Below are 57,120 nucleotides of genomic sequence, written 5' to 3' on the forward strand. Positions count from 1 at the left end.
TGTTTTTTGGCGGCTGGCGCCGCGGTTCTCGGCGCTTGACTCCGCCTCTTCCCTCGCTCCGGGTACTCCTTCGTCGCACCCTCCACTCAGTCCAGAGGCGGAGGCGCGCCGAGAACACCCAGGGGTGCTGGACCCAGGTGTTTGAACTGGGTGGGGCGTTGGTGGTTGGGCGGGTGTTTTGGTGCTTGCCGGGGACATCCAGGTGCACCTGGCCCAGGTGTTTGAACTGGGTATTGAAGGTTGGGGGCGTGGTTCAGCGCGCAGTGCCAGCCAGTTCGACTTTGCGTGGAGTGGTGTGTCGGCGGGTGGCGATGCCGACGGCGACCAGTGTCGGCGCGATCAGTGCCAGCGCGATCGAGGCCCAGCTGCCGAGGCTCGACGCGAATGCGTCCAGGATCGTTTTGCCGGCGAAGAACAGGAACAGTAGGCCCGAGGTGATGGCGATGCCGCGTTCGGGGAGGTGTTTGCCTGCGAGTTTGCCGACGAGGATCGCGAGTCCGCCGGCGGCGACCATGCCCGCGACGGAACCGATCCAGACGGCCAGCCAGCTGTTGTTGGAGGCCAGGGCGGCGGCGGCGAACATGGTGCGGTCGCCGAGTTCGGCGAGGGTGAACGCGGAGATCACGACGAGGAAGGCGTTGCGGGCGTTCGGGGCGGCGGGGACTTCCTCGGGGTCGTCGGAGGTGGTCAGCGCGTCGCGCAGGGTCCACAGGCCGACGGCGAGCAGGGTGAGGGCGGTGACGACGGCGATGGCGTTCGCGGGTAGCGCGGTGCCGAGGAAGTGGCCGACGCCCGCGGCGATGAGGTTCACGGCGACGCTGGCGACGCTGATCCCGGCCAGCACCACCCACCAGCGGTAGCGCAGCGAGAAGGTCAGCGCCATGAGTTGCGATTTGTCGCCCAGCTCGGCGAGGAAGATCACGCCGAAGCTCAGCAGGATCGTGGCGATCATGAAGTCAGCTCCCAGGAGGTATTCCGGCCTGCGGCTGAGACGGGTGCGCCTTCAGCCACACCGGTCGAATTGATCGGTTCGTGGCCGAAGGTCTCGCCCACCGGTGGTGACCGGTTCGCACAACCGGATCGCGCCGAATCAGGCGGCGATCAGTATGTCGATTGTGCGGATTACGGGCTACTCCCCTTCGCTGTCCACCACTCTAGTCCGATTGCTCCGGGTATGCCAAGTCCTCGTAAGCCAAATCTCAATGGGCACAATAAGTTTGGACGTACTGCGGTGATAGTTCGGTTCCCCTGAATTCGGCAGCCGGGGACCCTGTTGCCCGCAGTTCGCCACCCCGTGCGCGCGAAAAGTTCAGGCCGCCAACAGCATCGCGAGCACGGCGGTATCGGGATCGCTGATCAGATCCATCCCCACCCGACTCACCAGCGAGGTGATCGTCCCGTCGAGCTCGGCTTCGGCCCACGCCGCGCGATGCTCCAACCCGAGGTGCGGCACCCCGGGCAGCAACACGCACCCCGACGCCGCCCCCGCGCACTCGGGCAGCGTCGGCCGCGTCTCCGACGGCGGATGCAGCATCAACAGCGCGGGCGGCACCCGCGCGGCGAACCGACCCGGCTCGATCGCCTCGTCCCCGAGCACCGGCCCCTCGGCCATCACCAACCCCACCGTCCCCGGCTCGGGATCGTCGGGCAGCTCCTCGCGCACCCCGAACACGGTGGTGGTGACCAGCAGCCCCGGCATCGACGCCACCCGCACGGCCAACACCAGCACCTGCGCCCATTCCTTGGTGGTGTCGGGCCACCGCCCCGACACCACGAACCCTCGCAATCGCCCCTGCGCCTGAAACGGCGTGATCCCGATCGGACCCTGTGTATTCATGATGGCCTCCCGACTACCGGGGGCGACTGTGCCCGTACTGTGCCCGTATAGAACAGGAATAACCCCAAACCCAACTGGCACACAAGTACCACCGAGTGCTAGCCCGCCTCCCCGCGTATCTTGGCCAGATTCAGGTGGGTCGTGTGTCGAGTGCGCGGCCGACGGCCGGGCGGGGGCGGGCTGAGCCCGTGCCCGACGAGTTACCCATGTTCGTGCGAGATCAGTGGTACGACAGAGGCCCCCCGACAGCGAACCGCTGCCGAGGGGCCTCTGGAGGGTTTGTCCTTACCCGAAGATCAGGCCTTTGCCCTGCTGAACCGCGCGCGCGAAGCGATCCTGCACGTCGGCCCAGTTGACCACGTTCCAGAACGCCGTCACGTAGTCGGCCTTGACGTTCTTGTACTGCAGGTAGAAGGCGTGCTCCCACATGTCGACCTGCAGCAGCGGGATGATGCCGGTCGGCACGTTGGCCTGCTGGTCGTACAGCTGGAAGGTCAGCAGCTTCTGGCCCAGGGTGTCGTAACCCAGGACGGCCCAGCCGGAGCCCTGCAGGCCGTTGGCGGCGGCGGTGAACTGCGCGCGGAACTTGTCGAACGAACCGAACTGGTCGGCGATGGCCGCGGCCAGGTCGCCTTCCGGCGCGTCGCCACCGTTGGGGGAGAGGTTCTTCCACCACACGGAGTGGTTGTAATGACCACCGAGGTGGAAGGCGAGGTTCTTCTCGAGCAGCAGGATGGCGGCCAGATCGCCGGACTCCCGAGCTTCCTCGAGCTGCTCGAGCGCCTTGTTGGCGCCGGCGACGTAGGCAGCGTGATGCTTGGTGTAGTGGATCTCGTTGATCTCACCGGAGATGTAAGGCTCCAGTGCGCCGAAGTCGTAGTCCAGTTCCGGCAGCGTGTAGACGGCCACGATGTCCCTTTCCGTATGTCGGGCTGTGTGCGCCCAGTTGGACGACAACACCAACCACCATTCGTACACCCGCTCGCTGCAACCTCGCACACGCGGCTCCGCATTCCCTTGCGATCAGCGAGAGGGAAACTGCGATCGGGGGACGCCGTCGTGCGGGCCGCGCGGGAGTCGAATGCTAGAGCGGGGGAGCGATATCGGCTTTCGTCGTCCTGGCGTCGCCGGTGGCGTGCGCGTCCCACCAGCGCCGACCGCCGTCGATGAACTCGTTCATCGGGATCTCGGTCCCCGCCGGATCGGTGACGGTGATCCGGTCGAACCACACGCGCACGTCGAGTTCGCGCGGGTCGATGCCCTCCTCCTGGGAGAACTCCATGACGTGCGCGGCGATGCGCTGGTCGAGCACCGTGTCGAAGCTGAGCAGCTCGCTCCACAGCGTCCACCCGCTGTCGTCGAGGTCGATGAACTCCCAGCCGTGCAGGCCGCCGCCGCCGAAGCTCTCGATGGCCTCGTCGAGCTGGTCGAGCGTCAGGGGCAGCACCCGTGGTGCCACATCGTCCCAGCGCTGAATGCGTAAGGAGGCTGCCACCCGGGTGACTCCCGTGAAGGTCAGCAGTACTTTCGTGTCGATCGGAGCGGGTCCGTCCGCGGGGAGTGTCAGCACCTCGAGCGCGAGTTGCAGACGCCCGGCCGCGGCATCCACGTCTACACCCAGACACGTGGATTCGGACAAAGCGGTATTCAAGCCGTGGATGTCGAAACTGTCGAGTAGCCCCCTGCTCACGTTCATGCGATCAGGCTACCGAGCGGCCCGGGAGGATCCCAGGATTTAAGATTTTCTCTATTGATCTCGTTTTTATGGAACCGAAACGGGTCGGCTCGCGTCCAAGTAGATGTCGGGACCGAACGATTCCACGAATCCCGACGTCAGCGGCGAACGACCGCTCCGGGATGACATGGAGGGGAGTCCCGGATCGGTCGTTCCCGAGTGCGCTAGGGGGGTGCCAGCATGGTTGACAGGTTCACCCCGGTCACCGTGTGCTGTCCGGTTGCTGGGTCCGGTGCCGCGGACGGCTTCGCCCGCCCTCGCGCGCGACATGGCAGGATCGAGGCGTGACGAGCTCCGATGTCCCCACCGTGCCGGTGGGTGCGGTACCCACCGCGTTCGACGACGCGGACCCGGCGCCGGGCGCGCAGCTGCTCGACGTGCGCGAACCCGACGAATGGGCGCTCGGGCACGCACCGGGCGCGATCCACATTCCGATGGTCGATGTGCCCGCCCGCCTCGACGAGCTCGACATCGACGCCGAGCTCTACGTCGTGTGCCGCCAGGGCGGTCGTTCCATCGAGGTCGTCCGCTACCTCGCCCATGTCGGGTACGAAGCGGTCAATGTCGCGGGCGGAATGGTGGCCTGGCAGCAGACCGGGCGCCCGGTGGTCGCCGACGGTGACCACGAAGCCAAGATCTACTAGGACGGAAGCGGGGTGCGCGGGTGAGTTCAGTGGTGCAACCATGTGCGCGCTGTGGTGCGCGATGGGCCGTGCAGGGCACGCCGATGCACTGGTGCCCGCGCTGCCGTGGCGTCCTGCTCTCGCCCGGCCGGGTCGACGCGCCCGCCGATCGACGCAACTACCGCTGGGTCGCGCGCAGGCCCGACCACCGCACCCGCAAGGCGAGCCCCACCGCCACCGCCCCGCTCGGTCCCACCCCGAAGTACACCCAGACCCCGCGCTGGGGCCTGCTGGATCCGCCGCCCGCACAGCCGAGCCAGCCCGTGCGTCCGCTGCGCGGCATCGCCGACCGCCGTGACCGCCTGCTCGTCCTGACGACGGTCGCCTTCGTGCTCGCGGGCCTGGCCGAGTACGGCCGCTACCTGATCCTGCTGCAGAACCGCGCGAAACTGATTCCCGGCTGGCTGCTGTGGATCTCGGACGCGACCGTGTGGACCTTCGGCATCCTCGCGCCCCTGTGCGCGCTGGTGGCGGCAGTCTCGCTGACGGCCTGGTTGATCGAGGCCCGCAAGATCGTGTTCACCGCCCTCGGCACGCGCGATCCGCGCAAACGCTGGACGCTGATCGCCGGGTGCCTGATCCCCGGCGTGAACCTGGTCTGGCCGGGGGTCTTCCTCACCGAACTGCTCGGCCGCCGCCCCGACCCGCGCGAACAGCGCGCCGTGCGAATCTGGTGGGCCGCTTGGGCTTTCAGTGGTCTGCTGGTGCTCGCGGCCATCCTGTGGCGCGACGCGTCGAGCTTGCAGGCAGAGGCCGACGGCGTCTCCTTCACCGGGTTCACCAACCTGTGCGCGGCCGGTTTCGCGGTCCTCACGCTGTGGATGGTGCGCACGCTGGAAGGCCGTGACCTGCGCGGAGCCCCGCGGACGGCGCATCGCTGGGTGATGGCGGCCGATCCGGCGCAGATCGTCATCGCGCCCCTGACGCCCGGTCCTGTCGCGGAACCGGCCGGAGCCGGGCACGATGAGCTCGAGCGAACGCAGGAGGAGGTCGTGGCCAAGTGAGCCAGAGCAATCGCCCACCTTTCGTGGTGGCGCATCGTGGTGCGTCGGCGGCACAGCCCGAGCACACCCTCGCCGCGTACGAGTTGGCCCTGCGCGAGGGCGCCGACGGCGTCGAGTGCGATGTCCGGCTCACCCGCGACGGTCACCTGGTCTGCGTGCACGACCGCACCGTCGACCGCACCGCCGACGCGACCGGCATGGTCAGCGAACTGACGCTGGACGAGTTGCGCGACATGAACTTCGGCACCGAGGACGAACCACAGGGCGTGCTGGCGCTGAGCGATCTGATCGGCCTGGTCCTGGACTGGCGCACCCGTCCCACCAAGCTGTTCATCGAGACCAAGCACCCCGTCCGCTACGGCGCCCTGGTCGAGAACAAGGTCCTGGCCGAACTCCAACGCTTCGGCATCGCCACCCCCGCCTCCGCCGACCACTCCCGCGCGGTCGTGATGTCCTTCGCCGCCACCGCCGTCTGGCGAATCCGCAGGGCCGCACCACTGCTGCCCACGGTCCTGCTCGGCGAGTCGTCGAGATTCCTCGGCGGCGGCGCGGCCACCACCGTAGGCGCCACCGCCGTGGGCCCGTCGGTGAAAACCCTGCGCGAACACCCCGAACTCGTCGACAAAGCCGCCGCGGCGGGCCGCGCCACCTACTGCTGGACCGTGGACGACGTCGAGGATGTCACCCTCTGCGCCGACCTGGGCGTCAGCTGGGTAGCCACCAACCACCCCGGCCGCACCAAAGCCCTCCTCGCCGGCGTCTAGGAACTTCGAGATCACCACGCTCTGGTGGCGCGGATCAGCCCGGTTTCCCACCACCACAGCGTGGTGATCAACCGTCCAGCGTGGGGGAGTGCGGGGTTCGGGGGCGGCCGACCTAGACTTCACGCGTGGGTAAAAGCAAGCGGAACAGTCCGAAGCCCGACAGTAATCGGGCTCAGCGTCTCGCGCAGCGGCGTGCGGCGCAGGAGCAGGCATCTGCGGCCGTGACGCGGCCGTTCGAGGGGCTTGCGGCCGAATGTGATCTGGTGGCGCTGCGGGAGTTCGTGCCGTCGGCGACCGCGACCTTGAAGCTCGCGCCCGGTGTGGCCGCGCAGCGCGAGGTCACCCTGGCGACCGTGCTGCCCGGCGCGGTGTCCGCGCTGGTGCGCGCCGGTGACGAGCCGATCGGCTTCGTCGGCACGCAGACGCAGTTCCGCGGGGACGACCCGTCGGCCGATATCGCCGCGGCGATCCTGTGGACCCAGTCCGCCGAGCCCGGCGACTCGCGGGGTGCTTCCGAGAGTGTCGAGGGCGGGCCGCGCCTGGCCGATGTCATCGATCCCGGTGCCGACCTCGAGCTCACCGTGCACCAGGACTTCGACTGGTGGGTGCCCGAGGGTGTCACCCCGGATCCGCAGGTGGCGGCCACGATCGAGCAGGCCAAGCAGGCGATCATGCCCTCGGCGCGCCTGAACCTCGGCCCGGATTCGGTCGGCGCGGCCTGGTGGGTCGACGCGGGCGAGAAGGCGCACGTGCGCTGGATCCGTCCCGAGGACGAGGACGCGCTGATGCTGGCGCTGGCGCGCGTGCACGCCAACGGTGGCCTGCACATGGGCGAGGGTTCGCGTTTCGCGGGTTCGTTCCGCACGCACGGCCTGCTGGTGCCGGTGTTCGATCTCGATCCCGAGCGTCATCCCACCGAGTGGGAGGCTCCGGCGCGTGAATTCGGCGCCCGCCTGGCCGAGGCGTTGGCCTCGGAGGAGCCGATGACCACCGAGGAACGGCGTTCGCGCGACGGCCTGCGTTCGCGTCAGGTCACCCTGCGCTGAACTTAATGAAACATTCTTCTTTCACAGTTTCGCTCGGCTAGGTTCACGCAGTGAACCGGACAACCGGTGAATGAGGAAAGAGGCATCGTGGAATTTCTCGGATCTATCGCCGGCCTGGCCCAGATGGTGATCGGCACCATTCTCGCGAACACCGGCTCGGGCGGCTCCGGCTCCGGCTGGTGATCAACGCATGACGGATTCGGCTCGCCACCAGCGAGCCGAATCCGTCATCGGTCGAACTAGACGCTGCCGCCCGCGACCGAAGGCGCACCCGAGGTGTCCTTCGGAGTGCTCAGCTCACGCCACATGAACGCCTCCAGATCGAACAGGTTCGACCCGGCGCGATCGGCGATATTGAGCAGCGTGGTCATGCTCGCGACTTCCTCGACCTGTTCCTTGAGGAACCACTGCATGAACTGCTCGCCGAGGTAATCGCCCTCTTCGCGGGCAGTGCTCGCCAGCTGCACGATCTGGTCGGTGACCGTCTTCTCCTGGGCCAGCGCCAGTTCGATCGGCTCCCGAGCGGAGTCGAACTTCGACTTGGCGGCATCGATGCCGGAGATATCGACGGCGATGTCGCGGTCGACGAAATACTGCACGATCATCATCGCGTGATTGCGCTCTTCCACAGCCTGGGCGTAGAAACGCTTCGCCAACTGCGGCAGATCGTTATTGTCGAACCACACCGCGATGGCGATGTACTGGTGCTCGGCATTGAACTCATGCCGGATCTGGTCTTGGAGCAGAGTGTGGAACTTGCTGCGAGGGGCTTCCGGATGAATCGACATGGCGGCCACATTAACGCTGGTCATAGGGGGTTGTCATCCAAGTGTAGCCTTATTGAGGACAGTATTCCCTAACCAAGTATTTCCTAACTCGCGCCTGCCATTCGGGGCGCGGTGGCATCGGCGCGCACCTTTCCACGCAGTTCGCGCCGGATGAATTCCTCCACATCGAACAGATTGTCCTGCCGGTCGAGAACCGTGAGCAGCGTCGTCATTCCGGCGACATCGTCGACCTGCTCGGCCAGGAACCACTGCATGAACTGCTCGCCGAGGAAATCGTCGGTCGCGCGCGCGGCCGCGGCCAGACCGCTGATCTGCGCGGTGCTGCCCTTCTCCCGGTCGAGCAGGAACGCGATCGCCGCGCGCGGTGAGTCGAATTCCGAGCGCACCGGGTCGAGGCCGCCGATGGTGATCGGCGCGTCGCGGTCGAGCAGGTACTGCACCATCCGCATCGCGTGGCCGTGGTTGGCACTCGAGCACGCGTAGGTGTGCGCGGCCAGCTCCGGCAGATCGCTCGCGTCGAAGTAGACGGCCGCGGCCAGATACTGATGCGCCGTGGTCAGACCGGCTCTGACCTGGGCCCGTAGCAATTCGGTGAACGTCGCATCCATACCTTCGACGTTACCGCGTGATCAGCTCCTCGGGAATCTGCTCGTCGGCGGCCAGCGCCTCGAAGAACGCGATCGCGCGCTGCTTGTCCCAGAGCAGCACGTTGCCCACCTCGGTGTCGTCGAACCCGCCGATCGGCACGCTGGTGGTGACGGTGTCGCCGCGCATCGCCCAGCCGAGCGAGGCCAGGTTCCAGATGTGGTCGCCGTTGTCGACCTTCAGCGAGCCCGCGACCCCGGTCGCCATCGGCCACAGCGCGAACGGATTCGCCAGCGTGCCCGCGCCCGTCGCCTTCTTCAGCAGCGCGGCCATGAACGCGCGCTGCCGGTTCATCCGGTCGACATCGGCGGTCGGGGTCGCGCGGGTGCGCACGTACCCGAGCGCCTGCGGACCCGACAGCGTCTGGCAGCCCGCGGCCAAATCGAGCCCGGCCAGCGGGTCGACGATCGGTTCGTCCAGGCACATCTCGATCCCGCCGATGGCGTCCACGACGCTCGCGAACCCGCCGAAGCCGATCTGCGCGTAGTGGTCGATCCGCACGCCGGTCGCCTCTTCCACGGTCTGGACCAGCAGCTCCGGGCCGCCGAGCGCGAACGACGCGTTCAGCTTGTCCTTGCCGTGCCCGGGAATGCTCACGTAGGAATCGCGCGGCAGGCTGACCATCGTGGTCGGCCCCGAACCTGGGATGTGCACCAGCATGATCGTGTCGGTGCGCTCGTTGCCGACGTCGCCGCCGGTCGCGAGTTCCTGCTGCTGCTCGGTGGAGAGGTCACTGCGACCGTCGGACCCGACCAGCAGCCAGTTGGTGCCGGGCGTGTTGCCCACCCGACCGCTGTAGGAGGGCAGCGCGTCGATCCGGGTGAGCGAGTTGTCCAGGTGCACGACCGCGGCGATGAGCCCGACCGTCAGCAGCACGACCAGCACCATCAACCAGCGGAACGGATGCCGCTTCCCCCGGCGACGCGGCGCGCGCGGCTGCCTGCCCGCGTCGACGGGCGGCGGCGTGCGACGCGGCGGAACAGCGTCGTGATGGGGGACAGGACGCTGGGTGGGCGCGTGGCGCGGCGGTTCGCGACGCGGAACGGGCCGCTGCGGCGGCGGTGGGCGCCGGGGTTCGACCCGCTCGACCGGCATCTGCGAATACGCCAGCGGCTGGTCACCGGAGTTGCCACGGTGCAGGACCTGGGTCGGCTCGATGTGCGAGGCCCCCCGGCGCGGGGCCGGGTTGTAGCGGACCGTCGGCCCGTCCTCGGGGCTCGGGCGGGCGTCGCCGGGGCGCGGCGCGGGGGCGGGTGGGCGGCGATCGTCGCGCGGCGGGGCGCCGGGCGGGCGGTGGCGCGGATCGACCGGCGGCACGGGTCGGCGCTGCGGGGGAACCTGACGTCCCTGCGGCGGCACGGCGGGACCGCCGGGGCGGCCGGACGGCGGCACCCGGCGTTTACGGGGGTCCTCGCGGGGATCGTCGCCGTTCATCACCGTCAAACTCTACTGATCGTCGGGTGCGCCAGTGCGCTTGTTCTTACTGGATACCTTCCGCGCGTCCCGCCGTTAGCGCGAAACGCGGCGGTGTGGTGAAACTCGCCGCGACACGCCGCGCACATCAGTGATCGACTACGGCAACCAGCCGACCCGCCCGCGCAGCACGTTGTACCCGATATAGGCGACCGCGTCGATGAGCGCGTGCGCCAGCACCAGCGGCCAGAGTCGACCGGTGCGCTGCCAGTACCGCCCGAAGATCACGCCCATCACGATGTTGCCGAGCCCGCCGCCGAGCCCCTGATACAGGTGATAGCTCCCGCGCAGCAGCGCCGAGGCCGCCAGCGACGAGTTCTCCGACCACCCCAGCCTGCGCAATCGGGTGATCAGGTACCCCACCACCAGCACTTCCTCGGCCACCGAATTCGCGCACGCCGACAGCACCAGCACCGGCAACCGCCACCAGTGCTCCGACAGCGAACTCGGCACGATGGTGACGCTGACCCCCATCGCGTGCGCGACCAGGTACAGCGCCAACCCCGGCAGCCCGATCACCGCCGCCAGCACACAGCCCGCGAGCACGTCCGCGCGCCGAATCCGCGCCAGTCCGATCAGTTTCGGCCCGATCCCGCTGCGCCACAGCAGATACAGCCCGAGTGCCGCCCACGCCAGCAGCCGGGTGATCCCGACGAGCTGGAACATCAGATCGAGGAACGAGTTGTTCGACCGCGACGCGTTCAACGCCACCGTCCGCCCGCCGAGCGACCCCGGCGACAACGCCGAATCCAGCAGCGACAGCCCGGCGCTGATCCCGCTCAACCCGAAGGTCACCAGCAGCACGATCGCGATCTCGACCCGTAGCCCGAGCCTGTCCCGTTCGCTGAGTGGGGTTGGGGGAGGGTCGACTCGCATGCCGCGCAGTGTAAGCAGCGAACGCGTTCGGATCGGGTCGCGCCGGGCGGTGCGGGGCGAAGTGAGACGAACGCCGCGTTCGGGCCTCAGATGCGGCGCAGGCCGTTCAGGAACGGGCACCCGGCCAGCACGCGGACCGCGCGACTGAGCGACTCGATGTCCTCGGCCGGCGTCGGGAAGGGCAGGCGGACATCGTGATCGCCGTCGTTGCTCTCCACCCGCAGGGTGAGCCCGTAGCGGTCGATCGCGAGCGGGTGCACGACGCCGCCGCGCAGGCGGGTGGGCAGGTGGCGGGCGAGTTGGGCGACGACGTCGGCGTGGTCCTCGGCCATGTGCTGGAGCCAGGCGCCTTCCATCTCGCAGAACGGGTCGGCGGTGGCGGCGCGCAGGTCGGCGTGGTCGACCGATTCGGCGCCGGAGGTGTCGGCCAGTACGGCCGAGTTCACCACGATCCGCATCAGCGTCACCCCGTGGCCGACGTCGAGCAGGCCCGGATGCGGGTATTCCTTGGCGATTTCGACCGCGAGCGCGCGCTGGGCCTGGATCGGTACCTGCCGCACCCACCCGCGCAGCCACACCAGGGCCCGGACCGGCTCGCGCAGCGGCAGCGGCGCGTGATCGGTGAGTTCGAGGACCGCGGAGGTCTCGTTGGCGGTGGCCGCCAGCTGCGCCGCGAGCGAGGATTCGGGCACCGCGATCACCGCGTCGCCACACCGGCGCAGGTGGTGCAGCGAGGTGGGGACGGGGTCGATTCCCGGGAGCGCGATCACCGCCGTCTCCGCGTGCGCGCAGGCACTGCGGACGCGCTCGGCGGTGGTCGGCGCGAGGATCGTGGTGGGGCTCGGCATGACAACCTCCGCGAACGTCTGTTTAGGTAAACCTAAGCTAAGTTACAAACGTCCGGCACGCAAGAGGACAGGCCGAGGAATCGAGCCGATACGGTAAACGGATGACGCACGACGACCACGGCGACGCCCACCCCGAACCCGTCCTGCTCAACCTGGCCGCCCCCGCCCGCCGCAGCCTCGTTGCCGACCTGGTTCGCCCCACCGGCAGTTCCCCCGCCCCCGTCGACGTCGACATCCCCGACCCCGACCTCGCCGCCTTCCTGGCCGCCATCGCCCACGCCGACCACGGCTTCGTCGCCCACACCACCTCCGGCCCCCGCGCCCTGGCCGTAGTGGCAGGCACCGTAGCCGCCCTCTGCGGCGAAGACATCCCCACCGCCCTCACCACCCCGAACCTTCCTTTCCTGAACGCCCTGAAACCCCCCGCCATCGAAGCCACCCGCACCGTCCTGCTGGCCATCGAAACCCCCGATGAACAAGCAGTCCGAGAGGCCCTCCGGGTCCTGGACCACTGAACCCCAACGCGTCGTAGCTCCCCCGACCACGCCCGGCACGCCCACCCCCCAGCCCAACACCCCGAGTAAACATCCTGAGTCACCCCAACCCTGTATGTCTCTACCCGGAGGGGCCCGAAGGGCCCCGACTCGAGCGCGCAGCGCTCCAACAAACACAGCTCCTGAACCCTCCCGGGACGGGTAAACCTGAACTCCGCCATCGCACACCCCCGGCCCCCCACCTCGACGACGCCAGCCCCCCATTCGATCCAGCTAAAGTTGCGTTGTGCCGCGTATCGCGTATTTCGGGCCGTCCGGGACTTTCACCGAGATGGCTCTGGCCAAGTTCGAGAACTCGGGGGCCTTCGACGGCCGGGTCGAGCGAGTAGCCGCGCCCAGTCAAGGTGCCGCGCTCGACCTCATCCGCACCGGTCAGGTCGACGGCGCGGTCGTCCCCATCGAGAGCTCGGTGGAAGGGTCCATCCCCGCCACCCTCGACTCCCTCGCCATCGGCCCGCGCCTGCAGATCATGGCCGAGACCGAACTCGAGGTCAGCTTCGCGATCCTCGCCCGCCCCGGCACCGCCATGGCCGATGTCCGCACCCTGGCCGCCTATCCGGTCGCCGCCGCCCAGGTCAGGGAGTGGGTGGCCCGCACCATGCCGGAGGCGAGCCCCTTCACCTCGGCCTCCAACGCCGCCGCCGCCGAGGACGTGGCCGCGGGCACCGCCGACGCGGCCGTGTCGACCGCGCTGGCGGGCGAACGGCTCGGCCTGGTCACCCTGGCGGCGGGCGTGGCCGACCACGACCAGGCCATCACCCGCTTCGTCCTGGTCACCAAACCCGGTGTGGCCCCGGCCGCGACCGGCGCCGACCGCACTTCCGTGGTCTTCGAACTGCCCAACGAGCCCGGCTCCCTGATGCGCGCGTTCGCCGAATTCGCCACCCGCGGAGTCGATCTCACCCGCATCGAATCCCGGCCCACCCGCACCGGCATGGGCACCTACCGCTTCTACCTCGACTGTGTCGGCCACATCGACGACCCGGCCGTGGCCGAAACGCTCAAAGCCCTGCATCGCACGACCCAGGTCCGATTCCTGGGATCATGGCCTGCGTCCGCGGCGGTCGGAACCCCGCCGCCCTCGGACGAGCCCGCCGCCGAATGGTTGACCCAACTGCGAAAGGGGGTCGCGGACCTATGACAACCCGCGCGAAGTTGATTCTGGTACGCCACGGCGAGACCGAGGGCAATGTCGCCAAGATCCTCGACACCGAAGTCCCCGGCCTGCCGCTCACCGAACGTGGTGTGGCACAGGCGAAAGCGTTCGGCGCGAGCCTCGAACGCGCACCCCAGGTGCTGGTGTCCTCCGACGCCCTGCGCGCCCGCCAGACCGCGAGCTACATCGAGGCGGCCACCGGCACCGAGGCGATGGTCCTCGACGGCCTCTACGAGGTCCAGGTCGGTGACCTGCACGGCCGCTCCGACCGGGAAGCCCACGAACTGTTCCAGCAGATCTACCGAGGCTGGCACCTCGGCGAACTCGACCTGCGCGCCCCCGGCGGCGAATCCGGCCACGAGGTCCTGGCCCGCATGCTGCCGGTCTTCGACGGCCTGCGCGAGGAGTTCCTGACCGGCGAGACCGACGGCGACGTCCTGATCGTCAACCACGGCGCCGCCATGCGCCTGCTCGGCAAGTGGCTGGCCGGGGTGGCGCCGCCGTTCACGACGAACAACCACCTCGACAACACCGAAACCATCGAACTACTCCCCACCGAGGACGGCGGCTGGGAATGCCTGCGCTGGGGCAAATTCACCCCACCGTTCACGGTCCAAGCCGACCCGTCGGCCGACGATCCGATGGGATAGCGGCCGGCGCCGGAGGTCAGCCCAGGTTGTTCGCTGTCGCGGTGGGGAATTCGGTGCGGACGGGGAGGGACTCGATCAGGTCGGCCACCGCGGTGCGTAGGCGCGCGTTGGTTCCGCTGGCGATGGACGACCACTTCACCCCGTCGTCGGCGACGCTGGCCGTGATGATGAATCGGCCTGCGCGCGTGTTGAATACGGCGATGTGGTTGTCCTGTACGTCGCGGGTGCCGTCGCCGTAGGCCACGCCGACGATCTCGGCGTAGGAGTGGATCTCCACCAGCGCCGAAGCCAGCGTCTGCGCGTCGGTGGACGGGTGGCCCACCTTGCTCAATCGCACAGTGGTGGCGGCGGCGTCACCGGTGTCGCCGAAGATCGGCGCCAATTGTTCGGTGGGAGCGTTCATTCCGTACAGCTCGAGCGCCTCGACCTGGCCGAGTGCCTGCAGCACCGCACCGGGCAGATCGAGTCCGGCGTCGTCGATGACGTAGGAGTCCGGCCCGCGCAGGGCGACGACCGCGCGGTCGTCGCCCTGCGCCAGACAGAATCGGTTCACCTGACCGCCGACCACCCAGCGCAGCGCGATGATCCACTGCGGCCGGTAGAGCACCCGCAGCCGTTCGGCCAGCTCGGGTGTCACCGTGCGGCCGAACAGCAGTTCGCGTTCGGCCAGGGCGTCCTTGGCCGCGGTCATGGCGGCGTCGTGCGCGGTGACATCGTCATAGCGGCCCGTGGCGTCGAGCACCACGGGCATCTCGTCGAATTGCAGTGCCTCGAGCAGGAACTGCATGTCGTCGAGCGAGAGCACGACGGCGCCGAGCAGCGAACCTCCGCTGCTCGTGCCGAGAACCGTCACTTGGCCGATCCGGTGAGGTCGGCGCCGATGACGCCTTCGGCCACGTAGCGACCGTCGGTGAACTCGTCGGCGCGCACGTAGTCGAGACCGTCGTGCTCGTCGTCGTCCTCGCCCTTCTGACGGTTGCCCATCAGCGGGTTGGCGCCGGCGCCGGTGTTGCGCACGGGTGCGCCGTCGGCGCGGTTGACGACCGTGGAGTCCGAGACCGCGGGCGCACTCGCCGCTGCGGGCGCACCCGCCGCGGCTCCCCAGCCCTCGGGCAGCCGAAGCCCGCCCGCGGCCAGACCGCCACCGGTACTCAGACCCGCCGACGCGGTCATGCCGCCGCCCGCGCTGACCCCGCCCATGCTCGCCATCGCGGGCGCGGCGGCGGTACCGGCGGGCATGGTGGCCGCGGTGGCCGCCTGGATCGCCGAGGCGCCGATATTGCCCGCCGTGCCGACACCGCTGGACACGATGCCACCGGCGGTGTTGGCCGCCTGGGTGACCGCGCTGACCACACCGGGGTTGGACGCGACGGCCTGCACCGCGGCCACGGCGGTCGAGATCGGGTCGCCGCTGCCGAAATCGCCCTGCGAGGCGGTGCCCGCGCCGCTGGCGATGGCGGGCGGCATGGAGAACTCGCCGGGCGTGGTGACCACGGCGGTGGTGGCGGCCTCGTAGGTCTCCATCACCAGCGCGGCGCGAATGTCCATGGCGTGCTTGACGACCTCGGCCACCTCGAACGCACCGGAGACCACACCGGGCGGGTTGGCCGAGGCCACCACCGCGGCGTTGGTCGCCAGGATCTCGGGCAGGCTCGGCATCGCGATCGAGGCCACGGTGTAGGAGGTGGCGTTGGTGGCGCACTTGACGCCCATGGCCGCGGCGAGCGCGCCCTGCTGGCTGGCCCAGCCGGCGAACGGCGTGAGGCGCGAGAGCACCGCCATGCCGTTGACGCCCTGCAGACCGGTACCGACCTCGGCCATCACGCGGGCGATGGTGAAGGCGGCGTCGCTCCACGCGGCGGCCAGCGTGCCCCACGAGCCGCTCGCGGCACTGATCGGGATCGCGTGTGCGCCCGCGTTGAGGGTGGTGGAGTTGAATTCGGCCAAACGAGGTAGCCAGAACACCCCGGTGATCCCTGCGGTCATGCTGTCTTCTCCCCTGAGTGAATGATCGTCGACGGGTGTGGGGTGCGTTTACACCTGGATGGCGCTGATCGTGGCCGCGCGGGCCACGTCTTCGCCGATGTGGGTGCTCAGCTGCGAGCGCAGGGTCGCGGCCGCGTGGTGCAGCTCGAGGATGGCCTGCGCGATGGAACTGTCGTGCGTGCCCGCCGCCTTGTTGAAGTGCGAGGCCGCGAGCAGCGACACCTCCTCGGCGCCGGAGGGCAGCACATGCGTGGCGGGCCCGGCGAGGCCGGCGGCGAGCGCGAGGCGCTCGGCGAGCAGGTCCAGCTCCGCGGATGCGGCGAGGACGATTTCAGGTGATACGAGAACGTGTCCGACCATGACCCGACTCCTTCTGGTGGCGACTATCGGGAACCACGAGAATTCCCCCTACGAGTACTTGGACGCGAGAGCGGGTCGTTCGGTTCCATCGATTCCCCACCCAATTTTCGCTAGCCCCATCCCAGCTCATGCAACCGGTCGTCGTCAATCCCGAAATGGTGTGCTATTTCGTGGATCACGGTGATCGCGACCTCCTCGACCACGTCCGCGTCGGTCTCGCAGATGTCGAGAATGGCCTCACGATAGATGGTGATCGTGTCGGGCAACGATCCGGCGTAGTAGCTGTCGCGCTCGGTGAGCGCGATCCCGTGGTACAGCCCCAGCAGCGACGGTTCCTCGTCGTTTCGGGGCTCTACCAGCACCACCACGTTGTCGATGGCCGCGGCCAGGCGCGGCGGGATCTGGTCGAGCGCGTCGCCCACCAACTCCTCGAACCGCGACGCCGGCATCCGTTCGGACAACATCACCTCGGCTGGGGTTGGGGCGGCAGCGGCGCGGCGCCCGGCAGCGGCGCCGGTGTGGAGCGTCCGGTGTTCGGCGGCGGCACCGGCGCCTGCCCGTCGATCAGGATCTCGCCCCGCGCCGACCCGACGATGGGCGCGAAACCCTCACGGTCGGCGCCTTTTCCGAGCCAGCAGTCGAGTTGATCGCTGCCCGCGAGCCAGCTGGCGGGCTCCAGATAGTCGAAGAACAGCGTGAGCGTCTTGTTGCGAATCGCGTCCGGGCTGCCGAGATAGTCGGCGGAGAGGCGGTTGCATTCGGCCTCGACGTACTTGTCCTGATCGGCTTCCGACGGCGGCCCGCCGGTGAAGTGATCGCCCAGATCGACGGTGCCGACGATCTCCACCGCGTGCGGCTGGGCGCAGTCCACCGGATCGGTCGGCAGGTTCTGGTTGATGCCGAGGCACGTCCCGACCGGGTGCACCTTGGACTGGCCGGTGCCCGGTTCGGTGATGCTGCCGGAGGTGGCCGGGCTGGCGGTGGTCGCGGCGACCTGGACCCCGCAGCGCAGCGTCCGGTCGCCGTGCTGCCACCCGGCCGGGCTCGGCGACATCACGTTCACCATGTACTTGCCGCGCGGATCGAACCGCCCGCCCAGGTACTTCTGCACCGCGCTCACGCAGTGTTCGTCCCTGAGCTCGGTCATCCGCAGCGAGTCCGGGTGGCGGGTGCCCTCGGCGAACTCGCGCCCCGGATACGCGCGCAGGTCGATGACACCGGCCACCTCGAACAGGTGCTCGTCGCCGCAGTTCACCTTCACCAGGTCGCTGCGGTCGGGCTTGGACCAGGTCAGGCAGTCGCCCTCGGACGCGCTGCTGAACTGCTTGTCCCGCACGACGGGCTCGCTGCCGGGGTGGTGCGCTTCGACCTTGTCGGTGTCGAAGCCGGTCACCGTCATGGTGACCGTGGCCGCGACGATCGCGCCGAGGGCGGCTATCAGCAGCCCCCAGCGCAGTTTCGTCGCCGACAGATGCAGGGCGCCGCCGCGACCGGGCGCGGCGGGTCCCTCGACTGGAGTGCTCTGCTTGTTCGACATCGACGCCGAGTGTATTTGCCGGGGCGCTGCTACGGGTCAGCCGCGCAGTGCGGACAGGAAGATCCCGGGCAGTCGACGCACCTTTCCGTCGCCGTAGAAGTCGGTGAGCCTGCGACCGGTGGTGGTGGCGGTCTTGTTCGAGACGAACCACGGCGGCTTGGGGCTCAGCGTGTACTCGCCGCCGAGCAGGGCGCGCGGCGCGGGCCGGAAGGGTCCGCGGACCACGGTCCGTTCGACATCGTCGAGCAGGAACGCGTTGTGCACGATGCCGATGCCGGACTGGACGTCGTCGAGGGTGTGGCCGGGGTAGGCGCCCCAGCTCGCGCGGGCGGTGAGGAACGCCAGACCGGTCCAGGCGTTGAGCGCGACGGTGCCGTAGCGCAGGTTCTCGATCGCGGTGTCGAGTTCGTCGCCGAGCGCGGTGATGGTGGCCGGGTCGGCGATGATGTTGGCGCCGAGGGTGCCCATCAGCTCGTTGTTCGCGAAATCGACGGCGTTGTCGAGGAATTCGGCCCCGGTGCCGGGCAGTTCCACCACGCCCAGGACGGGGGAGAAGTACTCGGTGACCAGCAGCGGCGTGTCCCCGGCGGGCAGGTTCTCGACCAGCAGGCGACCGTTGGCGCGGGCGGCGTCGGGGTAGGTCTCGAGCGCGCCGGCGATGCGGTTGTCGCTGCCCGGGTAGTAGGCGGTGCGGGCGGGCGCGTTGTCGATCGCGGCGCGCAGTTCGGTCAGGAACTGCTCCTTGAGCGGCCAGTCCGCGGCGAGCACCACGGTCTGCGCGGCGACGCAGTTGTAGCCGCCGTTGTGCAGGCGCTGGGTGGCCACGTGTTCGGCCTGGAACTTCAGGTCCGCCGCCGACCACTGGCCGGGCACCACGATGACGGGCGCGACGCCGCCGAGTTCGCTGGTGATCGGCTTGTCGAGCACCGGTTCGCCGGTCTTGTCCGAGCCGGGGCCCCACACGATCGCGTCGTGGGTGGGCGCGCCGCCGGTCATGTGCACGTGCGCGACCTGCGGGTGGTTGACCAGGTAGCCGCCCTCGGCGGCCCCGCCGGTGAGGATGCGCACCACGCCCAGTTCGATGAACGGCGCGAAGATCGCCTGGAACACCGGCAGCAGCGGGTCGGTGATCGGGTTGAGCTTGAGCGCGACGACCCGGTTGTTGGCGAAGAGTTCGTAGAGGGTGTCCAGCGGCGCGATCGACATGATGTTGCCCGCGCCGAGCACCGCCCCGACCCCGCCGGTCTCGGCCGGATTGCGCTGTGCCAGACCGGCTTTGCGCCGCGCGGTGGCCGCGTCGACGCCGGGTCGCAGCCACACGTCGGCGGTGAATCCGCTCAGCAGCAGCTTGTCGAAGATGCCGTGCGGCAGCGCCGGCACCGAGACCCGGCCGCCGGGCGCGGTGCCGAGTTCGACGCCGTCGATCGGGCTCGCGCCCTGCTCCAGAGCGGCGAGCGTCTCGCTCAGCGCCCGCGCGCCGCCGATCATCGTCATCGGCCCCGACATCCACTCCTCGCCGAGCAGCGGGCTGTCGGCGTCGAGCTTCTTGATGGTGCGCGCCGCGGCGACCCACGCCTCGGCGTCGCGCGCGGCGAGGGCGGCGAGTTCGTCGAGGAGTTCGCGTCGACGGCGCAGGCCGGTCGCGGCCCAGGTCTTCTCCCCCTCGGTGAGGTCGGTGATCGCGGTATCGATGACGGCGGTGTCGAAAGTGGGACTCACACCGCAACTATGCCCCCACGCTGCCCGGTTGGTATAGCCCGAAAGAGTAAGGATTGTGTGAGCAACTAGGCTGTTTGCTCATGATCGACCTCCGATTCCTGCGCGAGAACCCGGAAGCTGTCCGTGCTTCGCAGCGGGCCCGCGGTGAGGACCCCGCGCTCGTCGACGCCCTGCTCGAAGCCGATGCCGCGCGTCGCGCCGCCGTGCTCACCGCCGACAACCTGCGCGCCGAGCACAAGGCGATGGGCAAGGTCATCGGCAAGGCGAGCAAGGAGGAGCGCCCCGCGCTGCTGGCCGCCGCTTCCGATATGTCCGCCAAGGTCAAAGAGGCCGAGGTGGCCCAGAACGCCGCCGACGCCGACCTCGACGCGGCCGCGCGCGCGATCTCCAACGTGGTCCAGGAGGGTGCGCCCGCCGGTGGCGAGGACGATTACGTCGTGCTCGAAACCGTCGGCACCCCACCGGAATTCGACTTCGAGCCCAAGGATCACCTCGAGCTCGGCGAGTCGCTGAAGCTGATCGACATGGAGCGCGGCGCGAAGGTGTCGGGCTCGCGGTTCTATTTCCTCACCGGTTACGGCGCCCTGTTGCAGATGGGTCTGTTGCAGCTGGCCGCGCAGAAGGCCGTGGCGCACGGTTTCACCATGATGATCCCGCCGGTGCTGGTGCGCCCGGAGATCATGGCGGGCACCGGTTTCCTCGGCCAGCACGCCGCCGAGGTCTACCACCTCGAAGAGGACGACCTCTACCTCGTCGGCACCTCGGAGGTGCCGCTGGCGGGCTACCACTCCGAGGAGATCCTCGATCTGAGCGCGGGCGCCAAGCGCTATGCGGGGTGGTCGTCGTGCTTCCGGCGCGAGGCGGGCAGCTACGGCAAGGACACCCGCGGCATCATCCGCGTGCATCAGTTCGACAAGGTCGAGATGTTCGTCTACACCGTCCCCGAGCAGGCCGATGCCGAGCATCTGCGGTTGCTCGCGTGGGAGCGCGAGATGCTGGCCGCGATCGATGTGCCCTACCGCGTGATCGACGTGGCGGCGGGCGACCTCGGCAGCTCGGCCGCGCGCAAGTTCGACTGTGAGGCGTGGGTGCCCACCCAGCAGACCTACCGCGAACTCACCTCCACCTCCAACTGCACCACCTTCCAGGCGCGTAGGCTCTCGGTCCGCTACCGGGACGAGAACGGCAAGCCGCAGACGGCCGCGACGCTGAACGGCACGTTGGCCACCACGCGCTGGATCGTGGCGATCCTGGAGAACCATCAGCAGGCCGACGGTTCGGTGCGGGTGCCCGAGGCGCTGGTCCCGTTCGTCGGCACCGATGTGCTGAAGCCGTAGGATGCTAGTAGTTTGCTGACATCGTATTTGTGGATGTGGCGAACACCCTGACCGATCAACATCTAGGCTGGTGCTCGTGCGAGGAATCGGGGCGCGCGGCGATACCCGAACCCGGGTGCGGGCGGCATCGGCGTTGGCGACGGCAAAGGTTATGGCCAGGACAACGGGGGCGTTCTACGTTCTCGGCGGTGTCCTCGGTCTGATGATCACTGCCGTCGCGCCGGGCGACGACGGCAATCGGCTCGTGGTCGGCACCGCCGCGGCCATCTCGTTGCTGCTGGGTCTCACGCTGCTCGCGTGGGGTCCGCGGATGCCGCACGGCCTGCATCACGCCTACCTCGCCACCGCGACCGTGCTCGTCGCGATCGCCGTCTACGACTTCCCGAACCTGGTCGGCGGCATCACGCTGGCCTCGTTCTTCGTGTTCGTCGCCTGCGACGCGGCCCTGTTCTTCGCGTGGAGCCGCGCCGCCGCGCACATCGGTTTCGCGATCGTGCTGTGCCTGCTCGTGCTGCCCGCCCGCGGCCTGCCGTGGTGGTCGGGCCTGATTCCGGCCGGGGTCACCTTCGGCGCGGGCGTGGTGGTCGGCATCCTCACCCGGATGGCCGCCGAAGCCGATATCGACGTGCTCACCGGCCTGCTGAACCGGCGCGGTTTCGAGAAGCAGCTCAATCCGGCGATCGACGCGGCCAGTCGCGGCGGTCAGGGCATGTCCCTGGTCCTGGTCGATCTCGACCGCTTCCAGAAGATCAACGACCATCTCGGCCACCGCGCGGGCGATGCCGTGCTCCAACGCGTCGCCGACACCTGGCTCGATCTGCTCGCTCCCGGCCAGGTCCTGGCCCGTTTCGGCGGCGACGTGTTCGCGCTGCTGCTGCCCGGCACCACCGAGCAGGCCGCGATCCTGCTCACCGAGCAGTTGCGCGCCGCGGTGACGATGGGCTGTTCGGCCGGTGTCACCTCGTGGCAGCCGGGCGAGTCCGGATCACTGCTGGTCAGCCGGGCCGATGTGGGTCTATACCGGGCCAAGCAGGCGGGCCGCAACCGCACCGTGCTCGAATCCTCCCGGCAACTGCCGCTGGCGGTGGAACTGCGCGAGGCGATCGACCGCGGCGCCCTCGACGTGCACTACCAGCCCATCGTCAGCCTCACCGAGGACGGCGGCCAGGCGGTCGGCGTGGAGGCCCTGCTGCGCTGGTCGTCGAGCGCGCAACCGGAGGTCACCACCGAGGGCCTGATCCGGGTCGCCGAGGAATACGACCTCATCTCCGACCTCGACGAGCTGGTCCTGCGCCGCGCCTGCGCCGACGCCGCCCGCCTCCAGGAGAGCTTCGCCTCGCTGAACCTCACCCTCAACGTGAACGTCTCCGGTCTCGAGCTGGCCGAAACCGAATACGCCGAACGCGTCGCGACCATCCTGTCCGACACCGGCTGGCCCGCCGACCAGCTCGTCCTCGAGGTCACCGAGAGCGAACTGGCCGCCGAGTCGCAGACCGCGATCGCCAACCTGCACACCCTGCGCGATCGTGGTGTCCGCATCGCCATCGACGATTTCGGCACCGGCTACTCCTCGCTGAGCCGCCTGGCCACCATCCCCAGCGACATCCTCAAGGTCGACCAGTCCTTCGTCGCCGCCATCCGCTCCGATTCCCCCGCCCCACCCCTGCTCGGCGTCATCGCCGCCCTGAGCAAGTCCCTCGACCTCCAGGTCATCGCCGAAGGCGTCGAAACCGAATACCAGGCCGCCGTCCTCACCGAACTCGGCTTCGCCCTGGCCCAGGGCTACCACTACAGCGACTCCCACCCCGTCGCCGAACTCATCAACGACCTCAACGACGGCCGCTCCCTCACCGGCACCCCCGCCTCCGACGACGACGAGTCCCTCGCCGCCAACGGGTGGATCCCCCTCGGCTAGAGCCGGGTCGCGGCACGGCCGCACGCGAGATGATCGCGGACGAATATTCGCTTGACGATGCCCGTCGACCGGCGAAATATTGGGTGCATGCGCATGCTCATCTACGGCTGTTGATCTTCCCCGCTCCGACGGACGGTGGCCTGGGTGACTCGTGACCCGGTCCGCGATCTCGCCGCGCGCGCGGTGCTGTTCAAGGGCACCCGTGATCTGCTGCCCATCTACGCCCTCTACGGCGTCCTGTTCGCCGACCACGGCCTGAGCACGGCCCAGATCTCGCTGCTGCTGGCCCTGTGGTCGGTGACCGCGTTCCTGCTCGAGGTGCCTTCGGGCGCGTGGGCCGACACCGTCTCGCGTCGCGGCCTGCTCATCCTGAGTTGCGTGCTGCAAGCCGCCTGCTTCGCGATCTGGATGGTGGCGCCCTCGTTTCTCGGCTTCGCGCTCGGCTTCATCGTCTGGGGCATTTCCGGCTGCCTGGAATCAGGCACCTTCGAGGCCCTGATCTACGACGACCTGGTCGCCCGCGGCAAACCGCAGGCCTACGCCTCGATCATGGGTTGGGCCCGCGGCGCCCAGGAATTCACGGTCCTGATCGCCATCCTCGCCGCCGCCCCCCTGTTCGCCCTCGGCGGTTACGCCCTGGTCGGCTGGGTCAGCGTCGCCATCGGCGTCCTGCACACCCTCACCGCCCTCGCCCTCCCCAGCGCCCCGAAGTCGATCTCCGCCACCGCCGTCGACGACCTGGACGAGGACGACCCCACCCCCGAACCCCTCGGCCCGCACGCGGGCAAACCCGACTCCCGCTACCGCACCATGCTGAAAACCGGTCTCGCCGAAGCCTTCCGAGTCCGCCGGGTCCGCCGCGGCGTCCTCCTCGGCGCCCTCCTCTACGGCGTCACCGCCTTCGACGAATACTTCGGCCTCCTCGCCGTCTCCGGCGGCGCCTCCACCAGCACCTCGGCCCTGCTCGTCGGCGTCACGGTCGCGGGTTCGCTGATCGGATCACTGCTCGCGGGCCGCACCGAAGCCCTCTCCTCCCGCACTATCGCGGTAGCCCTGTTCGTGGCCGGCATCCTGTTCATCGCCGGCGCGCTGGCCGTCGGCGCGACCACCGGTCCAGCCTGGATCTGGCTCGGCTTCCTCGGCATCGCCGTCGCCTACGGCATCGACTTCAACGCCGAAGTGATCGCCGGCGCCCGCCTCCAAGACGCCATCGAGGGCCCCGCCCGAGCCACCGTCACCTCGGTCTCCGGCCTGCTCTCCGAGATAGTCGCCCTGGCCGTCTTCGCCTTCGTAGCCCTCGCGACCCACTACGTGTCGATGTCGATCACCATCGCCCTGCTCGGCACAATCCTGCTCATAACAGCCCTACTGACCCCCACCTGGATGCCGCCACGCCACCCGGATCAGTAGGTCGAAGTGCGGCCAGTGCACTGGTGACATTGCCCGTCGCACCGTGGACGGCATCACGCTGCGCGTGGTCGCGGGTGGCATGCTCATCGTGCGGGTTGTCGAGTGTGGTGGGGAGCGGATGAGCGGGCGTCGTGGTCTCGGGTTGGTGTTCGGGTTCGGTATCGGGGCCGGTGTCGCGGTGCAGGGGCGGATCAACGGGGCGCTCGGGGCGCGGTTGGCCGATGGGATCGCGGCGGCGAGCATCAGTTTCGGTACGGGGCTCGTTGCCTTGTTGATCGCTGTCGCGGTCAGTCCCGCGATGCGGGCGGGCCTCAGCAAGGTGCGTCGTGCCGTGTCGGTGGGCGAGCTGCCGCGGTGGCAGTTGCTCGGCGGATTGTGTGGCGCGTTCTTCGTCGCGGCTCAAGGTCTCACGATCGCCGCGATCGGTGTCACCGCGTTCACCGTCGCGGTCGTCGCGGGCCAACTCGCCAGCAGCCTGCTGGTCGACCGCCTCGGCCTCGCCCCGAACGGCCGAACCCCGATCACCCCGTGGCGCGTCGCCGCTGCCGCCCTCGGCCTCGCCGGGGTCGTCCTGTCCGTCGGCGGCAGTTCGGCACCGGCCGCGGTGACCACCGGCGTGCCCGATGCGCTGCTCATCGTCCTGCCCGCCCTCGCCGGCGTCGGCTTGGCCTGGCAACAAGCGGTCAACGGCCGGGTGGGCGCCACCGGCGGCCCCTTCCCCGCCACCCTGATCAACTTCGCCGTCGGCATGACCGCCCTGCTCCTGATCGACCTCTATATCCTGTCCACTACCGGCCTCCCCACGGAATTCCCCACCGACCCCTGGCTCTACACCGGCGGCCTGATCGGCGTGGCTTTCATCGCCCTGGCCGCCGCCACCGTCGGCCTGATCGGCGTCCTGCTACTCGGCCTGACATCGGTAGCGGGCCAACTGGTCACCGCCGCACTGCTCGACGCCGCAGACGGAAAGCTCTCACTCCCCGCGATATTCAGCTGCGCGATCGTTCTCTGCGCGGTGGTCGTGGCCACCGGCCAACGCCGCCACGGCTAGGAAACAGGCCCGCGCACAGCGACTACGACACATAGACGTAGTAGAACCCAGCGCCGCGTCGACTCTCTCGCGACGGAGCCAGCACCCCTTCCCTTTCCAAGCCCTTGAGTACGCCGCCGACGTTCGTCGGATGAGCGCCCACGATCGCTCCGAGCTCGGTGGTGCTGATCCGGCCACGGTGGCGGGCGTAGTCCGAGGCGATGGTTTTTCGGTCGGGCCACCACCGATTCTCCGCGAACTCGGTGTCGACGCGTTCGAGCGATTCGCGTGCGGCGGGGTTCAGCGCGAATGCGGGATCTGTCCCCGCCTGGGTTCCCTCGACCGCTTTCAGCAGCCATGCGCCATCGACCCGCTTCTCGATCAGAACGTTCAGCGCGTCCTGCGTCTCCAGCGGCGAGAGTTGGAGCAGTCGGGCAGCCGTCGACCCGTCGACCCAGCCGCGCTGTACTACCTGTTCTGTCAGCATCAACAGCCGGAGGTCGTTTCGCACCGACGGATCACCGAAGAGCTCGAGCCAAGCCATCCACGCTTGATCGATCATGTTCCCAACCAGTCCCGTGACCACACTGGGACCGGCGATCTCGCGAATTTCGGGTCGTGGCTGTCCACGGCGGAGCATGTCGCCCACCATCCGGTCCACGCCGATCCCCTCACGTTCGGCGATCCGCAGCGCGGCGAGCATTTCGGTCAGAGCTGTGTTTCTGGACTTCGAGGGATGGGTGATGATGTTGTTCTCGTTGACCCCGGAGATGAATCCGCCGGGGCTCGTCACCCGGAGCGTGCGCCCGATGTGCTCGATGACTGTGGGCTCCGGCGAGTTCCAGTCCCGATGGGCTACGCCGTTGACGATCGCCTCACGAATCGCGCGCTCGGGAAGTTCGCGTACTTGGCCACTTGCCAGTCCCCGACTGAGGTGCTGGATCGGATTGTTGGCGCGGGCGTTGATGAATACCTCGGCGAGTTGCTCGATCACGGAACGATCCGTGCGTCGGACCCGGTCGGTACTGTCACCACCGCTGTAGTCGCGACGAATGTAGTCCAGTGAAGGCGCCGTCCGTCCGACGAAGAGCAGTTTTCCGGCTTCGGTCAAATACCCGTCGGCGGTCGAGGCGTTGAGCCGACGCAGCAACTCCGCGGTGGTGGCTTCGGCGAGGTCCTGGGCAGAAGGTTCGTTGGAACTCATCAGGAAATCGCGGGCGATCTCGATCGCCGACTCACGAACCGCGGTGATGGGTGTGTCACTCGTTCCGGCGGACCAGTCGTACGGACGTCGCCGGGCATACCAGCTGGTGGGATCGATGTCGACGCAATTGTCGCAGACCCGCCACTTCAACTTGCCGTTGTAGCGAATCGGCTCTATCGCTTGGGGAATGTAGAGCACGAGCAATCGAGCGCCGTTGACCGATTCCTCACGGACCGAGACGGTGAGCCGTTGTTCGGTGAGCTGGTAGATGCGGTGACGCAACCACTCGACATCGAGCTGGGTGCCGACCAGCGCCCGGCTCTTGTCGACCACGCCGACGATCAGGGCCCCGCCCCCGTCGCTGTTGGCCATGCACGCCGACTCCTCCGCGAGCGCCTGGGCGGCCCTGTCGTTGGTCGCGGTGCCCGGTAGGACAACTCCACCCGGCCCGCGTCGCCCGGCTTCCTCCTTGAAATCGACGCGCTCGGTCTCGTCCACGGGTACCCCGTCGCGCAGGCACTCGAGAACCCTCTTGACCTCGTCGAACAGTGGAACTTTCGACGATCGTGTAGACATCGCGCCCCCTCGCTACCGGACCATATTTAATGATTGGATTAATTATGATCCATAGGCGAGAGGGTGGCAACGCCATAATTAACCGTTGCGGGTGTACCCGTTTCCGGGGTGGCGTCAGAGCTTGCGTGCCCGCAGCTCGTGGCCCTTGGACGTCTTGCAACGCCCCGACTCCAGATCCCACTGCCAGCCGTGCAGGTTGCAGGTGAGGTTGTTGCCTTCCACCACACCGAATTTGGAGAGGTCGGCCTTGAGGTGGGGGCAGCGGCGTTGGACTTCCCAGCCTTCGAGTTCGGTGACGGCGGAGTCGTCGTGGGCTTCGGAGAACCAGCCGTCGGCGTAGGCGATGCGCTCGTCGGTGAGGCATTTGAAGAAGGTGTAGAGGAACTCGTTGTAGCCGCCGATGCGCCACGCCTGGAAGCGGGTGGACAGGAAGATCGTGTTCACCCAGTCGGGTTCGTTGTCGCGCAGGACGGTGCGGACCAGTTCGGGGGCGATGCGGAAGCCGTAGCGGTAGCGGCCTTCGGATTCGAGGGGTTCGCGCACGGTGCGGTGCGGGAAGTCCAGGACGATGGTCTCCTCGCCGATGACGAGGCCGACGGGGTAGCCGATGCCGTCGCTGATCAGCGCGCTCTGCTTCATGATCGGTTCGAACAGTTCACGCAGCGGCTCGAGCAGCGAACCCTCGCCGATCTCCCACGACGCCTTCTCGGCGGCGAGGACCGGCGCGAAACGCTGCGCCATCTCCTCGATGTAGGCGGCCTTGTCGCCGTAGATCCGGTCCGGGTCGAACGGGTGCGCGAGGTCGAGTTCCTTGCCGCGCACGTCGGCGACGGAGCCGGGGATCATCAAGATCCCGCCCGCGTTGCCGTGGATTTCCATCTGCTCGAGGAACACGATCTGATCGGGGAAGATGTTGCCCTCGTCGCCGCGATCGTCGTTGAGGTAGCGCAGGTCTTCGTCGAGGAACACCGGCGGACCGGCCGAGGGCACGACCCAGGTCGCGCCGACCTGTTCGATGTAGGAGCGGGCGCGATCCATGCCGCGCTGGCGCTTCTGCTTGCCGAAGTTGGCCTTGGTGCGGGCGGGGATGTCGTACACGGCCGGGTACCAGATGGCGCCGGAGTACTGGAGCAGGTGGATGTCGATGTCGCCGAACGCGTCGTGGATGACGTCCATGTCGACGGGGCGGGCGTCGTTCATGTTGAAACAGGTGGTCTCACCGTCGGAGACGAGGATGCCCGAGTCGCCGATCGGTCCGTCGGCGGGCGCGCGCAGGGCCACGATCATCACGTCGAGCGAGCCCTTCGGCCCGGTGACGGTGTGCTTGACCGAGTCCTCGGTCTCGAAGAACTTGGTGAAGCCCAGCGCCTCGAGCTCGCGGCGCAGGTCGAGCACCGGGTAGTCGGGCAGCAGGACCGTGGCGTCCTTGTTGACGTACTTCGCCAGGTGCGCGGCGTCGAAGTGGTCGCGGTGCAGATGCGAGACGTAGAGGTAGTCGACGTCGCCGAGCGTCTCCCAGTCGAGCTGGGAGTTGTCCGGGAACGGGAACCACGACGCGAAGTACGCGGGGTTCACCCACGGGTCGCACAGGATCGTCCCGGCTTCGGTTCGGATATGAAAGCCGGCGTGTCCGACGCTGGTGATCTGCACGAGCTGTTTCCTCCTACCGGGATCTGCCAAAGAGCCCCCTGATTGCTTCGGCGTACCAGCCATCCAGGGTAGTGGCTAAATCGTTACGTCACCGATGCAATAGCCCTCAGCGGTCGTGACGACCGTGAAAGTGCGCGTGCGGGTGCCGCCGGGCGAGGTGGTCACCGGAACGTGAACTGCCAGGTAGTCGCCACGAATCTGCTCGGATCGTAGCTCTTCACCGGTGAAGGAGGTGACATTGCCTACTTTGCCCGAGTCGCTTGTCAAGGGGGGCGCCGTGGGGTTGCCGGTGCCCTCGGGATCCCACTGCACGGGGCTTGCCGCGCAGGTCAGGGGGTGTGTGGCCTCGACATCGTCGGAATTGAGAGGTTTGCCCGTTGCGCGCGCAAGATAACGACGCACGGTGTGTCGGGCGTCGGCTTCGTCGTAACCGGGCTCGACACCCGCGGCGAACACCCGCCCGCACGCGTAACCCGAGTCGATGGACTCGCGGTCGACGGTCACGGTGGTGCCGCGGTCGCGCCAGGTGACGCCGTCCTCGGTCGCGGTGCCGGGCCCGGTGAGCACGGCCAGCACGGTCGACGGGTCGGCGTACATGGTGGCGACGGTGTTGGGCGGGATGGTCCAGCACTTGTCCTTCAGTGCGGCGACGGTGTCGGTCCGCAGGTCGGCGGCCCAGCGACGCACGGCCGCCACCGCGTCCTGATCGCCCGCGACGGCGCCGACCTGCGGCGCGTCGGCGGGCACCGACTCGGTGGTCGACGTCGGCGCGGGCGTGGCGACGGCCTGGGTGGCGGTGGTGGTGGGCGCGGCGGTCACCTCGACCGGATCGCCCGGGATGCCGGATACCGAATCGCACCCGGTGATCAGGGCGACGGACAGCCCCGCGACCAGCGCGAAGGTGCGGGTCGGGGCGAGCAGAGCGCGTTCCACTACGTCGTTCCTCATTCCTAGGTCGTGGCACCGCGTGGATGCCTGACTGTCGGGGCGAGCGGACCCGCCGGATGTAGACCGATGTGCGCGAAGCGGATTCGACCGCGGTGCGAACGCCGCGATTCTACGGTGAGTCGCACCCGGGCACGCCGACCCTGACGGGAACCGCCGGTGACGACTACGCTGACTGAACGTGGAACCCGTCTACCGGTCGATTGTCGGCCTGACCCGAGCCGTCTTCTTCCTCGAAGGTCTGAAGTTCACCGTCAAGGGCGCGGAGAACATTCCCGCGTCCGGTGGCGCCGTGCTGGCGATCAACCACACCGGCTACATGGACTTCACCTACGCCGGCCTGCCCGCGCGCACCCCCGGTCGCTACATCAGGTTCATGGCCAAGCAGGAGGTGTTCGACAACGCCGTCTCCGGCCCGATCATGCGCACCCTCAAGCACATTCCGGTCGACCGCACCGCGGGCGCCGACTCCTACAAGTCGGCGGTGAAGTACCTGCGCGACGGCGAACTCGTCGGCGTCTACCCCGAGGCCACGATCAGCCGCAGCTTCGAGATCAAGGAATTCAAATCCGGCGCGGCCCGGATGGCGCTGGAAGCCGGCGTGCCGATCATTCCGATCACCATCTGGGGCGCCCAGCGCGTGTGGACCAAGGGTTTCCCGAAACGCCTCGGCCGCACCAACACTCCGATCTCGATCGCCGTCGGCGCCCCCATCCAGCCTTATGAGCCGATCGCCGACCTCACCGCGCAGGTGCGCACCACCATGCAGGAAATGCTCGCCGACCTGCAAAAGGACTACACCCACGAACCCGGCGCCTACTGGGTGCCGAAACGCCTCGGCGGCAGCGCGCCGTCGCTGGAGGAGGCCACCGCCCTCGACGATGCCGAGGCGGCCGAGCGGATCGCCCGCAAGGCCCGCGACAGCGAGAAATGACCCGGATTTCGTAGTTCGGGAGTTTCGCGCTAGAGTTCCTTCTCGCAGCACGAAGTCACCGGCTCGCCGGATCGGCCTCGGATTGCACGCGGATGTGGCGCAGTGGTAGCGCATCACCTTGCCAAGGTGAGGGTCGCGAGTTCGAATCTCGTCATCCGCTCAACGAAAAGCCCGGCCATCGTGCCGGGCTTTTCTCGTTCGCTCCCGTGCGGTTCGCCCGCGACGGCAGCCGTTGTGCGACAACGGTTTCCGAGGACCACGGCTCGGTAACGGTTCCATAGCGTTTGATGAGCTAAAGAAACGACTTCGCATCCGACGCCGATTTCCCCCTCACACGGGTCGGGAGGACAGAGTGGGAGCGATCGTGAAATCAGTAGTCGTGGCAGCCGCGTTTGTGGCGCTGACCGGGGTACTCAGCGCCTGCACCGGGGGCGATCAGGGTTCGGGGCCCGTAACCATCGTTCAGCCGTCCGGGGCGCCGAGTCAGGCCACGGGCGTGCCGACCACGGGCGTGCCGTCCGCATCGGAAGCTGGTTCCCCGGACGCCGGGTCCCCTGGCGCCGGTTCGCCGGACGCCGGGTCCCCTGGTGCTGGTTCCCCGGACGCTGGCTCCCCGGGTGCCGGTTCGCCGGGGGAGGGCTCGCCCGGCAGTCCGGCGCCGAGCGGCCCGGTTCCCACGGCCGCCCCGATCACCAGCCCGGCACCCGCCAGCGGAGGCTTCACCCCCGTCGACGCGAGCAAATTCCTGATCGACGGCAGCTACTACTTCCAGTCGCCCACCGGCAACGTCAAGTGCGGCGTCCTCGTCATGGCGCCCTACGGTGTCGGCTGCCAGCTGGGTCAGGCCAAATTCCTCCCGGCGGCGCTGCCGAACTGCACCGACGCGCCCAACCGCAAGGTCGCCGCGCACCTCTACCAGGGCACATCGGAACTCCTGTGCACCAGCCAGGGCATCTTCATCGGCTTCCCGCCAGGGGGACCCTCCGGCGGCACCGTGCTGAATTACGGCGAGTCCCTGACCGTCCACGGTTACACCTGCGCCTCGTCCACGCAGGGCGTGCGCTGTGTCGCCGGCGAGCACGGCTTCGCCATCTCGGCGGACGACCAGCACGTCTTCTGAGCGCGACATGGGCGGGGCGGCGGAAACCCGCTGCCCCGCCCTTCGGTTACTGCGCTGTCGACTTGAAGCGGCGCAGGCGCAGGCTGTTGCTCACCACGAAGACCGAGCTGAAGGCCATCGCGGCGCCCGCCAGCATGGGGTTGAGCAGGCCCGCCATGGCCAGCGGGATGGCGGCCACGTTGTAGGCGAAGGCCCAGAACAGGTTGCCCTTGATGGTGGCCAGGGTGCGTCGGGCCAGGCGGATCGCGTCGACGGCGGCGCGGAGGTCGCCGCGGACGAGGGTGAGGTCGCTCGCCTCGATGGCCACGTCGGTGCCGGTGCCCATGGCCAGGCCCAGATCGGCCTGGGCCAGGGCCGCCGCGTCGTTGACGCCGTCGCCGACCATCGCCACGACCTTGCCCTCGGCCTGCAACCGCTTGACCGTGTCGACCTTGTCCTGCGGCAGCACCTCGGCGATGACCTCGTCGATCCCGACCTCGTCGCCGATGGCGCGGGCCGCGCGGGCGTTGTCGCCGGTGAGCAGGATCGGGGTGAGCCCGAGCTCCCGGAACTGCGAGATAGCCTGCGCCGAAGTCGGTTTCACTGCGTCCGCGACGACCAGCACGCCGCGCGCCTTACCGTCCCACCCGATGGCGACCGCGGTCCTACCCGCCGATTCCGCCTCCGCCAGAACACCTTCCAGCTTCTCGTCGAGCGGCTGCGACCAGTCTGCCAGCAGTCGCGCCCGACCCACGACCACCGCGTGCCCGTCGACCACGCCCTGCACGCCGAGCCCTTCGACGTTGGCGAAGCCTTCCACCGGCGCGAGGGTGCCGAACTCGTCGCGCGCAGCCTTGGCGATCGCCTGCGCGATCGGATGCTCCGACGAATCCTCCAGCGCGCCTGCCATTTCCAACACGCGATCCCGCTGCTCACCCTCGGCCGGAACCACCTCGAGCAGGGTCATCTTTCCGGTGGTGACGGTGCCGGTCTTGTCCAGCACGATCGTGTCGACCTTGCGGGTCGATTCCAGCACCTCGGGGCCCTTGATCAGGATGCCGAGCTGCGCGCCGCGTCCGGTGCCGACCATGAGCGCGGTCGGCGTCGCCAGGCCCAGCGCGCACGGGCAGGCGATGATCAGCACCGCGACGGCGGCGGTGAACGCCGCCGCGACGGAACCGCCTGTCCCGAGCCAGAATCCGAGCGTGGCCACGGCCAGCGCGATCACGATCGGAACGAAGATGCCGGAGATCCGGTCGGCCAGCCGCTGCGCCTGCGCCTTGCCGGTCTGCGCGTCCTCGACGAGCTGGGCCATCTGCGCGAGTTGGGTGTCGGCGCCGATCCTGGTGGCGCGCACCACGAGTCGACCACCGACATTCACCGTGGCACCGGTGACAGCGTCGTCGACGCCCACCTCCACCGGCACCGACTCGCCGGTCAACATGGACGCGTCGACCGCCGAGGTGCCCTCGGTGATCACCCCGTCGGTGGCGATCTTCTCGCCCGGCCGCACGATGAACTCGTCCCCGACGGCCAACTGCTCCACCGGAATTCGCGTCTCGACGCCATCGCGCAGCACCGCGACATCCTTCGCGCCGAGCTCGAGCAGGGCCCGCAACGCCGCTCCCGCCCGCCGCTTCGAGCGGGCCTCGAAATACCGCCCGGCCAGGATGAACGTGGTCACGCCCGCCGCGGCCTCGAGGTAGATGCTGCCGGTGCCGTCCATCCGCGCGATCGTGAACTCGAACGGGTGCTTCATCCCCGGCGTGCCCGCCGTCCCCCAGAACAGCGCGTACAGCGACCAGCCGAAGGCGGCGAGCGTGCCCATCGACACCAGCGTGTCCATGGTGGCGGTGCCGTGCTTCAGGTTCGTCCACGCTGCCCGGTGGAAGGGCAGCGCGCCCCAGACCACGACCGGTGCGGCCAGCGTGAGCGAGAGCCACTGCCAGTTGGTGAACTGCAGCGCCGGGATCATCGCCATCGCGATCACCGGTACCGTGAGCAGCGCGGACACGATCAGTCGGGTGCGCAGCGAGGCGGTCGGATCCTCGGCGACCGGGGCGTCCTCGGGCTGCTTCGGCGCGGGCAGGGTCGCGGTGTAGCCCGCCTGCTCGACGGTGGCGATCAGGGCCTCGGGGGAGACATCGCCGGTGAAGTCGACGCGCGCCTTCTCGGTGGCGTAGTTGACCGTGGCGGTGACACCGTCGAGCTTGTTGAGTTTCTTCTCGATCCGGTTCGCGCAGGAAGCGCAGGTCATGCCACCGATCACCAGTTCTACCTGGCCGGTGCCCGGTGGGTGCGTCGCGGTGGTCATGGGGTGCTCCGTTTCTCGTCGAGCGGTGGCATTTTCGTGCGATCAGGCGCCCGAACCCGTCGAATTGGGGGCAAATCGCGGCGGATTGCACGATTACGCCACCGTGTTGTGGGTTCAGTGGCCGTGGCCCGGCGTGCCGTGGGTGCTCACGCCCGCGTTCGCCGGGTCGACTTTCAGCGTGAACTCGGCTGTGCGCACGACGCCCCCGTGCTGGAAGTCGAGGAACAGGCGGTAGTCGCCCGCGCTCGGCGCGTTCACCACGAAGTCGATGCCCGGACCGGCCGGGGTGCTCCCGTCACCGGGGGTGCCCTCGGGGTGCACGTGCAGGTAGGCGAGGTCGGCGGCCCGGAGGGCGACGAGGTGCCCGTAGGCGCCGAGATAGGGCTCGAGGTCGGTGACCGGGGCGCCGGCGCGGCTGACCGAGAGGGTCACCTTCGATGCCGTGCCCGGAGCGACCGTGCCGTTCAGTGCGACCGTGTACTCGCCGACCTGAGTGGTCGCGGCCGGGGCCGGGAGGGCTTGCACGTCGTAGTTGCCCGCCACGCGCAGATCGGCACCGAGCGTCAGGTTCGGCCCGCCCTCGGGGGTGAAGTCGGCGTAGACCCGATAGTCACCGGCGCGGCTCAGATTCAGGGGAACAGTCCAGGTCCCGGCCGCATCGAGCACCGGGTGGACATGCTGGAAACCGACCAGATCCCGCCGAACCACGATCAGATGCAGGTCCTTGTCATGGCTGTTCACGTACTTCGTCACCGGTGCGCCGCCCGCGTCGAGAATCCGAAAACTCGTCGGCACCTGCGCCGCGGCGGTCGTGTTCGGCTGGTCCAAGACCAGCGTGTACCCCTGGTCGGACGCGAGCAGCCCACCCGGCAGTTCCTCCGACGGCGCCGCGTGCTCGTCATGCCCGGCCGGCTCGCCGGGCTCCGGCCCGACCAGCGCGCCAACCGTCAGCGCGCCCCCGAAGACCACCGCGAGGCCGAGGGTGAATCCGGCGAACTTGCCAGCTGCATTCATCGGAACGCTCCATTCCATCAACGACTGAACCCGACCTACCATACCCCCCTAGGGTACATAGTCAACTGTCATCGGCCGGTTCTCGGAGATTCCGTCGGGCACTCCCTGTCGGTGACCGTCCGTACGATCGGCGCGATCGACCTACGACACCGCGCAGCGGCTCTAAACTGACCGGCGACGGGGGTCTTCGCCATTTGTTGTCGCGCGTACACAGGGAGAGCAGTATGAGTGACCTCGTTCCGGTCGATCTCGACGCCGTGCAATCCGAGGAGATCGCGGATCTGGTTGTGGTCGAGGACGAATTCGGGACCGCGTTGGTCGGCGGTGATGACGCGATCGCCGCGTTCGTTCGGGATTGGGATGTGGCGTTGTCGCCGGTGCCGATCGATGTGGGGACTTCCCTGCGGCAGGCCCGAACTCGGCTGTTCAACGCGCGCACCGTCAGCGCGGCCTACGGAATTGCCAAGTCGGCGGAGAACTTCGGTGGCAAGTTCTCGAAGTCGACAGTGACCTATCACCGCATGGTTCGTGATTCGGTCAGCGGAAAGATTCTGTCCCATGCGCGAATTGCGGCTCCGGCAGCTGCCTCGACGGTCATGCCCCAGTTGCTGGCGTTGGCCGCGCTCGAAATGGCGATGAGCGCGCAGTTCGATGCGCAACGCGAGCAGCTCGACATCATCGAGGACAAGGTCGACGAAGTACTCCGACTCGCCTCGGCCGAACGCATCGGCGACGTCTACGGTCACCACCGCCTGCTGTCGCGGCGGGTGCAGGCCGTCGCGTCCGGTGACGCGCTCACCGCCACCGACTGGTCCTCGATCGCGTCCCTCGGCGCCGATCTCGAGGTCGGTGTCGAGCGGTTGCGGATGCACGCGGTCAAGCAGTTGGAAACCCTCGACGCGAGCGCGGGCCCCGGTAAGCGGGCCGATCAGCTCGAGGCCATGCTGCGTAAGAACCGGCTCGGTGAGACCCTGCAACTCCTGGTCGTCGCGCAGAAGTCGCTGTTTTTGTGGCAGCAGTTGCGGCTGGAGCAGGTGCGGATCGCCGAAGTCGAACACCTGGACCAGACCATCACCAGCGCTCGTGCCACCCTGCGCGAGCAGTACCGCGCCGACGTCGATCTCGTCGCTCGCCTGCGCGAGGCGCTCGACACCCACGCGGTGCTGCGGACCACGGAGGCCCACCACAAGCTGGCCGCCCGCTCGATGACCAAGCGCAGGCACGAGCTGAGCGAGCTGCTCGACCGCTTCGCCCAGGCCCGCAACCTGCAGCTCGCCCAGTGGGCGGGCCCCGAGCACGCGACCCTGTCGGAAGCTCTCGACGCGGCCAAGTCGACGGCGGCCGCCGTTCTGAACTCGAGTCGCCGACGTCTGGCGTCGTGGATCGAGCCGAACGGGGACAAGGTCGAGGGGGACGGAGCCGAAGGCGCGGATCGGTCGGCTTCGGGCTAACCGCTTGCGTGGAGGTTGCGGGCGGTCGGGGAAGTCGGGACGGCAGCTGGGTCGGGGGCGGTGCGTAGTAGGCGGTCGGCGGTGTTGGTGGTGGTGACGGTGAACCAGTAGTGCTCGTTCTTGTAGTGGTGGTGGCGGTGGTTGCGCCAGATGGCGCGGTAGGGGGCGTGTTTCGGTTTGTAGTCGGTGTGGATGAGGTAGTGGGTCCACTCGTAGAGGAGGCCGAGGGTGGTGATGGTGAGGAGGAAGGTGAGGGCCAGGGTGGGGCGGGGGAAGGCCAGGGCGGCGAGGGTGACCAGGGCGATGATCGTGAGCAGCAGGGACTTCGTGGGGATGAAGATCAGGGGGATGTCGCGCGGGTCGACGTGATGCTCGCGGTGCTTTCGGGCGAGTTCGCTGTCGATGGTGACCGGGCCGAGGCGGCGGGGGCGCCAGTGCAGGACGGTGACGTGGATGATCCATTCGATCAGCGGGAACGCGGCCAGGATCACCAGGGGGATCACGGCGTCGGTGAGTTGCCAGTCGCCCAGGGTGATGCGGGCGATCAGGGCGATCGCGAGGACGGCGGCGATCATCCAGGGCGAGGGGTGCCGGAAGAATTCGCGGGCCGCGTCGCCCAGGGTCAGGCTGCGCCGGATCGCGCGGGGAGAACTGGTGCCGGCGGGTGTGTGGTCGTGCGACGTCGTTGTCGGACGGTCGTCGTTCATGGTGATTCCTCGGGTAGATCACGCACCGTTCAGGGCGTGGATGAGGGCGGTGGTCGCCGGTTCGAGCAGTGCTCGAGCGGATTCGGCGGCCTGGTCCGGCTCGCCCGCGGTGATCGCGGCGGCCAGGTCTCGATAGGCGCCGGCATTGCCCACCTCGGCGGACATGATCGGCGCCAGCGCGGCCAGGGCGGGTTCGTAGGCGGCGCGCAGCATGGAGTACATCAGGCGGAAGGCGATGGAATCGGCGAGATCGAGGACGTGGTCCCAGAATTCGAGCGCGATCAGCTGCTGTCGCAACGGATCTGATTCGGCGACAAGGGAATCGACCGACTCGTGCAGTGCGGCCAACTCCGCGCCGAGCCGTGATCCGCTGGCAGCTTTCGCGCCCGCATCGGGACCAGTGTCGGCCGTCACGTCGCTTGCCTTCGCGGTGTCGGTGGTGTCGAGATCCGAGTCGGTGGGTTGTGTGAGGTTCGAGCGAACCCGTGCGGCGGCGAGTTCGGCGATCTTCGGACCGTTGTGCGCCCGCGCTTGCAGAATGCTGCGCGCGACAGCGGGATCGATCGAATTCCCCCGAAGCAGCAGTCGCGGAAGCACTTCCAACCCGGCACTGCGCCGATAGTCGAGCACGGTCGTGGCCTCCCCCTGCCGCACTGACACCAGCCCGGCCGCCGCCAACCGCTGCAACGCCTCCCGCACGGCAGGCCGCGACACCCCCAACGCCTCGGCCAACTGCCGCTCACTCGGCAACGCCGCCCCGACCCCCAGCTCCCCGCTCAGCACCTCGTCGGCGATCTGCTCGAACACATCGCCGGATACCGACCGCTTCACCACGGGAGTCCACGCCATGCCCCCACTATCCGCCCTTCCGGACTGGTGGTCAAGTGGTCAGACCAGTTCAATCCCGGTGCAGCCGCTCCCCACCGTCCGCCCCGGTTCGGATCGATACCTGTCGCGCGCAGGCGGCCCCCGGTTGAGGCCAGGACCTGACACACGCAGGTCGCCCCGGTTCAGGTCAACAGTTGTCGCACCCGGGCCGCTTCCCGGATCAGATGATCACGCTCGGGAACCGTGGTCGCCACCTGGGCCGCCGCCGAGTAGAGATCGGCTGCCTGCGCGAGATCGCCGACGCGTTCGAGCAGGTAGGCGCGGGCGGCGGCGTGGCGCGGCAGGGAGGAGTCGAGTTCGGCGAGGGCGGCGAGTCCGGCCAGGGGACCGTCCGCCGCCCCGACTGCCACGGCGCGGTTCAATCGCACCACCGGACTGTCGGTGAAGGCGAGCAGTTCGTCGTACCACTCCACGATCTGCACCCAGTCGGTTTCCTCGGCGGTGACCGCGTCGGCGTGCAGCGCGGCGATGGCGGCCTGGGCCTGGTATTCGCCGAGCCGGTCCCGCGAGAGCGCCCGTTGCAGAATCACGACTCCTTCGGCGATCAGCGCAGTGTCCCAACGGGTTCGGTCCTGTTCGGCCAGCGGTACCAGTCGACCGTCCGGCTCGATCCGCGAAGCTCGGCGGGCGTGGTGCAGCAGCATCAGCGCGAGCAGTCCCGCCACTTCCGGTTCGTCGGTCGCGGCGACGAGCTGGCGGGTGACGCGAATGGCCTCGGCCGCCAGGTCCACGTCACCGCTGTATCCCTCGTTGAACACCAGGTAGAGCACCCGCAGCACCGTCACGAGATCGCCGGGCTGATCCAGTGGCACCCCCGCGAGCTTCCGCTTGGACCGGCTGATCCGTTGCGCCATAGTCGCTTCCGGTACCAGGTAGGCCGTGGCGATCTGTCGGGTGGTGAGCCCGCCGACCGCCCGCAGGGTCAGCGCGACGGCCGACGCGGGCGGCAGGCTCGGATGCGCGCACAGGAAGTACAGCCACAGCGAGTCGTCGACGGACACGGCCTCCGACTCCGCCGGAACCACGAATTCCCGTTCCCGCCGCGAGGTTTCGGCCCGAATGGCATCGAGGAACTTCCGCCACGCGACGGTCACCAACCACGCCTTCGCATCGCGCGGCGGATCCGCAGGCCAGGTTTCCAACGCGCGGATCAATGCCTCCTGCACCGCGTCCTCGGCCGCCGCGAAATCGGCCCCGCGGCGAACGAGCACGCCGATCACCGCGGGGACCAGTTCGCGCAGCAGCGCCTCGTTCACTCGGTCACCGTGGGCAGCTCCCCGTAGAACGGGCGCAGCTCGAGCCACTCCTGCACCGGCACCCCACCCGCGCCCGGCGCCGCCGACAGTTCACCGGCCAGCTCGAGCGCACGCTCGTAGGTGTCGACGTCGATCACCATCCACCCGGCGATCAGGTCCTTGGTCTCGGCGAACGGCCCGTCGGTGATCGGCGGCCGACCCGGCCCGTCCGAGCGCACCCACGTGCCCTGCTGTGACAGCGCCTGCCCGTCCACGTACTCCCCGGTGTCGGTGAGGCGCGCGGCGAAGTCCTGCATGTAGCGCACGTGCGCGCTCACCTCCTCGGGCGTCCACCGATCCATCGATACGTCGTTGACCGACGCGGGCGCGCCCCGGTAGTGCTTGAGCAGCAAATACTTGGCCATGATGGTCTCCTTCGTCGATTGCTCGTACCCCGGGGACGGAGCCGGTCGACCGTTCTCGACATCTCAGCTCGGATCCGAGCCCCGAATCGCGGAAAGCCACGTGAAGCCGGCGGCGGCGACCGTGGTGGCGCCGACGAAGGCCCCGATCCCGCCGCCCATGACGTACACCCACAGCAGCCCCACCAGCGGCGCCCCGATCGCGGGCTGGACGTCGAGGATCAGCCGACGCCCGATGCCGTACTGCGGCGGTGGGCTCGGTCGGGACGGATTGTCGACGAGCTTGCCCGGGGGTTCGCTGGTGCGCACCCGCCCCGACGGGTAGAAGCGCGTCGCCCCGTCGAGGACGGCTTTCCCGGTCAGTTCCAGCTCGGTGGGAACCAGCGTCGCCAGCGCCGCGTCGTAGAACACCGGCAGCCACACCACCCGATCCCCGCTCGAGATCTCCAACCACGACCGGCTCACCAACCGATGCTGCTGCCGAATCCGATGACCTCGTACGGTCCCGGTCGCCACCAGCCCGGACGGCACCACGCCGAACGCGAGCCCCAGCTGATACGCGGTGAACCCGACGACCGCGATCGCCACCACCGCCAACGCGCTCACCTGATCGATGTCGCCGAACGGCACCCACGCGGCGATCACCGCGAGCGCGCCGCTGGTCACGAGCAGCGGATAGGTCAGTGCCCGCGCCGAATTCACTTCAGGAAGCCGACCTTGGTGTAGTCGGCCGAGGCGAGGCCGAACGCACCGTAGTTCGCCAGTTCGGCACGCACCGCGTAGGTGCCCGAAGCCTGTTGCAGCGGAATCGAATAGCCCTCGGCGAAGATCATCTGGTCGCACTGGTTCGCGAGTTCGATCGCCTTCTCCGGGTCGAGCTCGGAGATGGTGCGGTCGATGAGGGCGTTGAGTTCGGGCGAACCGATCCGAGCCTTGTTGGACTGCAGATTGTTCGGGTCGTAGGCGTAGATCTGCGGCAACGCGCCGAGCGGCAGAACGCTACCGCCCCAAGAGAATTGGGCCAGCTCAAAATTGCCGGGATCGATGACATCCTTGAAAAGACCGTTGCCGGGCACGGTTTGGATGTTCAGCTTCACCCCGACCTGCGCGAGATTCTGCTGCACGATCTGCGCGGTCTGCACCCACCCGTCCTGCTGGTACATCACATCGCGCAGTTCGAGCTGTCGCCCGTCCTTCTCGCGCACGTCGCCATTGAGCTTCCAGCCGAGGTCATCCAGCATTTTCGCGGCGGCGGCCGGGTCGAAGGAAATCGGCGCGGCGTTGTCCTGGTAGCCCTTCTGGCCGTTCATGAAGATGTGGTTGTTCAGCGGCCTCGGATTGTCGACCACCCCGTTCTGGGCGGCGTTCACGATGCCCTGCCGGTCGATCGCCTTGGAGATCGCGATCCGCAACTGCGGATCCTCGAGCAGCGACCCCGGCGCCCCGTTGAACGTGATGTGCGACCAGCTCGGTTCCGGCGTGCGCCGCAGCACCACCCCGTTGGCCTGCTTCGCCGCGGTGACGTTCTCGAGCCCGGACATGTAGGCGATGTCGAGTTCGTTGTTCTGGATCGCGGGCAACCACGCCGAACTGTCGAGCACGCTGTAGGTGATGTTCTGCAGCTTCGGCGTAGCGCCCCACCAGGAAGGGTTGCGGGCCAAGGTGATTCGACCCTGCCCGCGATCGATCGCGCTGATCTCGAACGGCCCGGAGCTCACCGCGAGCCCGTCGCGATCCCGATCGTTGAACGCCTCGGCCGACTCGGTGGTCGCCTTCGGATACAGCGGACTGAACTGCCCCTGCCATTCGGCGTAGGGCTGGGCGAAGGTGACGATCGCCTGCCGGTCGTCGGTGCCCCGCTCGACCTTCTCCACCCGCTCGAACCCGCTGGTCGAGGCCACCAGATACGCCGGATCCCGCCCACTCAGCGCCGCCGCCTGCGAACTCAGATCCGCCCAGGTGATCGGCGACCCGTCGGTCCACACGGCCTTCGGGTTGATCGTGTACGTCACCTGCTGCGGGTTGTGGCCGGTGAGCTCGATATCGGTGAAGTAGTCGTGATTGACCGACAGCTCGCCCGCGGCGTTGCTGGTGAACGGCGAGGGCAGGATCGGCTCGATCACATCGCCGGTGCTGTCGGTGCCGCCGTCGACCTGCAGGTAATTGAACGTCTCCGGGAACGAGCTCAACACCAACCGCAGATTGCCGCCGTCACGCAGATCCGCCACATCGTGGGGGTTGATGTCGTTGGTACTGCCGATGGTGGCCGAGCCGGGGGTGACGCCGCTGTCCGACGAACACCCCGACAGGATCAGACCGACCGCCACGCACGGGATAGCGAACTTTGTCCCCAGCGAGCGAATTCGCATGGTGTTCCTTCCTGTTCCGCGCGTGGCGGAGGGTTACTTGACGAAACCGACCTTGGTGTAGTCGTAGGAAGCCAACCCCGGCGCACCGTAGTTCGCCAGCCCTTCCCGCGTCGCGACCGCGCCCGCGGACTGCACGATGGGCAGCGAGAAGCCGGATTCGAAGATCATCTTGTCGGCTTCGTTGGCCAGTTCGATCGCCTTCTCGGGGTCGAGTTCGGCGATGACCTGCTTGATCAGCGCGTTGAGTTCCGGCGAACCGATGCGGCCCTTGTTGCTCAGCGGGTTCGCCGGATCGTAGGCGTAGATCTGGGGCAGCGCGCCGAGCGGGAAGATGCTCTTGGACCAGACGAACTGGGCGAGGTCGAAGTTGCCGGGGTCGATGATGTCGGTGAACAGGGTGCCGCCGGGGTAGGTCTCGATGATCAGCTTCACGCCGATCGCGGCGAGGTTCTGCTGCACGATCTGCGCGATCTGGGTCCAGGTGTCGGCCTGGTACATCACGTCGCGGATCTCGAGCTTGCGGCCGTCCTTCTCGCGCACGTCACCGTTGAGCTTCCAGCCCAGCTCGTCGAGCAGGCGGGCGGCTTCGGCGGGGTCGTAGGACACCGATTCGGCGTTGTCCTGGTAGCCCTTCTGGCCGACGAGGAACAGGTGGTTGTTGAGCGGTTTCGGGTCGATGACCACGCCGTTCTGGGTGGCGTTGGCGATGCCCTGCCGGTCGATGCCCTTGGAGATCGCGATCCGCAGCTTCGGGTCCGACAGCAGCGCGCCCGGCGCACCGTTGAAGGTGATGTGCGAGAACCGATTAGCGGGAGCGCGACGCACCACGATGCCCGGCGCGTTCGTCGCCGTCTTGACCTCCTCGACCCCGGACAGGGCGGTGACGTCGAGTTCGTTGTTCTGCAGGGCCGTCAACCGGGCCGCGTTGTCGAGGACGCTGAATGTGACGGTCTCGAGCTTGGGCGTCTCGCCCCACCACTTCGGGTTGCGGCTCAGGATGATTCGCTGCTGCGCGCGGTCGATCGAGGTGATCAGGAACGGCCCGGCCGACACCGGCATCTCGTTGCGGTACAGGTCGTCGAATGCCTGCGGGGTCGCGGTGAGCTGCTGCGGGTAGAGCGGGTTGAACAGGCCCTTCCACTCCGCGTAGTGCTCGCCGAAGGTGACGATCGCCTGCCGGTCGTCCTCGCCGCGTTCGACCTTCTCGACGCTGCTGTAGCCCTGGCTGGCCGCGATCTGGAACGCGGTATCGCGCCCGCTCAGCGCGTTGGCCTGCGACCGCAGGTCCGCCCAGGTGATGGGGGTGCCGTCGGACCAGACCGCCTTCGGGTTGATCGTGTACTTGATCTGCTGCGGGCTGGTGCCGATGAGTTCGACATCGGTGTAGTAGTCGTGATCGGTCGCGAGTTCGCCCGCCGCGTTGGAGGTGAGCGTGCCCGGCAGCGCCCAGGCGCTCAGGTCGCTGACCTCACCGTCGGAGTCCACGTGCAGGGTGTTGAACGTCGCGGGCATCCCCGTCAGGGCCAACCGCAGATTGCCGCCGTCGCGCAGGGCGTCGCGGTCCTTCGGGTTGATGTCGTTGACGGCGCCGATCGCGCTCGATCCCGCCTCCACCTCGACATCGGACCCACAACCACCGAGGACCAGGGCGAGCGCGAGCAGTGGTGCCGCCGTGCGAAAACTACGGCTGCGCAACGTGGTTCGTTGACTCATTTCAGGAATCCGATCTTCGTATAGTCGTACGTCGCCAACCCGGGTGACCCGATATTGGCGAGGGTGGTGCGGGCGCCGACGCTGCCGTCCGACTGCATCAGGGGCAGGGAGTGGCCTTCGGCGAAGACCGCGCGGTCGACCTGGTTGGCGAGGTCGATCGACTTCTGCGGGTCGAGTTCGGTGAGGGTCTGCTCGATGAGGGCGTTGAGTTCGGGGGAGCCGATGCGGCCGTAGTTGCCCTGCAGGTCGGTGGGGTCGTAGTAGTAGATCTGGCGCAGGCTGCTCAGGGGGAAGGGGTCGCCCTGGTAGACGTACTGGGCGGCGTCGAAGTCGCCGGGCTGGATGACATCGGTGAACAGACCGGCGGCGGGTTTGGTGTCGATGGTCAGGCCGACGCCGATGGCGGCCAGGTTCTGCTGGATGATCTGGGCGACCTGGACCCAGGTGGGGTCGTTGTACATGACGTCGCGGATGACGAGCTTGCGCCCGTCCTTCTCGCGGACCTCACCGTTGAGCTTCCACCCGAGGTTGTCGAGTTCGGTGGCCGCGGCGGCGGGGTCGAAGCCGAGACTGTTGTCCTGATAACCCTTCTGGCCCTGTAGGAATACGTGATTGTTGAGCGGTTTCGGGTTCTCGACCAGCCCGTTCTGCACGGCGTTGACGATGCCCTGCCGGTCGATGGCTTTCGAGATAGCCACGCGCACACCGGCATCGGCCAGGATCGAGCCGGGTGCGCCGTTGAAGGTGATGTGGCGCCAGCGATTACCCGGTGCGCGGCGCACGACCAGTCCGTTGGTGCCGCGCACGGTCTTCACGTCGTCGATGGTGGTCAGGCGCACGAGGTCGAGTTCGTTGTTCTGTAGCGCCTGCACCCAGGACGAATGGTCGAGCACGCTATAGGTGATGGTGTCGAGCACCGGCTTGTCACCCCACCATTTCGGGTTGTGGCCCAGGGTGATTCGGCCCTGGCCGCGATCGGTGGCGGTGACCAGGAATGGGCCGGAGGTGAGGGTGATCGCGTCGGCCAGGCCGGTGTTGAACGCCTCGGGCGTGGCCGTCACCGACTTCGGGTAGAGCGCGGAGTTGCCGGAGAACTGGCCGCGCCAGTCGGCGAACGGCTTGCCGAAGGTGAGCACGGCCTGGCGGTCGTCGGTGCCGCGCTCGACCTTGTCGACGAACTCGAAACCGTTGGTGATCGCGATCAGGTAGCTCTTGTCGCGGCCACTCAGGGCGTGCGCCTGGCTGGCGAGGTCCTCCCAGGTGATCGGCGAACCGTCCGACCACACGGCCTTCGGGTTGATCGTGTACGTGACCTGCATGGGATCGGTGCTGTTCAGGGAGATGTCGGTGAAGTAGTCGGTGTCGATACTGAGCTGGCCGGCCGCGTCTACCTCGAACGAACGCGGCAGCATCGGGCGCACGATCTCGCCGATCTCACCGTTGTTGCCGTCATTGGACAGGATGTTCCAGTTGGCGGGATAGTCGGTGGTGGCCAGGCGCAGGTTGCCGCCCTGGCGCAGCGCGTCGGCGGGCTGGGGGTTGATATCGCTGGTCACGCCGAGCGCGTCGGTGGACCCGGCCGGTGGCTCGTCCCCGGCGGCACAGCCCGCGAGCGACATCGCGACCGCGACAACCACGGCGGCACACCGCGTTCGGACGGGGATGCGTCGGGTTGTCATAGCGCCTCCGTTATGCGACGGGTTCGGGCACGGCCGCGATGAGCGAGCGCGTGTACTCGTGCTGAGGATCGGCGAAGATGCGGTCCGCCGGACCCGATTCGACGATCTTGCCCTGCAACATCACCGCGATGTCGTGGGCCAGGTTCCGCACCACCGACAGGTCGTGGGACACGAACAGATACGACAGTCCGCGCTCGGCCTGCAGGTCACGCAGCAGATTGAGCACCCCGGCCTGGATCGACACATCCAGCGACGACACGGGTTCGTCGAGCACGAGCAGTTGCGGATCCAAGGCCAGCGCCCTGGCGATGCTGATGCGCTGCTTCTGCCCACCGGAGAAATCGGCGGGGTAGCGGTCGGCATGCTCGGGCCGTAATCCGACCTGCCGCAACAACTCCGGCACCCGGCGGTTGACCTCCTCGCGCGAGCGGCCGTCGATGCGCAACGGTTCGGCGAGCACGTCGAAGATCGGCAGGCGCGGGTCCAGCGAGGCGCTGGGGTCCTGGAACACGATCTGCATCTTGCGGCGGATCTCGCGGATGCGCGGCTTGGTGAGGGTGGCGACGTCGTTGCCGAGCACCTCGATGGTGCCCGACTGCGGTCGCACCAGGTCCATGATCTGCGACAGCGTCGTCGACTTGCCCGAACCCGATTCGCCCACCAGCGCCAGCGTGCGCCCCGCGCGCACGGTGAAGCTGATGCCGTCGACCGCGCGGACCTCGCCGGTGCGGCGGCGCAGCAGCACGCCGGAGGTGAGCGGGAAGGTCTTGACCAGGTCGGTGACGCGCAGCACCACGTCGTCGTCGGTGCGGTCGGGGTGCGGCGGGGTCGGGATCTCCTCGCGATAGGCCTCGAACAGCTGCGCGCTGTCGACCTCGGCGGTGCGGATGCAGGCCACCGCGTGACCGTGGCGCACCTTCTCCAGCGGCGGTTCGGCGGCGGTGCAGTCGGGGATGGCGACCGGGCAGCGCGGCGCGAACGAGCAGCCGGGCGGCAGCGCGTGCATGGCGGGCGGTGCGCCGACGATGGGGATCAGCGGGGTGCGCGGCGGGCCGTCCATGCGCGGAATGGAACCGAGCAGCCCGACCGTGTACGGCATCCGCGGCACGGCGAAAAGCTCTGCTACGGGCGCGGTTTCGACCACCTTGCCCGCGTACATGACCGCGACCCGGTCGGCGACCGTCGCCGCGATGCCCAGATCGTGGGTGATCATGATGACGCCCGCGCCGGTGATGTCGCGCGCCTTGCGCAGCAGCGCGAGGATCTGGGCCTGCACCGTCACGTCGAGGGCGGTGGTCGGCTCGTCGCAGATGATCAGGGCGGGATCGTTGGCGATGGCCATCGCGATCACCACGCGCTGGCGCATCCCGCCGGAGAACTCGTGCGGGAACGCCCGCGCCCGCGTGCGCGCGTCGGCGATACCGACGAGTTCGAGCAGCTCCACGGCCCGTTCGCCGGCTTCCTTGCGGCTCATCTTCTTGTGCGCGAGCAGCGCCTCGGCGACCTGATCGCCCACCCGATACACCGGGGTCAGTGCCGAGAGCGGGTCCTGGAAGACCATGCTGATCGCCGAACCGCGCAGCTTCGACATCTGCTTGTCGCCGAGCCCGAGCAGCTCGCGCCCGCGCAACCGCACCGAGCCCTGCACGCGCGCCTGCTCGGGCAGCAGCCCGATCACCGCCAGCGAGGACACCGATTTACCCGACCCGGACTCGCCCACGATGGCCAGCACCTCGCCGTCGGCCACGGTGTAGTTCACCCCGCGCACGGCCTCGACCCGGCCCTCCTCGCCGGGAAACGACACCCGCAGGTCGGTGACCTCGAGCAGGGGTGCGGTCGACACGGTCATCGCTTCTCCGCTTCCGTCAGCTCCACCTGCGCCTTGTCCTTGCGCTCGCGCACCTTCCGGCGATCCTTGCGCGCACCACGGGCGCCGGGGTCGAAGGCATCGCGCAGCCCGTCGCCGACGAGGTTGGCGCACAACACGATCGTGATCAGCAGCCCACCCGAGAACAGGAACAGCCACGGGTAGGTGAGCGCCGATTTGGTGCCCGCCGCGATCAGCGACCCCAGCGAGACATCCGGCGGCTGCACGCCGAAACCCAGGAAGCTCAAACCGGTTTCGGCGCTGATGGCCGCACCGACCGCCAGGGTGGTGTCGATGATCAGGATCGAGGCGATGTTCGGCACGATGTGGCTGGTGATCACCGTGCGCGTCGGCGCGCCCATGTATTTCGCGGCGCGGACGAATTCGCGATCACGCAGGCTCAGCGTCATCCCGCGCACGATGCGGGCCGCGATCATCCACCCGAACACGCTGAGCAGCACGATCAGGATCAGGATCGACCCCGAACCCTTGGTGCGCGGGGCGAACAGGGCGATGATGATGAAGCTCGGGATCACCAGCAGCAGATCGACCAGCCACATGATGGCCCGGTCGGTCCACCCGCCGCGCAGCCCGGCCACCGCGCCCGCCGTCGCGGCGATCACGCTGGAGAACAGCGCCACGCAGAAACCGATGATCAGCGACTTCTGTAGGCCGCGCATGGTCTGGGCGAGCACGTCCTGGCCGATCTGGGTGGTGCCGAACGGGTGCTCGAGGCTCGGCGGTTTCATCAGGGCCGTGTAGTCCATCTGCTGGTAGTCCCACGGCAGCAGCGGCGGCACCGCGAAACTGGCGATGACCAGCAGCAGCAGGATGACCGCGCCGACCACGGCGGGCTTGTTGCGCAGGAACCGCCGCCACACCAGTTTGCGGCGCCCGGCCGCGACGGCCTCCGGGGCGCCGACGGCGATGAGTTCGGTTTCGGTCATGAGACACGCACCCTCGGGTCCAGCAGGGCCAGCACCACGTCGGAGAGCAGCCCCGACACCAACACGACCAGCCCGGCGAACGCGGTCACCGTCACCACCACGTAGAGGTCCTGGGCGTTGATCGAATCGACCAGCCACTCACCGACCCCGTGCCAGCCGAAGATCTTCTCCACGAAGGTGGCGCCGGTGATCAGGCCGCCGAGGCTGTAGGCGAACAGGGTCGCCATCGGGATCAGCGCGGTGCGTAGGCCGTGTTTGTAGAGGGCGTGATTGCGGGTCAGGCCCTTGGCGCGCGCGGTGCGGATGAAGTCGCTGCCGAGCACATCGAGCATGGCGTTGCGCTGGTAGCGGCTGTAACCGGCCATCGAACCGAGCGCCAGGGCCAGCGTGGGAATCACCAGATGCTGTGCGCGGTCGAGCATTTGGTTCCAGAATCCGGTGATCTGGGTGGCCGAGGTCTCGCCGGTATAGAGGAAGATCTGCGTTCCGGTCACCGTATTGATCTGTAGCGCACCGTATTTCAACAGCGTCGCCAGCAGGAAGATCGGCGTCGAGATGATCAGCAGCGAGAGCACCGTCGAGAAATAGTCACTGAACTTGTACTGCCGGATCGCCCCCGCCGCACCGATCAACACCCCCAGCACCGTGCCGATGATCGACCCGAGGATCAGCAGCCGCAGACTCACCGCCACCCGGCGCCCCAACTCCTCGCTCACCGGCTGACCGGCCAGCGTCGTGCCGAAGTCACCGTGCGCGACCCCGCCCAACCAGGTCAGATAGCGCTGCGGGATCGGTTCGTCGAGGTGCAACTGCGCGGCTTTGGCGTCGATCACCGACTGCGGCGGACGCGGATTGCGCTGCTCGAGACTCTCCAGCGGATTGAACGTGAGCGAGGCCAGACTGAAGGTCAGGAAGGAGGCCAGCAGAAGCAGCACAACGTAGTTGAGCGTACGTCGCAACAGGAAGCCGGCCATCTGTCCCCTCTGGATCGGTTGATCAGGCCCTGATCATAGGGACAGTCCGGCACCCTCGCGTGCCGACGTGCGGCAGGATGGTCGGGATGACGCACCCGCAATCGAAACCGCAGCTGGTGGCCACCGATGTCGACGGCACCCTGATCGACGACGACGAGAAGGTCTCGCCCCGCACCAGGGCCGTCGTCGAGGCCCTGGTCGCCGACGGCGCCACCTTCGTGCTCGCCACCGGCCGCCCCCCGCGCTGGATCGCCCCGGTGGTCAGCGAACTCGGGTACGCGCCGCTCGCGGTCTGCGGCAACGGCGCGGTGATCTACGACAGCGGCACCGACCGCGTGCTGTCGAGCCACACCCTCGACGTCGACACGCTGGGCTGGCTGGCCGAGGTCGCCGAACGCGCCCTGCCCGGCTGCGGCCTGGCCACCGAGCGGGTCGGCGCCAGCGCCCACGACGCGGTGACCCCGCAGTTCGTCAGCTCCCCGACCTACGAACACGCCTGGCTCAACCCCGACGACACCGTCGTCTCGCACGCCGAGGTCATCGACTCGCCCGCGATCAAGATGCTCATCCGCCTCAGCTCGGCCCGCAGTTCCGAGATGCGCGCGGCCCTGGCCCCGCTGATCGGCGACCGCGCCGAGATCACCTACTCCACCGAGAAGGGCCTGATCGAACTGTCGGTCCCGCGCGTCACCAAGGCCTCCGGGCTGCTCGAGGTGGCCCAGCGGATCGGCGTCGCGCCGTCGGCGATCGTCGCCTTCGGTGACATGCCCAACGACGTGCCCATGCTCTCGATGGCGGGCCACGGCGTCGCGATGGGCAACGCGCACGCCGAAGCCCGCGCGGCCGCCGACGAGGTGACCGCCACCAACCACGACCACGGCGTGGCGATGGTGCTCGAACGCTGGTGGGGTTAGGTTCCGGTCCGCTGGGAGTGGCATATTCGTGCACTCGTCCGCCCTCCAGGCCGTTTTTCGCTCCGTAGCGCGAAGAAGTGCACGAAAATGCCATGGCGGTGGCGGTGCGCCTCGGCGCGACAAGAAACAGCCGGTGCCTCGCTGAGCGGGGCACCGGCTGTTCTTCGCCAGGTCGGGGGTATCAGCCGACCGGGGCGGGTTCGGGGGCGGGCGGTGGATCCGCCGGGGCCGGCACCGCCAGCTCGACCAGCGGCGCGGACTCGGGCGGGGCCTGCGGGGCGCGGGCGCTCATCTGCTGCTTGTAGGTCTCGTCGTAGGTCTTCCAGAACGTCGTGACGATGCCGGTGAGCTCGTTCAACACCAGCGAACCGTGCTCGAAGTCCGTGCGCACCCCGTCGGGCACCACATACGCACCCGCCGTGGGCAATCCGAGCACGCCCGCGTCGGCGCCCAGACTCAGATAGCGGTCCAGAATCGCGCCGATCACCTCGAACACCTGCCCGTCCGGCCCGGCGTAGACGAACCCGTTGGCGAACTTCGCGAACTGTCGACCCTGCGCGCCCGCCAGCAGATCCGACTGCGGCGCGCCCAGCGGACTGTCCACCCCGCCCTTGGCGACCCAGTGCTTGGCGATCGCGTTGTCGCCGGACAGGCCGAGGAACTTGTCGATCAGCGCGCCCAGCTCGGCCATGTTCCCCTGCGGGGCCCGCGCCTGCTGCTGGCTGCGCGGACGACTCGGGGTGGCCGGGGAGGCGTAGGTGCCCGCGTTGCCCGCCGCGATGCCGCGGATCCGGTCCATCAGCGCGTAGGCGGCGTCGCCGGGGCAGTCGGTGTTGCCCACGTCGCGGTGCGCGAACACCACCGGCAACTCGACCTCCTCGTTCAGCGCGTACGGCGTGAACTCGGTGCCCTCGGAGTACATGGTGGTGTAGCCGCGCGGATTCAACCCGGCCAACTTGGTCCGCCACCCGATGAACTTGCCGATCGCGGTGATCGACTCGTTGCTCGGATCCTCGTTCTCGTAGTTGCCCATCAGCGCCACGCCCGAGGTGTTCTCGTTGAACCCGCCCGCGTGCGCGCCCTGCACCGCCCGATCCAACCCGCCGTAGCGACCCTCGAAGATCTGGCCGTACTGGTCCACCAGGGCGTTGTAGCCGATGTCGCACCAGCCCAACGTTTCCGCGTGATAGGTGTAGATCGCGCGGACGATGCCCGCCGACTCCGCCCGGCTGTAGTCGTTGCGACCGGCCGTGTGGTGCACGGTGATCCCGCCGACGCTGTCGTCGTAGGTGGGTTCCTGGCAGCGGATCGACTCGTCGGCGCCCCACTGCGCGCGGGTGATCACCTTCGGCCCGCCGCCCGGCAGCGCCGCCGCCACATCGTTGAGCGCGGCATCGATCGCGGCCCGGCCCGGATTGATCAGCACCGCCCGCAGCGCGGCCTCGGTGAGGTGCGCCGGGTCGTGATCGGGGCCCGCGGCGGGCTTGCGGGTGACCAGCATCTGCACCGCGGTGGTCTCGCCGACATAGATCGGCTCGGTGCCGGTCGGCGCGTCGGCCGGAGCCTGATCGGTGGCCCTGGTGTCGACCGGATCGGCGTTGTACCAGGGGCCCCAGCTGCCGTCCTGCTGCTTGGCCCGCAGCTTGGTGGTGGTGTTGGCCAGATCGCGGGCGGTGAGGGCGACCATGCTGAAGGGGGTCTCCTGGGAGACCTCCTTGACCTGGGCGCCGACCTGATCGATGACGTCCTCGCCGACCGCGCCGGGGGCGAGGGCGGGGGTTTCGGGGGTGGTGCCGGGTTCCATGTTCTCGGGTTCGGCGATGAAATGGGCGCCGGGAGTGCGGGATTGGGAGACCGGGGACGCGGAGGGGGGTGCCTGCGCCGGGGGGTTCGCGGCCGGGTCCTGTGCGTCCTGTCCGGTGGGTGAGAACTCGGCCGGAGCCGGAGCCGGGGCCGGGGCTTCGGCTGCTGCCGGGGGTGCCTGCACCGGGAGGTTCGCGGCCGGGTCCTGCGCGTCCTGTCCGGTGGGCGCGGACTCGGCCGGAGCGGGAGCCGGGGCCGGGGCGGGAGCCGGGGCCGGGGGTGGGGGAGCGGGCGGTGCCGTCGGCACTGTCGTGCTCGGAACCGGCGGACGCGCCTGCGCCGGGTCGGGAGTCGGGGCCGCCTGCGGGGCCTGCGGTTTCGTCGGGAGCTGCGGCAGCGGGATCTCGGCGGGCAGCGCCACGCCCGGGGGCACCGGCAGGCCCTGCGGGATCGGGATCGCGGCGGGCAGCTGCAACATGCGCAGGTCCGACAGTCGGAGGTCGGGGAGGTCCAGGCCCGTCAGCTCGCGTAGCGGAATGGTGATGTCGGGGACCGAGGTCAGCGCCACCTCCGCCAATTGCGCTGGGACCGCCGCGATCTGGGAGTCGTTCGCGCTGCGGTAGTCGGTCGAATCGCTGAGGGCGAACGCGCCGATCGGAGCGGCGACAGCGAGGGTCGTGACCACCGGGAGCACATAGGAACGTCTCGGCTTTCGGTTTCGCACGTGCGACTCCTATCCGGGTCGAGCAGGCGTTTCCGGCGGCTGGGAGCCGTGAGATCGCGGCCCCGGCCTCGACCGGGTCAGTTCGCGCTGTAGTGCATGTGATGCTTGCTTCGACTAACCTCACGCATCACACTAGTTAACATACGCCACATATCTCAACCTCAACTCGAGACTTATGTGATTGCTCGAATGTAGCCCTCGGATCCCGCTCGGCGACGACGACATGCCGACGCGAGCTCTGCCGGTAGAACCGCGAAACCCGTGGGAGCGCACTATGAGAGCCGACATCAAGATCACTGAGAAATCGCGCCGAGGCACCCGCCGCCGGATGGTCCCGATGGTGCGCACCGCACCACTGTCGGTACTGGTCAGCGGGACCGTCGTGGCGGTGGCGGGCGCGGTCGGGCTGTGGCAGATCCTGCCCGGACAGATCACCCCGACCGTCGGCGCGGGCCACGGCCGCGGCATGAGCCAGGTCGGCGCCTTCCACAACGCGCAGGCGGGCTGGTCGGCCGAGGAGATCCTCGGCCACTACTACCCCGGAGCGGATCTCGGGCACATCGGCCCGACCACCATCGCCGTCCGACTCCAGGCCCAAGACGACGCCACCCTCGACACCTACGCCGCCGCGGGCGCCCAGGTCGCCGGGCGCACCATCGGCCCCGGCGAGGCGGCCCACCTCACGCCCCTGCCCGACGGCGGCGCGAACGTGGTCGTCACCGCGGGCTGCGACGGAGAAGTGCTGTGGCAGGCCGCGACCGACGACCCGTTCGTCTACCCGGTCGGCGCGGGTGCGGGCCGACCCGCCGAGGAACACCTGACCCTGTGCAACGGGACCGGCTATCGCGGCGCGCTCGGCGTCGCCCTCGACGGCGAGTCCTATCGCACGGTCAACACGGTGGATGTCGACGACTACCTCGCCGGCCTGCTCCCCGCCGAGATGCAGGCCAACTGGGCCGACCAGGGCGGCTTCGAAGCCCTGCGCGCCCAAGCGATCGCGGCGCGTTCCTACGCGCTGTCGGAAAGTCGGTACCACTACGCGCAGACCTGCGACACCACCGACTGCCAGGCGTATCCCGGTACGGTCAAAGAGGATTCGCGCACCACCGAGGCGGTCGGCGCGACCACCGGCACGGTACTGCTGCGCGACGGGCAGATTCTGCGCTCGGAATACTCCGCGGCACCCGACGGCGGTAGACCCGCCGACATCCACACCTTCGAGGTCGGCCCAGCCCCCTCCGAACTGGTCGAATCAGCGCCTGCCCCAACAGTTCCCGACGCCCCGCCCGCACCCGAGGCTCCCCGCGACTCGACCGTCGATGTCCTCGCGGGTGAGTCGGTGATCGATGCGGCATACCGGCGACTCGGCGGTCCTGACAGCGCCGTCGGTGAGCCGATCGGCCCGGAAATGCTGCTACCGCAACGAGCAGGCACCTACCGGCTGTACACGAACGGTGTCATCGTCGCGACGGAAACCCTTGGTGCCCAGGTCATCGACTTCTCCACACTGCTCCAACTCGTTCCTGACGTGGCCGATCAACTGCCACCGACAACAGGCTCCGGCCGACCACGACTCAAGGCACCGACAGGCACTGTGCCGCAACTGGTTCCACCGGTCGACCCCCGCCCGGTACGGATCCCCTCGGTCGCCGATGTCACGGGCGAGCCGACGCCGGGCCCATCGAACACCGACGAAGCCGCACCCGCCCCGGCGACACCCGCTCAGCCAGAAACCATGCTGCCGGAACATGATTCGCCCCCGACCTCGGCTGCCGCCGATCTTCCTGGCCCACACGACGGGGAGTGAGTACGTAGTCACGCATCGCCTCGACCGTCGACGTCGACCGGCGCGCACTCGAGGTGCCGTTCGAGCTCGAGGTGCACTCGCCGATCCAGCTCACCCGCGCCCTGCTCCCGGCCATGATCGCCCGCCGCGGCGGCACGCTGCTGGTCACCTCCGGCGCCTCCGAACACCGGGTGCAGCCCTACCTGGCCAACGTCGGGGTCGCGCTCGGCGCGCAGCGGGCCTACGCGCGGCAGCTGGCCGGCGAGCTCGCCGGGACCGGCGTGTACGCGGGGCTGTGGCGGATGTACACCGAGCGCGACACGGCGGAGGTCGAGGTCGGATTCACGGCTTGACCTTGACGTAGCGTCAACCTGCACAGTGGAGGTACCGACGAGGAAAGGGCAGGTCATGACGGGTGAATGGGCGATTCAGGAGCTCGCGAAAGCCGCGGGAACCACCAGCCGCACCCTGCGCCACTACGGCGAGCTCGGCCTGTTGGAGCCCAGCCGCATCGGCGCCAACGGGTACCGGTACTACGACCAGAGCTCCCTGGTTCGCCTCCAGCGCATCCTGCTGCTGCGCGAACTCGGCCTCGGCCTGCCCGTGATCGCCGAGGTCCTCGCCGGTGACCAGGACACCACCGCCGCCCTGCGCACCCACCTGGAACTGCTTCGGCAGCAACAGGATCGGATCGCCCGGCAGATCGACTCGGTGTCGACCACATTGCACAAGACCGAAAGAGGTGAACCACTCATGGCCGCAGAGGTTTTCGACGGCTTCGACCACACCCAGTACAGGGATGAGGTCACCGAACGCTGGGGTAAACAGGCCTACGAGAGCGGCGACCGCTGGTGGCGATCGCTCACCGAGGCGGACAAGAAGTCCTTCCAGCAAACCCAACTCGACATCGCCGCCGACTTCGGAAGGGCCTATGCCACAGCACTTCCCGCCGAAAGTCTCGAAGTCCAGTCCATCGTCGAACGCCACCGCACCTGGCTGGGCGCGGGCACCCAGGGCAAACCCGTCACCAACGAGTACCTGCTCGCCCTCGGCGAAATGTACGTAGCCGACCCGCGCTTCCGCAAGAACTACGACGTACACGGCGACGGTACCGCCGACTACATCCTCGAAGCCTTCCGCGCCTACGCCGCAGCCCACCCGGCCTGAAAGGCGTTGCACGGAGCTCGAACCCACGGCCGCGCTCGGATCATCCGGGCGCGGCTGTCGTCGGCTGGGTGACCATCGTTCCGGTTAGGCTGCCGAGTAACTCGCCGGTGAGTACGGCGACGATCGCGAGGGGAAGCCGTGAATTCTTGGCAGGGATATGTGCCGCCGAAGACGAAGGCGGTGTGGAGTCCGCCTATCGCGGCTGTGCTTGCCGGGGGTGCGGCCGCGCTGATGGGGATGTATTCACTGGTGCTCGCCGCGATTACGTTGTCGGCTCTGCGTGTGGCGGCGGGCAAGGGCGAGCCCCAGTACGGCACGGACGAACTGCGGGTCGCGCGCCTCGAGTACCAGCTTCAAGTGATCGACCGTCAGCTCGATCTGGGGATCTATGCCGTCCTCGCGGTACTGCTCGGCGTGGGTGGCGTGCTGATGCTGATCCGGCGCTCAGGCGGACCGACCATGGTGATCATCGGCAGTGGCCTCACGATGTTCACGATGTGGGGCGCCGGTGCGACTACTCCCGCCACCGCGGTCAGCTTCGGTATCTTGTCGCTGGTCCCGATCTGCATGCTGATCTGCGCGCTCCTACCGTCGACGCAACGCTGGATCGGTTCCCGAAATCCCCAGTTCACGGCGACGAATATCCCGCGTCCGCCGGTTCCGCCGTATAACTGACGGCGACGTCGACGAACTAGTGGGGACAGTGTGGAACAGGTGGGGCCCTCGCGGGGGGTGACCGCGTTGATCGCGGGGTGGTTGGGCGTGTTGGTCGGGGTGGCCGGGTTGTTCGTGGGGGCGGCGACGGCGGTGTTTCGGGCCGGGGGACGGCAGGTCGACCTCGACTATGTGGGCGCGGGGATCGTGGGCGGGTTGGGGGCGGTGTACCTGCTGGGGGCGGTGCTGTTGTTGCGGCGGCGGATGATCGGGCGGCGGGTGCTGCTCACCGTGGCGGCGGTGATGGCGGGGGCCACGCTGCTGGTGATCGTGTTGAACGGGGCCAGTCACGGGTGGCGGCTCGGGCCGTTGGATGTCTGGTTCGGGGTCAATGTGGTGATCCTCGGGCTGAGTCTGAGCGAGGCGACGCGGCGGTGGACCGTCACGCGGTAGGTGGGTGCGCGACCGGTCGGGACGCTACGGTCAGGGCATGGTTGTGCGGGATGCCGAAACGAAAACCGTGAGCTGGGCCGACATCACCGGCGCGGTCGTCGCCGCCGTCGCGGCGCTGGGAAACCTGGTCGGGGCCTTCGTGATCGCGCGGGCGTTCTTCGACGACCGTGGCCTGCTGGACGATTCGCTGGCCGGGTTCACCGTGCTCGGCGCGCTGGTGTTGGCCGCGGTGCTCGGGTATTCGGCCGTGCTGCACGCCAGGGGTGACGAGACGGGGC

At 68.5% G+C, this 57,120-nt stretch carries 53 protein-coding genes and 1 tRNA gene (1 of these 54 only partly in view); 22 read left to right on the forward strand and 32 right to left on the reverse strand.

Features of this window, described 5'->3' with window-relative positions; translation table 11 throughout:
- Positions 1-253: 253 nt before the first annotated feature.
- From ACFP3H_RS11700 to ACFP3H_RS11715, 4 genes are all read right to left on the reverse strand, one after another.
- Positions 254-952 (reverse strand): TMEM165/GDT1 family protein, encoded by a 699-nt coding sequence (locus ACFP3H_RS11700; protein ID WP_378603918.1) that lies wholly within the window; start codon positions 950-952, stop codon positions 254-256.
- A gap of 357 nt (positions 953-1,309) precedes the next feature.
- Positions 1,310-1,837, reverse strand: a complete 528-nt coding sequence (locus ACFP3H_RS11705; protein ID WP_378603921.1) for a peptidase — start codon at positions 1,835-1,837, stop codon at positions 1,310-1,312.
- Between the two features lie 285 nt (positions 1,838-2,122).
- A complete protein-coding gene (locus tag ACFP3H_RS11710) occupies positions 2,123-2,746 on the reverse strand; it encodes a superoxide dismutase (RefSeq protein WP_378603924.1) in 624 nt (207 codons plus the stop codon).
- Positions 2,747-2,921: 175 nt separating this feature from the next.
- Complete coding sequence (locus ACFP3H_RS11715) at positions 2,922-3,533, reverse strand: hypothetical protein (protein WP_378603927.1); 612 nt, start codon at positions 3,531-3,533, stop codon at positions 2,922-2,924.
- A gap of 323 nt (positions 3,534-3,856) precedes the next feature.
- Between ACFP3H_RS11715 and ACFP3H_RS11720 the strand changes: the two genes are divergently transcribed.
- The 4 genes from ACFP3H_RS11720 to ACFP3H_RS11735 all read left to right on the forward strand — a co-directional run bounded on the left by ACFP3H_RS11720 (position 3,857) and on the right by ACFP3H_RS11735 (position 7,069).
- Positions 3,857-4,216, forward strand: a complete 360-nt coding sequence (locus ACFP3H_RS11720) for a rhodanese-like domain-containing protein (protein ID WP_378603930.1) — start codon at positions 3,857-3,859, stop codon at positions 4,214-4,216.
- A 20-nt stretch (positions 4,217-4,236) separates the two neighbouring features.
- A complete protein-coding gene (locus ACFP3H_RS11725; RefSeq protein WP_378603933.1) occupies positions 4,237-5,259 on the forward strand; it encodes a DUF4328 domain-containing protein in 1,023 nt (340 codons plus the stop codon).
- Positions 5,256-6,023, forward strand: coding sequence for a glycerophosphodiester phosphodiesterase (locus tag ACFP3H_RS11730; RefSeq protein WP_378603936.1), 768 nt, complete (start codon positions 5,256-5,258; stop codon positions 6,021-6,023). The genes ACFP3H_RS11725 and ACFP3H_RS11730 overlap by 4 nt, the downstream gene beginning before the upstream one ends.
- A 125-nt stretch (positions 6,024-6,148) precedes the next feature.
- A complete protein-coding gene (locus ACFP3H_RS11735) occupies positions 6,149-7,069 on the forward strand; it encodes a DUF5926 family protein (RefSeq protein ID WP_378603939.1) in 921 nt (306 codons plus the stop codon).
- Positions 7,070-7,308: 239 nt separating this feature from the next.
- Here the strand turns inward: ACFP3H_RS11735 and ACFP3H_RS11740 are convergent, their stop codons facing one another.
- From ACFP3H_RS11740 to ACFP3H_RS11760, 5 genes are all read right to left on the reverse strand, one after another.
- Positions 7,309-7,857 (reverse strand): ferritin, encoded by a 549-nt coding sequence (locus ACFP3H_RS11740; protein WP_378603942.1) that lies wholly within the window; start codon positions 7,855-7,857, stop codon positions 7,309-7,311.
- An 83-nt stretch (positions 7,858-7,940) separates the two neighbouring features.
- Positions 7,941-8,465, reverse strand: a complete 525-nt coding sequence (locus ACFP3H_RS11745) for a ferritin (protein ID WP_378603945.1) — start codon at positions 8,463-8,465, stop codon at positions 7,941-7,943.
- A 10-nt stretch (positions 8,466-8,475) separates the two neighbouring features.
- A complete protein-coding gene (locus ACFP3H_RS11750) occupies positions 8,476-9,936 on the reverse strand; it encodes an LCP family protein (protein WP_378604425.1) in 1,461 nt (486 codons plus the stop codon).
- Between the two features lie 138 nt (positions 9,937-10,074).
- Positions 10,075-10,851 (reverse strand): CPBP family intramembrane glutamic endopeptidase, encoded by a 777-nt coding sequence (locus ACFP3H_RS11755; RefSeq protein ID WP_378603948.1) that lies wholly within the window; start codon positions 10,849-10,851, stop codon positions 10,075-10,077.
- A gap of 86 nt (positions 10,852-10,937) precedes the next feature.
- On the reverse strand, positions 10,938-11,699 hold the full coding sequence (locus ACFP3H_RS11760; RefSeq protein ID WP_378603951.1) for a DUF2470 domain-containing protein: 762 nt from the start codon (positions 11,697-11,699) through the stop codon (positions 10,938-10,940).
- Positions 11,700-11,800: 101 nt separating this feature from the next.
- Here ACFP3H_RS11760 and ACFP3H_RS11765 point away from each other — a divergent pair, with 101 nt between their 5' ends.
- From ACFP3H_RS11765 to ACFP3H_RS11775, 3 genes are all read left to right on the forward strand, one after another.
- Positions 11,801-12,214 carry a hypothetical protein gene (locus ACFP3H_RS11765; RefSeq protein ID WP_378603954.1) on the forward strand — a complete coding sequence of 138 codons (414 nt, stop codon included), beginning with the start codon at positions 11,801-11,803 and terminating at the stop codon, positions 12,212-12,214.
- A 265-nt stretch (positions 12,215-12,479) separates the two neighbouring features.
- Positions 12,480-13,394, forward strand: a complete 915-nt coding sequence (gene pheA, locus ACFP3H_RS11770; RefSeq protein WP_378603957.1) for a prephenate dehydratase — start codon at positions 12,480-12,482, stop codon at positions 13,392-13,394.
- Positions 13,391-14,059: a histidine phosphatase family protein gene (locus ACFP3H_RS11775; protein ID WP_378603960.1), complete on the forward strand. Its 669-nt coding sequence runs from the start codon at positions 13,391-13,393 to the stop codon at positions 14,057-14,059. Before pheA ends, ACFP3H_RS11775 begins: the two co-directional genes overlap by 4 nt.
- 16 nt (positions 14,060-14,075) lie before the next feature.
- Here the strand turns inward: ACFP3H_RS11775 and ACFP3H_RS11780 are convergent, their stop codons facing one another.
- The 6 genes from ACFP3H_RS11780 to ACFP3H_RS11805 form a co-directional block, all read right to left on the reverse strand.
- A complete protein-coding gene (locus ACFP3H_RS11780) occupies positions 14,076-14,912 on the reverse strand; it encodes an ESX secretion-associated protein EspG (RefSeq protein WP_378603963.1) in 837 nt (278 codons plus the stop codon).
- Positions 14,909-16,045, reverse strand: a complete 1,137-nt coding sequence (locus ACFP3H_RS11785) for a PPE family protein (RefSeq protein WP_378603966.1) — start codon at positions 16,043-16,045, stop codon at positions 14,909-14,911. The genes ACFP3H_RS11780 and ACFP3H_RS11785 overlap by 4 nt, the downstream gene beginning before the upstream one ends.
- A gap of 48 nt (positions 16,046-16,093) precedes the next feature.
- A complete protein-coding gene (locus ACFP3H_RS11790) occupies positions 16,094-16,405 on the reverse strand; it encodes a PE domain-containing protein (RefSeq protein WP_378603969.1) in 312 nt (103 codons plus the stop codon).
- 110 nt (positions 16,406-16,515) lie between these two features.
- Positions 16,516-16,869, reverse strand: a complete 354-nt coding sequence (locus tag ACFP3H_RS11795) for a metallopeptidase family protein (RefSeq protein ID WP_378603972.1) — start codon at positions 16,867-16,869, stop codon at positions 16,516-16,518.
- Positions 16,869-17,942 (reverse strand): septum formation family protein, encoded by a 1,074-nt coding sequence (locus ACFP3H_RS11800; RefSeq protein WP_378603975.1) that lies wholly within the window; start codon positions 17,940-17,942, stop codon positions 16,869-16,871. The genes ACFP3H_RS11795 and ACFP3H_RS11800 overlap by 1 nt, the downstream gene beginning before the upstream one ends.
- A gap of 36 nt (positions 17,943-17,978) precedes the next feature.
- Positions 17,979-19,661 (reverse strand): aldehyde dehydrogenase family protein, encoded by a 1,683-nt coding sequence (locus tag ACFP3H_RS11805; RefSeq protein WP_378603978.1) that lies wholly within the window; start codon positions 19,659-19,661, stop codon positions 17,979-17,981.
- Between the two features lie 80 nt (positions 19,662-19,741).
- Here ACFP3H_RS11805 and serS point away from each other — a divergent pair, with 80 nt between their 5' ends.
- The 4 genes from serS (at position 19,742) to ACFP3H_RS11825 (ending at position 25,374) form a co-directional block, all read left to right on the forward strand.
- Positions 19,742-20,998, forward strand: a complete 1,257-nt coding sequence (serS, locus tag ACFP3H_RS11810) for a serine--tRNA ligase (RefSeq protein WP_378603981.1) — start codon at positions 19,742-19,744, stop codon at positions 20,996-20,998.
- A gap of 151 nt (positions 20,999-21,149) precedes the next feature.
- Positions 21,150-22,913, forward strand: a complete 1,764-nt coding sequence (locus ACFP3H_RS11815; protein ID WP_378603984.1) for a putative bifunctional diguanylate cyclase/phosphodiesterase — start codon at positions 21,150-21,152, stop codon at positions 22,911-22,913.
- A gap of 135 nt (positions 22,914-23,048) precedes the next feature.
- Entirely contained in the window at positions 23,049-24,323 is a 1,275-nt protein-coding gene (locus ACFP3H_RS11820; RefSeq protein ID WP_378603987.1) for an MFS transporter, read from the forward strand.
- A gap of 43 nt (positions 24,324-24,366) precedes the next feature.
- Positions 24,367-25,374: a DMT family transporter gene (locus ACFP3H_RS11825; RefSeq protein WP_378603990.1), complete on the forward strand. Its 1,008-nt coding sequence runs from the start codon at positions 24,367-24,369 to the stop codon at positions 25,372-25,374.
- A gap of 22 nt (positions 25,375-25,396) precedes the next feature.
- Here ACFP3H_RS11825 and ACFP3H_RS11830 read toward each other — a convergent pair whose 3' ends face one another.
- The 3 genes from ACFP3H_RS11830 to ACFP3H_RS11840 form a co-directional block, all read right to left on the reverse strand.
- Positions 25,397-27,055 carry an ATP-binding protein gene (locus ACFP3H_RS11830; RefSeq protein ID WP_378603993.1) on the reverse strand — a complete coding sequence of 553 codons (1,659 nt, stop codon included), beginning with the start codon at positions 27,053-27,055 and terminating at the stop codon, positions 25,397-25,399.
- Between the two features lie 192 nt (positions 27,056-27,247).
- Complete coding sequence (locus ACFP3H_RS11835) at positions 27,248-28,783, reverse strand: Rieske 2Fe-2S domain-containing protein (RefSeq protein WP_378603996.1); 1,536 nt, start codon at positions 28,781-28,783, stop codon at positions 27,248-27,250.
- 75 nt (positions 28,784-28,858) lie between these two features.
- On the reverse strand, positions 28,859-29,731 hold the full coding sequence (locus tag ACFP3H_RS11840; RefSeq protein WP_378603999.1) for a hypothetical protein: 873 nt from the start codon (positions 29,729-29,731) through the stop codon (positions 28,859-28,861).
- Positions 29,732-29,909: 178 nt separating this feature from the next.
- Between ACFP3H_RS11840 and ACFP3H_RS11845 the strand changes: the two genes are divergently transcribed.
- From ACFP3H_RS11845 to ACFP3H_RS11855, 3 genes are all read left to right on the forward strand, one after another.
- Positions 29,910-30,662 (forward strand): lysophospholipid acyltransferase family protein, encoded by a 753-nt coding sequence (locus tag ACFP3H_RS11845; protein WP_378604003.1) that lies wholly within the window; start codon positions 29,910-29,912, stop codon positions 30,660-30,662.
- 88 nt (positions 30,663-30,750) lie between these two features.
- A tRNA-Gly gene (locus ACFP3H_RS11850) sits at positions 30,751-30,822 on the forward strand.
- A 219-nt stretch (positions 30,823-31,041) separates the two neighbouring features.
- The gene (locus ACFP3H_RS11855) at positions 31,042-31,782 is read left to right on the forward strand and encodes a hypothetical protein (RefSeq protein ID WP_378604006.1); all 741 of its coding nucleotides are present in this window, start codon (positions 31,042-31,044) and stop codon (positions 31,780-31,782) included.
- 46 nt (positions 31,783-31,828) lie between these two features.
- On the opposite strand, the gene ACFP3H_RS11860 is transcribed toward ACFP3H_RS11855, so the two are convergent.
- Positions 31,829-34,075 (reverse strand): heavy metal translocating P-type ATPase, encoded by a 2,247-nt coding sequence (locus ACFP3H_RS11860; protein WP_378604009.1) that lies wholly within the window; start codon positions 34,073-34,075, stop codon positions 31,829-31,831.
- A 114-nt stretch (positions 34,076-34,189) separates the two neighbouring features.
- A complete protein-coding gene (locus tag ACFP3H_RS11865) occupies positions 34,190-35,089 on the reverse strand; it encodes a hypothetical protein (protein WP_378604011.1) in 900 nt (299 codons plus the stop codon).
- A gap of 224 nt (positions 35,090-35,313) precedes the next feature.
- On the opposite strand from ACFP3H_RS11865, the gene ACFP3H_RS11870 reads away from it, so the two are divergent.
- On the forward strand, positions 35,314-36,540 hold the full coding sequence (locus tag ACFP3H_RS11870) for a hypothetical protein (RefSeq protein WP_378604014.1): 1,227 nt from the start codon (positions 35,314-35,316) through the stop codon (positions 36,538-36,540).
- Here ACFP3H_RS11870 and ACFP3H_RS11875 read toward each other — a convergent pair.
- The 11 genes from ACFP3H_RS11875 to ACFP3H_RS11925 all read right to left on the reverse strand — a co-directional run bounded on the left by ACFP3H_RS11875 (position 36,537) and on the right by ACFP3H_RS11925 (position 49,341).
- The gene (locus ACFP3H_RS11875; protein ID WP_378604017.1) at positions 36,537-37,247 is read right to left on the reverse strand and encodes a sterol desaturase family protein; all 711 of its coding nucleotides are present in this window, start codon (positions 37,245-37,247) and stop codon (positions 36,537-36,539) included. The two genes, ACFP3H_RS11870 and ACFP3H_RS11875, sit on opposite strands and share 4 nt — an antisense overlap.
- An 18-nt stretch (positions 37,248-37,265) precedes the next feature.
- On the reverse strand, positions 37,266-38,096 hold the full coding sequence (locus ACFP3H_RS11880) for a FadR/GntR family transcriptional regulator (RefSeq protein WP_378604020.1): 831 nt from the start codon (positions 38,094-38,096) through the stop codon (positions 37,266-37,268).
- 161 nt (positions 38,097-38,257) lie between these two features.
- Complete coding sequence (locus tag ACFP3H_RS11885) at positions 38,258-39,391, reverse strand: RNA polymerase sigma factor (RefSeq protein WP_378604023.1); 1,134 nt, start codon at positions 39,389-39,391, stop codon at positions 38,258-38,260.
- On the reverse strand, positions 39,388-39,795 hold the full coding sequence (locus ACFP3H_RS11890; protein WP_378604026.1) for a YciI family protein: 408 nt from the start codon (positions 39,793-39,795) through the stop codon (positions 39,388-39,390). Before ACFP3H_RS11890 ends, ACFP3H_RS11885 begins: the two co-directional genes overlap by 4 nt.
- Positions 39,796-39,858: 63 nt before the next feature.
- Positions 39,859-40,494, reverse strand: coding sequence for a hypothetical protein (locus ACFP3H_RS11895; RefSeq protein WP_378604029.1), 636 nt, complete (start codon positions 40,492-40,494; stop codon positions 39,859-39,861).
- The gene (locus ACFP3H_RS11900) at positions 40,491-42,161 is read right to left on the reverse strand and encodes an ABC transporter family substrate-binding protein (protein WP_378604031.1); all 1,671 of its coding nucleotides are present in this window, start codon (positions 42,159-42,161) and stop codon (positions 40,491-40,493) included. The genes ACFP3H_RS11895 and ACFP3H_RS11900 overlap by 4 nt, the downstream gene beginning before the upstream one ends.
- A gap of 33 nt (positions 42,162-42,194) precedes the next feature.
- Positions 42,195-43,874, reverse strand: a complete 1,680-nt coding sequence (locus ACFP3H_RS11905) for an ABC transporter family substrate-binding protein (RefSeq protein ID WP_378604034.1) — start codon at positions 43,872-43,874, stop codon at positions 42,195-42,197.
- Positions 43,871-45,553, reverse strand: a complete 1,683-nt coding sequence (locus ACFP3H_RS11910) for an ABC transporter family substrate-binding protein (RefSeq protein ID WP_378604037.1) — start codon at positions 45,551-45,553, stop codon at positions 43,871-43,873. Before ACFP3H_RS11910 ends, ACFP3H_RS11905 begins: the two co-directional genes overlap by 4 nt.
- 10 nt (positions 45,554-45,563) lie before the next feature.
- Positions 45,564-47,396: an ABC transporter ATP-binding protein gene (locus ACFP3H_RS11915; RefSeq protein ID WP_417629262.1), complete on the reverse strand. Its 1,833-nt coding sequence runs from the start codon at positions 47,394-47,396 to the stop codon at positions 45,564-45,566.
- Positions 47,397-47,398: 2 nt separating this feature from the next.
- Positions 47,399-48,367, reverse strand: coding sequence for an ABC transporter permease (locus ACFP3H_RS11920; RefSeq protein ID WP_378604043.1), 969 nt, complete (start codon positions 48,365-48,367; stop codon positions 47,399-47,401).
- Positions 48,364-49,341, reverse strand: coding sequence for an ABC transporter permease (locus tag ACFP3H_RS11925; protein WP_378604046.1), 978 nt, complete (start codon positions 49,339-49,341; stop codon positions 48,364-48,366). The genes ACFP3H_RS11920 and ACFP3H_RS11925 overlap by 4 nt, the downstream gene beginning before the upstream one ends.
- Positions 49,342-49,427: 86 nt before the next feature.
- Between ACFP3H_RS11925 and ACFP3H_RS11930 the strand changes: the two genes are divergently transcribed.
- Positions 49,428-50,255 (forward strand): HAD family hydrolase, encoded by an 828-nt coding sequence (locus tag ACFP3H_RS11930; protein WP_378604049.1) that lies wholly within the window; start codon positions 49,428-49,430, stop codon positions 50,253-50,255.
- A 181-nt stretch (positions 50,256-50,436) separates the two neighbouring features.
- Here the strand turns inward: ACFP3H_RS11930 and ACFP3H_RS11935 are convergent, their stop codons facing one another.
- Entirely contained in the window at positions 50,437-52,743 is a 2,307-nt protein-coding gene (locus ACFP3H_RS11935) for an N-acetylmuramoyl-L-alanine amidase (protein WP_417629261.1), read from the reverse strand.
- 313 nt (positions 52,744-53,056) lie between these two features.
- Between ACFP3H_RS11935 and ACFP3H_RS11940 the strand changes: the two genes are divergently transcribed.
- The 6 genes from ACFP3H_RS11940 to ACFP3H_RS11965 all read left to right on the forward strand — a co-directional run.
- A complete protein-coding gene (locus tag ACFP3H_RS11940) occupies positions 53,057-54,589 on the forward strand; it encodes a SpoIID/LytB domain-containing protein (RefSeq protein WP_378604052.1) in 1,533 nt (510 codons plus the stop codon).
- A 53-nt stretch (positions 54,590-54,642) separates the two neighbouring features.
- A complete protein-coding gene (locus ACFP3H_RS11945; protein ID WP_378604055.1) occupies positions 54,643-54,921 on the forward strand; it encodes a Rossmann-fold NAD(P)-binding domain-containing protein in 279 nt (92 codons plus the stop codon).
- Positions 54,922-54,976: 55 nt separating this feature from the next.
- Entirely contained in the window at positions 54,977-55,735 is a 759-nt protein-coding gene (locus tag ACFP3H_RS11950; RefSeq protein WP_378604058.1) for a MerR family transcriptional regulator, read from the forward strand.
- Between the two features lie 159 nt (positions 55,736-55,894).
- Positions 55,895-56,410 carry a hypothetical protein gene (locus ACFP3H_RS11955; protein ID WP_378604061.1) on the forward strand — a complete coding sequence of 172 codons (516 nt, stop codon included), beginning with the start codon at positions 55,895-55,897 and terminating at the stop codon, positions 56,408-56,410.
- A gap of 39 nt (positions 56,411-56,449) precedes the next feature.
- Positions 56,450-56,842 (forward strand): hypothetical protein, encoded by a 393-nt coding sequence (locus ACFP3H_RS11960; RefSeq protein ID WP_378604064.1) that lies wholly within the window; start codon positions 56,450-56,452, stop codon positions 56,840-56,842.
- A 37-nt stretch (positions 56,843-56,879) separates the two neighbouring features.
- Positions 56,880-57,120 carry the 5' end (the start) of a hypothetical protein gene (locus ACFP3H_RS11965; RefSeq protein ID WP_378604067.1) on the forward strand. 332 nt of this gene lie beyond the right edge of the window, so only the first 241 of its 573 coding nucleotides appear in the window; it begins with the start codon at positions 56,880-56,882; its stop codon lies off the right edge, out of view.

The sequence above is a fragment of the Nocardia lasii genome (assembly GCF_042658545.1).
GTDB classification, from domain to species: Bacteria; Actinomycetota; Actinomycetes; order Mycobacteriales; family Mycobacteriaceae; genus Nocardia; species Nocardia lasii.

What these genes read in the sequence shown, in the direction of transcription:
- ACFP3H_RS11700 (WP_378603918.1), bottom strand. Translation starts at nt 952, where the DNA reads ATGATCGCCACGATCCTGCTGAGCTTCGGCGTGATCTTCCTCGCCGAG.
- ACFP3H_RS11705 (WP_378603921.1), bottom strand. Translation starts at nt 1,837, where the DNA reads ATGAATACACAGGGTCCGATCGGGATCACGCCGTTTCAGGCGCAGGGG.
- ACFP3H_RS11715 (WP_378603927.1), bottom strand. Translation starts at nt 3,533, where the DNA reads ATGAACGTGAGCAGGGGGCTACTCGACAGTTTCGACATCCACGGCTTG.
- ACFP3H_RS11740 (WP_378603942.1), bottom strand. Translation starts at nt 7,857, where the DNA reads ATGTCGATTCATCCGGAAGCCCCTCGCAGCAAGTTCCACACTCTGCTC.
- ACFP3H_RS11745 (WP_378603945.1), bottom strand. Translation starts at nt 8,465, where the DNA reads ATGGATGCGACGTTCACCGAATTGCTACGGGCCCAGGTCAGAGCCGGT.
- ACFP3H_RS11750 (WP_378604425.1), bottom strand. Translation starts at nt 9,936, where the DNA reads ATGAACGGCGACGATCCCCGCGAGGACCCCCGTAAACGCCGGGTGCCG.
- ACFP3H_RS11755 (WP_378603948.1), bottom strand. Translation starts at nt 10,851, where the DNA reads ATGCGAGTCGACCCTCCCCCAACCCCACTCAGCGAACGGGACAGGCTC.
- ACFP3H_RS11760 (WP_378603951.1), bottom strand. Translation starts at nt 11,699, where the DNA reads ATGCCGAGCCCCACCACGATCCTCGCGCCGACCACCGCCGAGCGCGTC.
- ACFP3H_RS11765 (WP_378603954.1), top strand. Translation starts at nt 11,801, where the DNA reads ATGACGCACGACGACCACGGCGACGCCCACCCCGAACCCGTCCTGCTC.
- ACFP3H_RS11775 (WP_378603960.1), top strand. Translation starts at nt 13,391, where the DNA reads ATGACAACCCGCGCGAAGTTGATTCTGGTACGCCACGGCGAGACCGAG.
- ACFP3H_RS11785 (WP_378603966.1), bottom strand. Translation starts at nt 16,045, where the DNA reads ATGACCGCAGGGATCACCGGGGTGTTCTGGCTACCTCGTTTGGCCGAA.
- ACFP3H_RS11790 (WP_378603969.1), bottom strand. Translation starts at nt 16,405, where the DNA reads ATGGTCGGACACGTTCTCGTATCACCTGAAATCGTCCTCGCCGCATCC.
- ACFP3H_RS11795 (WP_378603972.1), bottom strand. Translation starts at nt 16,869, where the DNA reads ATGTTGTCCGAACGGATGCCGGCGTCGCGGTTCGAGGAGTTGGTGGGC.
- ACFP3H_RS11800 (WP_378603975.1), bottom strand. Translation starts at nt 17,942, where the DNA reads ATGTCGAACAAGCAGAGCACTCCAGTCGAGGGACCCGCCGCGCCCGGT.
- serS (WP_378603981.1), top strand. Translation starts at nt 19,742, where the DNA reads ATGATCGACCTCCGATTCCTGCGCGAGAACCCGGAAGCTGTCCGTGCT.
- ACFP3H_RS11815 (WP_378603984.1), top strand. Translation starts at nt 21,150, where the DNA reads ATGGCCAGGACAACGGGGGCGTTCTACGTTCTCGGCGGTGTCCTCGGT.
- ACFP3H_RS11840 (WP_378603999.1), bottom strand. Translation starts at nt 29,731, where the DNA reads ATGAGGAACGACGTAGTGGAACGCGCTCTGCTCGCCCCGACCCGCACC.
- ACFP3H_RS11860 (WP_378604009.1), bottom strand. Translation starts at nt 34,075, where the DNA reads ATGACCACCGCGACGCACCCACCGGGCACCGGCCAGGTAGAACTGGTG.
- ACFP3H_RS11865 (WP_378604011.1), bottom strand. Translation starts at nt 35,089, where the DNA reads ATGAATGCAGCTGGCAAGTTCGCCGGATTCACCCTCGGCCTCGCGGTG.
- ACFP3H_RS11870 (WP_378604014.1), top strand. Translation starts at nt 35,314, where the DNA reads ATGAGTGACCTCGTTCCGGTCGATCTCGACGCCGTGCAATCCGAGGAG.
- ACFP3H_RS11875 (WP_378604017.1), bottom strand. Translation starts at nt 37,247, where the DNA reads ATGAACGACGACCGTCCGACAACGACGTCGCACGACCACACACCCGCC.
- ACFP3H_RS11880 (WP_378604020.1), bottom strand. Translation starts at nt 38,096, where the DNA reads ATGGCGTGGACTCCCGTGGTGAAGCGGTCGGTATCCGGCGATGTGTTC.
- ACFP3H_RS11890 (WP_378604026.1), bottom strand. Translation starts at nt 39,795, where the DNA reads ATGGCCAAGTATTTGCTGCTCAAGCACTACCGGGGCGCGCCCGCGTCG.
- ACFP3H_RS11900 (WP_378604031.1), bottom strand. Translation starts at nt 42,161, where the DNA reads ATGCGAATTCGCTCGCTGGGGACAAAGTTCGCTATCCCGTGCGTGGCG.
- ACFP3H_RS11905 (WP_378604034.1), bottom strand. Translation starts at nt 43,874, where the DNA reads ATGAGTCAACGAACCACGTTGCGCAGCCGTAGTTTTCGCACGGCGGCA.
- ACFP3H_RS11910 (WP_378604037.1), bottom strand. Translation starts at nt 45,553, where the DNA reads ATGACAACCCGACGCATCCCCGTCCGAACGCGGTGTGCCGCCGTGGTT.
- ACFP3H_RS11920 (WP_378604043.1), bottom strand. Translation starts at nt 48,367, where the DNA reads ATGACCGAAACCGAACTCATCGCCGTCGGCGCCCCGGAGGCCGTCGCG.
- ACFP3H_RS11925 (WP_378604046.1), bottom strand. Translation starts at nt 49,341, where the DNA reads ATGGCCGGCTTCCTGTTGCGACGTACGCTCAACTACGTTGTGCTGCTT.
- ACFP3H_RS11930 (WP_378604049.1), top strand. Translation starts at nt 49,428, where the DNA reads ATGACGCACCCGCAATCGAAACCGCAGCTGGTGGCCACCGATGTCGAC.
- ACFP3H_RS11940 (WP_378604052.1), top strand. Translation starts at nt 53,057, where the DNA reads ATGAGAGCCGACATCAAGATCACTGAGAAATCGCGCCGAGGCACCCGC.
- ACFP3H_RS11950 (WP_378604058.1), top strand. Translation starts at nt 54,977, where the DNA reads ATGACGGGTGAATGGGCGATTCAGGAGCTCGCGAAAGCCGCGGGAACC.